Annotated in this window: 45 protein-coding genes (1 of these 45 only partly in view); 20 read left to right on the forward strand and 25 right to left on the reverse strand. The window is 75.0% G+C overall.

Annotated features, from left to right (window positions below; all coding sequences use genetic code 11):
• Positions 1–85: 85 nt before the first annotated feature.
• Positions 86–526: a molybdenum cofactor biosynthesis protein MoaE gene (locus SM793_RS11865; protein ID WP_320438072.1), complete on the reverse strand. Its 441-nt coding sequence runs from the start codon at positions 524–526 to the stop codon at positions 86–88.
• A gap of 166 nt (positions 527–692) precedes the next feature.
• Positions 693–1,841, reverse strand: a complete 1,149-nt coding sequence (locus tag SM793_RS11870) for an NAD-dependent epimerase/dehydratase family protein (protein ID WP_413815929.1) — start codon at positions 1,839–1,841, stop codon at positions 693–695.
• Between the two features lie 209 nt (positions 1,842–2,050).
• On the opposite strand from SM793_RS11870, the gene SM793_RS11875 reads away from it, so the two are divergent.
• Together SM793_RS11875 and SM793_RS11880 are read left to right on the forward strand one after the other, a co-directional pair.
• A complete protein-coding gene (locus SM793_RS11875) occupies positions 2,051–3,643 on the forward strand; it encodes a zinc-dependent metalloprotease (protein WP_320438073.1) in 1,593 nt (530 codons plus the stop codon).
• A complete protein-coding gene (locus SM793_RS11880; protein WP_320438074.1) occupies positions 3,640–4,260 on the forward strand; it encodes an NUDIX hydrolase in 621 nt (206 codons plus the stop codon). Before SM793_RS11875 ends, SM793_RS11880 begins: the two co-directional genes overlap by 4 nt.
• 103 nt (positions 4,261–4,363) lie before the next feature.
• Here the strand turns inward: SM793_RS11880 and SM793_RS11885 are convergent, their stop codons facing one another.
• Positions 4,364–5,071 carry a SprT-like domain-containing protein gene (locus tag SM793_RS11885; RefSeq protein ID WP_413815930.1) on the reverse strand — a complete coding sequence of 236 codons (708 nt, stop codon included), beginning with the start codon at positions 5,069–5,071 and terminating at the stop codon, positions 4,364–4,366.
• A gap of 255 nt (positions 5,072–5,326) precedes the next feature.
• Here SM793_RS11885 and SM793_RS11890 point away from each other — a divergent pair, with 255 nt between their 5' ends.
• The 3 genes from SM793_RS11890 to SM793_RS11900 all read left to right on the forward strand — a co-directional run bounded on the left by SM793_RS11890 (position 5,327) and on the right by SM793_RS11900 (position 9,883).
• A complete protein-coding gene (locus tag SM793_RS11890) occupies positions 5,327–6,415 on the forward strand; it encodes a ThiF family adenylyltransferase (RefSeq protein WP_320438076.1) in 1,089 nt (362 codons plus the stop codon).
• A gap of 256 nt (positions 6,416–6,671) precedes the next feature.
• Positions 6,672–8,195: an FAD-binding oxidoreductase gene (locus SM793_RS11895; RefSeq protein WP_320438077.1), complete on the forward strand. Its 1,524-nt coding sequence runs from the start codon at positions 6,672–6,674 to the stop codon at positions 8,193–8,195.
• A gap of 164 nt (positions 8,196–8,359) precedes the next feature.
• Entirely contained in the window at positions 8,360–9,883 is a 1,524-nt protein-coding gene (locus SM793_RS11900) for an ABC1 kinase family protein (protein ID WP_320438078.1), read from the forward strand.
• Positions 9,884–10,132: 249 nt separating this feature from the next.
• On the opposite strand, the gene SM793_RS11905 is transcribed toward SM793_RS11900, so the two are convergent.
• The 4 genes from SM793_RS11905 to SM793_RS11920 form a co-directional block, all read right to left on the reverse strand.
• Positions 10,133–10,531: a hypothetical protein gene (locus tag SM793_RS11905; protein ID WP_320438079.1), complete on the reverse strand. Its 399-nt coding sequence runs from the start codon at positions 10,529–10,531 to the stop codon at positions 10,133–10,135.
• Positions 10,528–10,893, reverse strand: a complete 366-nt coding sequence (locus SM793_RS11910; RefSeq protein WP_413815931.1) for a WhiB family transcriptional regulator — start codon at positions 10,891–10,893, stop codon at positions 10,528–10,530. Before SM793_RS11910 ends, SM793_RS11905 begins: the two co-directional genes overlap by 4 nt.
• Positions 10,894–11,061: 168 nt before the next feature.
• A complete protein-coding gene (locus SM793_RS11915) occupies positions 11,062–11,538 on the reverse strand; it encodes a hypothetical protein (protein ID WP_320438080.1) in 477 nt (158 codons plus the stop codon).
• 250 nt (positions 11,539–11,788) lie between these two features.
• Positions 11,789–14,056 (reverse strand): ATP-dependent DNA helicase UvrD2, encoded by a 2,268-nt coding sequence (locus tag SM793_RS11920; protein WP_413815932.1) that lies wholly within the window; start codon positions 14,054–14,056, stop codon positions 11,789–11,791.
• A 332-nt stretch (positions 14,057–14,388) separates the two neighbouring features.
• Here SM793_RS11920 and SM793_RS11925 point away from each other — a divergent pair, with 332 nt between their 5' ends.
• Complete coding sequence (locus SM793_RS11925) at positions 14,389–14,646, forward strand: mycoredoxin (protein WP_320438082.1); 258 nt, start codon at positions 14,389–14,391, stop codon at positions 14,644–14,646.
• A 90-nt stretch (positions 14,647–14,736) separates the two neighbouring features.
• Here the strand turns inward: SM793_RS11925 and SM793_RS11930 are convergent, their stop codons facing one another.
• From SM793_RS11930 to SM793_RS11955, 6 genes are all read right to left on the reverse strand, one after another.
• Positions 14,737–15,591 carry a GntR family transcriptional regulator gene (locus tag SM793_RS11930; RefSeq protein ID WP_320438083.1) on the reverse strand — a complete coding sequence of 285 codons (855 nt, stop codon included), beginning with the start codon at positions 15,589–15,591 and terminating at the stop codon, positions 14,737–14,739.
• A 318-nt stretch (positions 15,592–15,909) separates the two neighbouring features.
• Entirely contained in the window at positions 15,910–16,860 is a 951-nt protein-coding gene (gene nudC / locus SM793_RS11935) for an NAD(+) diphosphatase (protein WP_320438084.1), read from the reverse strand.
• Positions 16,861–16,950: 90 nt separating this feature from the next.
• Entirely contained in the window at positions 16,951–18,363 is a 1,413-nt protein-coding gene (locus SM793_RS11940) for a dipeptidase (RefSeq protein ID WP_320438085.1), read from the reverse strand.
• A 169-nt stretch (positions 18,364–18,532) separates the two neighbouring features.
• Positions 18,533–21,406 (reverse strand): FtsX-like permease family protein, encoded by a 2,874-nt coding sequence (locus SM793_RS11945; protein WP_320438086.1) that lies wholly within the window; start codon positions 21,404–21,406, stop codon positions 18,533–18,535.
• On the reverse strand, positions 21,403–22,173 hold the full coding sequence (locus tag SM793_RS11950) for an ABC transporter ATP-binding protein (protein WP_320438087.1): 771 nt from the start codon (positions 22,171–22,173) through the stop codon (positions 21,403–21,405). The genes SM793_RS11945 and SM793_RS11950 overlap by 4 nt, the downstream gene beginning before the upstream one ends.
• 161 nt (positions 22,174–22,334) lie before the next feature.
• Complete coding sequence (locus tag SM793_RS11955) at positions 22,335–22,982, reverse strand: PadR family transcriptional regulator (RefSeq protein ID WP_320438088.1); 648 nt, start codon at positions 22,980–22,982, stop codon at positions 22,335–22,337.
• A gap of 172 nt (positions 22,983–23,154) precedes the next feature.
• Here SM793_RS11955 and SM793_RS11960 point away from each other — a divergent pair, with 172 nt between their 5' ends.
• Positions 23,155–24,126 (forward strand): endonuclease/exonuclease/phosphatase family protein, encoded by a 972-nt coding sequence (locus SM793_RS11960; protein WP_320438089.1) that lies wholly within the window; start codon positions 23,155–23,157, stop codon positions 24,124–24,126.
• 42 nt (positions 24,127–24,168) lie between these two features.
• Here the strand turns inward: SM793_RS11960 and SM793_RS11965 are convergent, their stop codons facing one another.
• The 4 genes from SM793_RS11965 to SM793_RS11980 form a co-directional block, all read right to left on the reverse strand.
• On the reverse strand, positions 24,169–25,449 hold the full coding sequence (locus SM793_RS11965) for a PP2C family protein-serine/threonine phosphatase (protein ID WP_320438090.1): 1,281 nt from the start codon (positions 25,447–25,449) through the stop codon (positions 24,169–24,171).
• A gap of 190 nt (positions 25,450–25,639) precedes the next feature.
• Positions 25,640–28,888 carry an ATP-dependent DNA helicase gene (locus tag SM793_RS11970; RefSeq protein WP_320438091.1) on the reverse strand — a complete coding sequence of 1,083 codons (3,249 nt, stop codon included), beginning with the start codon at positions 28,886–28,888 and terminating at the stop codon, positions 25,640–25,642.
• Between the two features lie 232 nt (positions 28,889–29,120).
• The gene (locus SM793_RS11975; protein ID WP_320438092.1) at positions 29,121–32,636 is read right to left on the reverse strand and encodes an ATP-dependent DNA helicase; all 3,516 of its coding nucleotides are present in this window, start codon (positions 32,634–32,636) and stop codon (positions 29,121–29,123) included.
• Positions 32,637–32,705: 69 nt separating this feature from the next.
• Positions 32,706–33,131, reverse strand: coding sequence for an MGMT family protein (locus SM793_RS11980; RefSeq protein ID WP_413815933.1), 426 nt, complete (start codon positions 33,129–33,131; stop codon positions 32,706–32,708).
• Positions 33,132–33,265: 134 nt separating this feature from the next.
• On the opposite strand from SM793_RS11980, the gene SM793_RS11985 reads away from it, so the two are divergent.
• Positions 33,266–36,016, forward strand: coding sequence for a lysylphosphatidylglycerol synthase transmembrane domain-containing protein (locus tag SM793_RS11985; protein ID WP_320438094.1), 2,751 nt, complete (start codon positions 33,266–33,268; stop codon positions 36,014–36,016).
• A gap of 89 nt (positions 36,017–36,105) precedes the next feature.
• Here SM793_RS11985 and moeZ read toward each other — a convergent pair whose 3' ends face one another.
• The 5 genes from moeZ to SM793_RS12010 all read right to left on the reverse strand — a co-directional run bounded on the left by moeZ (position 36,106) and on the right by SM793_RS12010 (position 42,968).
• Complete coding sequence (moeZ, locus tag SM793_RS11990) at positions 36,106–37,284, reverse strand: adenylyltransferase/sulfurtransferase MoeZ (RefSeq protein WP_320438095.1); 1,179 nt, start codon at positions 37,282–37,284, stop codon at positions 36,106–36,108.
• 300 nt (positions 37,285–37,584) lie between these two features.
• The gene (locus tag SM793_RS11995) at positions 37,585–38,598 is read right to left on the reverse strand and encodes an NAD-dependent epimerase/dehydratase family protein (RefSeq protein WP_320438096.1); all 1,014 of its coding nucleotides are present in this window, start codon (positions 38,596–38,598) and stop codon (positions 37,585–37,587) included.
• Positions 38,599–38,722: 124 nt separating this feature from the next.
• Positions 38,723–39,856 carry a hypothetical protein gene (locus SM793_RS12000; RefSeq protein WP_320438097.1) on the reverse strand — a complete coding sequence of 378 codons (1,134 nt, stop codon included), beginning with the start codon at positions 39,854–39,856 and terminating at the stop codon, positions 38,723–38,725.
• Entirely contained in the window at positions 39,856–41,595 is a 1,740-nt protein-coding gene (locus SM793_RS12005) for a DUF3492 domain-containing protein (RefSeq protein ID WP_320438098.1), read from the reverse strand. The genes SM793_RS12000 and SM793_RS12005 overlap by 1 nt, the downstream gene beginning before the upstream one ends.
• Positions 41,596–42,017: 422 nt before the next feature.
• Positions 42,018–42,968 carry an alpha/beta fold hydrolase gene (locus tag SM793_RS12010; protein ID WP_320438099.1) on the reverse strand — a complete coding sequence of 317 codons (951 nt, stop codon included), beginning with the start codon at positions 42,966–42,968 and terminating at the stop codon, positions 42,018–42,020.
• A gap of 235 nt (positions 42,969–43,203) precedes the next feature.
• Here SM793_RS12010 and SM793_RS12015 point away from each other — a divergent pair, with 235 nt between their 5' ends.
• The 3 genes from SM793_RS12015 to SM793_RS12025 all read left to right on the forward strand — a co-directional run bounded on the left by SM793_RS12015 (position 43,204) and on the right by SM793_RS12025 (position 44,771).
• Positions 43,204–43,866, forward strand: a complete 663-nt coding sequence (locus tag SM793_RS12015) for a TetR/AcrR family transcriptional regulator (RefSeq protein WP_320438100.1) — start codon at positions 43,204–43,206, stop codon at positions 43,864–43,866.
• 131 nt (positions 43,867–43,997) lie between these two features.
• Positions 43,998–44,225, forward strand: a complete 228-nt coding sequence (locus SM793_RS12020; protein ID WP_320438101.1) for a DUF3107 domain-containing protein — start codon at positions 43,998–44,000, stop codon at positions 44,223–44,225.
• Between the two features lie 213 nt (positions 44,226–44,438).
• The gene (locus SM793_RS12025; protein ID WP_320438102.1) at positions 44,439–44,771 is read left to right on the forward strand and encodes a hypothetical protein; all 333 of its coding nucleotides are present in this window, start codon (positions 44,439–44,441) and stop codon (positions 44,769–44,771) included.
• A 49-nt stretch (positions 44,772–44,820) separates the two neighbouring features.
• Here SM793_RS12025 and SM793_RS12030 read toward each other — a convergent pair whose 3' ends face one another.
• Positions 44,821–45,552 carry a ferritin-like fold-containing protein gene (locus SM793_RS12030; RefSeq protein ID WP_320438103.1) on the reverse strand — a complete coding sequence of 244 codons (732 nt, stop codon included), beginning with the start codon at positions 45,550–45,552 and terminating at the stop codon, positions 44,821–44,823.
• Between the two features lie 434 nt (positions 45,553–45,986).
• Between SM793_RS12030 and SM793_RS12035 the strand changes: the two genes are divergently transcribed.
• The 5 genes from SM793_RS12035 to SM793_RS12055 all read left to right on the forward strand — a co-directional run bounded on the left by SM793_RS12035 (position 45,987) and on the right by SM793_RS12055 (position 51,636).
• Positions 45,987–47,972 carry a DEAD/DEAH box helicase gene (locus tag SM793_RS12035; RefSeq protein ID WP_413815934.1) on the forward strand — a complete coding sequence of 662 codons (1,986 nt, stop codon included), beginning with the start codon at positions 45,987–45,989 and terminating at the stop codon, positions 47,970–47,972.
• 166 nt (positions 47,973–48,138) lie between these two features.
• The gene (locus tag SM793_RS12040; RefSeq protein WP_320438104.1) at positions 48,139–49,047 is read left to right on the forward strand and encodes an alpha/beta fold hydrolase; all 909 of its coding nucleotides are present in this window, start codon (positions 48,139–48,141) and stop codon (positions 49,045–49,047) included.
• A gap of 447 nt (positions 49,048–49,494) precedes the next feature.
• Complete coding sequence (locus SM793_RS12045; RefSeq protein WP_320438105.1) at positions 49,495–49,641, forward strand: hypothetical protein; 147 nt, start codon at positions 49,495–49,497, stop codon at positions 49,639–49,641.
• A 375-nt stretch (positions 49,642–50,016) separates the two neighbouring features.
• A complete protein-coding gene (locus tag SM793_RS12050; RefSeq protein ID WP_320438106.1) occupies positions 50,017–50,655 on the forward strand; it encodes a DUF6758 family protein in 639 nt (212 codons plus the stop codon).
• A 120-nt stretch (positions 50,656–50,775) separates the two neighbouring features.
• Positions 50,776–51,636, forward strand: coding sequence for a PHP domain-containing protein (locus SM793_RS12055; protein WP_320438107.1), 861 nt, complete (start codon positions 50,776–50,778; stop codon positions 51,634–51,636).
• Positions 51,637–51,675: 39 nt separating this feature from the next.
• Here SM793_RS12055 and SM793_RS12060 read toward each other — a convergent pair whose 3' ends face one another.
• Entirely contained in the window at positions 51,676–52,317 is a 642-nt protein-coding gene (locus tag SM793_RS12060) for a suppressor of fused domain protein (protein WP_320438108.1), read from the reverse strand.
• Positions 52,318–52,814: 497 nt separating this feature from the next.
• Here SM793_RS12060 and corA point away from each other — a divergent pair, with 497 nt between their 5' ends.
• Positions 52,815–53,939 (forward strand): magnesium/cobalt transporter CorA, encoded by a 1,125-nt coding sequence (gene corA, locus SM793_RS12065; RefSeq protein ID WP_320438109.1) that lies wholly within the window; start codon positions 52,815–52,817, stop codon positions 53,937–53,939.
• A gap of 78 nt (positions 53,940–54,017) precedes the next feature.
• Here the strand turns inward: corA and SM793_RS12070 are convergent, their stop codons facing one another.
• Positions 54,018–54,971, reverse strand: coding sequence for a DMT family transporter (locus tag SM793_RS12070; RefSeq protein ID WP_413815935.1), 954 nt, complete (start codon positions 54,969–54,971; stop codon positions 54,018–54,020).
• 125 nt (positions 54,972–55,096) lie between these two features.
• Between SM793_RS12070 and SM793_RS12075 the strand changes: the two genes are divergently transcribed.
• The 3 genes from SM793_RS12075 to SM793_RS12085 all read left to right on the forward strand — a co-directional run.
• Positions 55,097–55,657 (forward strand): hypothetical protein, encoded by a 561-nt coding sequence (locus SM793_RS12075; protein ID WP_320438110.1) that lies wholly within the window; start codon positions 55,097–55,099, stop codon positions 55,655–55,657.
• A gap of 196 nt (positions 55,658–55,853) precedes the next feature.
• Entirely contained in the window at positions 55,854–57,161 is a 1,308-nt protein-coding gene (locus SM793_RS12080) for a magnesium transporter MgtE N-terminal domain-containing protein (protein ID WP_320438111.1), read from the forward strand.
• A gap of 49 nt (positions 57,162–57,210) precedes the next feature.
• A protein-coding gene (locus SM793_RS12085) for a DUF1003 domain-containing protein (protein ID WP_413815939.1) crosses the window boundary here: on the forward strand, positions 57,211–57,671 show its 5' portion. 136 nt of this gene lie beyond the right edge of the window; only the first 461 of its 597 coding nucleotides appear in the window; the start codon lies at positions 57,211–57,213; its stop codon lies beyond the right edge, outside the window.

Below are 57,671 nucleotides of genomic sequence, written 5' to 3' on the forward strand. Positions count from 1 at the left end.
GCACGAATGACTGGGCGGACGGCTTGGCGAACGGTCGGCGGACGGCTCGGCGTAGGGCTCGGTGAACGGCTGGGCGGACGGCTGCTCAGCAGTTCCCGGCGCCCACCCACTCCTCCTCGCCGTCGGCGAAGACCTGGTGCTTCCAGATCGGCACCTCGTGCTTGAGGTCGTCGATCAGCCGCCGGGCGGCGGCGAACGCCTCGCCCCGGTGGGCGCAGGAGACGGCGACGATCACGGCCTTGTCGGTGATCCCCAGCCGGCCCACCCGGTGCACCGCGGCCAGCGCGCGGACCGGGAAGTCGGCGACGACCTTCTCGGCCACCCGGCGCAGCTCGCGCTCCGCCGTCGGGTGGCAGCTGTACTCCAGCGCGGTGACGTGCTTGCCGCCGTCGTGGTCGCGGACCGTCCCGACGAAGACGGTCGTCCCGCCGGCCGCGTCGTCGCCCACCGCCTCGTACACCTCGTCGAGGGAGAGCGGGGTGTCGCGGACGGCGAGCAGGCGGATCGGGTCGTGGTTCTCGGACATGCCCCCATGATTGCCCATGCCGGGCGGGCGGGGGCAAGTGCCTTCCGCATCACGATTGCGGAATTTCGCATCGTGAGAACGCCCATGCTCAAGGGCGCGGGTCCGGGCGTGGGTCCGGGCGCGGCCGGCCCCGGTCCCGAGCCGCGGAGCCCGGGACCCGCACCGCTCAGAACCGGCGCCGCTTGCGCGCCCGCCGGACCAGCGCCGCCGTACCCACCAGCGCGACCGTCGCGCCCGCCGCCCCCAGACTCGTCGCCGCCTCCTTGCCGCCCAGCCGCCGGCCCGCCACCGCGTGCTTGCCCGCCACCTGCGCCAGCAGTTCCGCCAGCACCTCCTCGTTGGTGTGCGTCGGACGCCAGCCCGCCTCGTGCAGCCGGCTCCCCGACACCACCCACGGGTACATCGTGTAGGCGAGGTCCCCGGCCGGCGCCGGAGTCAGCCCCAGCCGGTGCAGCCGCGCCGCCGTCCCCAGCGCCAGCGAGGCCGGCAGCTCCATCCGCCGGATCCCCGACAGCCGCTCCACGTCCTCCTGCTCCAGCCAGCCGTCGCAGCCGACCGTCACCTCGCCCTCGACCAGGCCGAGCGCCGCGTACTCCAGCGCCGCCGCCAGGTCGTCCACGTGGCAGAACTGCCAGCACGGCCGGGACCCGGCCACCACCAGCAGCCTCGGCGCCTCGAAGTGCCGGGTCAGCACCGTGTCCACCCCCGGGCCCACCACCACGGCCGGGCGCAGCACCGTCACCTGCAGCCCCGGGTGCGCCCTCGGCGCGCGCCGGGCCAGCCGCTCGATCTCCAGCAGGTCCCCGACCAGCGAGGCCTCCTCGGTCGCCCGCAGCTCCGAGTCCTCCGCCAGCGGCACCTCGTTGTCCGCCAGCGCGCCGTAGACCATCGCCGACGTGCACAGCACCACCCGGTGCACCCCGGCCGCCGCGGCCGCCGTCAGCACCGTCTGCGCGCCCCGCACGTTGTAGGCGCTGCGCGCCCTCGGGTCGGACTCCATGCCCAGGTCCATCGCCAGGTGGACCACCACGTCGACCCCGGCCAGCCGCTCGGCCACGGCCGGGTCCCGGACGTCCAGGACCCGCCACTGCACCCCGGGCACCTCACCGCGCCGGTCGTCGACGGCCAGCACCTTCCGGACCCCCGGCGAGGCCACCAGCCGGGCCGCGACCCGTTCGCCGAGCACTCCGGCGGCACCTGTGACCGCCACGGTCAGCGGTCTTCCGGCATAGGCTGGAGGCGGCGACGCCGTGATGTCCGGCGCGTCCTCTCCTCCGGTCAGCCCAGAGCGAACGTCCGAAGGCGGGGAACTCACCGGCCATCCTCCACGGTTAGCTTATGTGCGTACGTACGTGTGTCAGTACGTCCATCCTGCCCGAGCCTGAGGCCCGGCGGTGCACCCGGCGCGGGCCAGCCGCCCGGAAGCCGCCCACCGGCGGGGAGTCCCCCAGCTCCGCCGACCGCCCCGGGCGCCCAGAAACACCGCCACCACCCCGTATGACGGCCGACCGGATCGAGGACCCCGTGAGCGACCTTCCCTTCGGATTCGGCGTTCCGCCCGAGGAGCCCGAGGACGGCAAGGCCAAGCCCGACGACGACCGGAAGAAGAAGGACCAGGGCGACGAGCCCGCCGGTCCGCAGTCCTTCGGCTTCGGTGGGAACAACCCGCTGGGCGCCCTGTTCGGCATGGGCATGCCCGGCATGCCCGGCGGACCGGGCGCGGGCGGCCCCGGCGCCCCCGGCGCGGGCGACAACCCCTTCGCCGCGATGTTCGGCGGCCTCAACCCCAACGACCTCGGCGCCGCCTTCCAGCAGCTCGGCCAGATGCTCTCCTTCGAGGGCGGCCCGGTGAACTGGGACCTCGCCAAGGACATCGCCCGGCAGACCGTCGTCGCCGAACCCGCCGAGGGCAAGAGCAAGGACCGCTCCGTCGGCGACGCCGAACGCTCCGCCGTCGTCGAGGCCGTCCGCCTCGCCGACCTGTGGCTCGACGGCGTCACCACCTTCCCCTCCGGCGCCGCCGCCGCCGTCGCCTGGAGCCGCGCCGAGTGGATCGAGGCCACCCTCCCGGTCTGGAAGGACCTCGTCGACCCGCTCGCCGAACGCGTCGGCAACGCCATGGGCGGCGTCCTCCCCGAGGAGATGCAGGCCATGGCCGGCCCGCTGATGGGCATGATGCGGTCCATGGGCGGTGCCATGTTCGGCACCCAGATCGGCCAGGCGCTCGGCGCCCTCGCCGGCGAGGTGGTCGGATCCACTGACATCGGCCTGCCGCTCGCCCCCGCCGGCAAGGCCGCGCTGCTGCCGCAGAACGTCGCCGGGTTCGGCGAGGGACTCAATGTGCCGGCCGAGGAGGTCCGCCTCTACCTAGCCCTGCGCGAAGCCGCCCACCAGCGGCTGTTCGCCCACGTGCCGTGGCTGCGCGCCCACCTCCTCGGCGCCGTCGAGGCCTACGCCCGGGGCATCAAGGTCGACACCTCCCGGATGGAGGAGCTCGTCGGCCAGCTCGACCCGGGCAACCCCGAGGCCCTCCAGGAGGCCCTCGCCGGCGGTCTGCTCCAGCCCGAGGACACCCCCGAGCAGAAGGCCGCCCTGGCCCGCCTGGAGACCGCCCTCGCGCTCGTCGAGGGCTGGGTCGACGCCGTCGTGCACGCCGCCGCCGAGCCCCACCTGCCGCAGGCCGGCGCCCTGCGCGAGACCGTCCGCCGCCGCCGCGCCGCCGGCGGGCCCGCCGAACAGACCTTCGCCACCCTCGTCGGCCTCGAACTGCGCCCCCGCCGGCTGCGCGACGCCGCCCGCCTCTGGGCGCTGCTCGCCGACGCCCGCGGCACCGAGGGCCGCGACGACCTCTGGCAGCACCCGGACATGCTCCCCACCGCCGCCGACCTCGACGACCCGGACGCCTTCGTGCACCGCGGCACCGCCGGCGACCTGGAGGGCGGCATCGACTTCGACGCCTTCGACAAGCTGCTCGGCGAGGCCGCCGCGGGCGGGGCCACCGGCGGCACCAAGCCCGACCTGACGAAGAACGACGCGGACGACGCGGACGGCAGCGACGGCAGCGACGGCAGCGACGGCAGCGACGGCGACCAGGGAAAGGGCGAGCCCACCGCATGACGGCCACCGAGACGGACCTCGCCGACGCCCAGCGGGACGACGCCCCCCGGGGTGGCGCCCTGCACGCCGACGCGGTCCGCACCCTGACCGACTGGCGGCCCGCCGAGCCCGAGCAGGACCGGCTCCGCCTCGGCTACCTGCGCCACCTCGCGGAGCAGCCCGGGGGCATGTACCGCTCCTGCCTGCCCGCCCACATCACCGCCAGCGCCGCCGTCGTCGACCCCGCCGCCGGGCGGGTGCTGCTCACCCTGCACCCCAAGGTCGGCCGCTGGCTGCAGATGGGCGGCCACTGCGAACCCGGGGACCCCGACCTCGCCGCGGCCGCCCTGCGCGAGGCCACCGAGGAGTCCGGCATCCCCGACCTCGCGCTGCTCGCCCGCGACGGCGCGCCGGTGCCGGTCAAGCTCGACCGCCACCAGGTCCGCTGCACCGGCAAGGACCGGCCGGAGAACACCCATCTCGACGTCCAGTACATCGCGGTGGCGCCGCCCGGCGCCCAGGCGCTGATCAGCGAGGAGTCGCTCGACCTGCGCTGGTTCGACTACGACCGCCTGCCGGAGCTCACCGACCACTCGGTGCGCGACCTGGTCGCCCGCGCGCGCCACCTCACGGGCTGAGGCGTTCAGGGGCGCGAGCACAACGGGAGGGGCGCGGGTCATGGTGACCCGCGCCCCTCCCGTTTGCGATCCGCCGCCTTCTGACGGCACCCGGCAACAGGACTCAGCCGCAGGACTCCGCCGGACCGGGCTCCGCCGGATCCGCGTGCCGGGCCCCCGGGATGTGCGGCAGCCGGGCCGCCGACACCACGCCCTCCAGATAGCCCCGCGCCCGCTCCGTCCGCGGATACGCCTCCAGCAGCGCCCAGAAGTCCGGGCCGTGGTCCGGCACCAGCAGATGCGCCAACTCGTGCAGCAGCACGTAGTCGACCACGTACTCCGGCATCCCCTGCAAGCGGTGCGAGAGCCGGATCGTCCGCTCACTCGGGGTGCACGAACCCCAGCGCGAGTTCTGATTGGTCACCCAGCGGACCTGGGCGGGCTGGGCACGACCGCCCAGATAGGCCAGCGACAGCTCCCGCGCCCGGGCCACCAGCGCATCGTCACCGAGCACCCGGCGACTCTCCTGCGCCGCCAGCTTCTCCAGCATCTGCGCGACCCAGCGCTGCTCCTCCGCGTGCGACATCCGGGCCGGGATCAGCACGATCGTGCGATCGCCCTCGCGGTACGCGGACACCGTCCGACTGCGGCGGGCACTGCGCCGCACCTCCACCCGGGAGCGGTCGAAGGGCTCCCGCGCGGGCGACGGCTGCTGCTCCGGACACTGCTGCTCCGGACGCCCACGCGTACTCGGCGCCGCCACTTGCGACCCGGACGCTGCACGGGCACGCCGAGGCGACGCCGGGGGATGGGAGTCCCGTTCGGCTGCCATGGCACACGACGTTACCTGTTACCCCTGGCAGAAGTCCGCTGCCGTGGCCGAAATCTTTCGTGGAGCGATCGGGAACGAAAGGCCGACGGAAGGTGTCCGAAATCCGACATCGGACCGCACGACAAGTTATCCACAGGGCATGCGAACGGATCATCCGCTCATCGCCCCGCGCCTGTGGACAACCCGACGCACCCCGAGGCCCGGATCGGGCATGCTGCCGTCGGCCGTCCGGAAACGATCGGGAGGAAGACCACCGTGCGCCTCGCTCTCAAGCCCGCCCTCTCCCGCAGCTGGCGGGACTCGGACACCCTGCAGTTCGGCACCGTCTCCCAGCACGCGGGGGTGCTCGCCCACGCCTCCGGCAAGGTGCTGCGCGAGTTCCTCGACCTCGTCGACGGGACTCGCGACCGGCCCGCCCTCCTGGCCGAGAGCGAGCGGATCGGCTTCGGCCGCGACCCGGCCGACTCCCTCCTCGACCTCCTGGAGGAGGCCGGGGTGCTCGACGACGCCGAGGCCGCGGCCGGCGCCCTCGCGCTGTTCCCGCAGCCGCACCGCGAGCTGCTCGGCCCGGACCTCGCCTCGCTGTCGCTGATCCACCCGGGCCCCGGTGCCGCGCCCGCCGTCCTGGCCCGGCGGCCGGGGCACGCCGTCGAGGTCCGCGGCGCCGGCCGGATCGGGGCGGCCGTGGGCGCCGTCCTCGCGGCGGGCGGCATCGGCACGGTCACCGTGGTCGACTCCGGCCGGGTCGCGCCGGGCGACTGCTCCCCCGCCGGGCTCCCACCGACCGACGTCGGCCGGATCCGTGCCACCGCCGCCCGCGAGGCCGTCGACCGGGCCACGGCCCGGAGCCCGGCCCGGCGCGACCGGCGTCCGAGACCGGGGCCGCCCGACCTGGTGGTGCTCGCGCCCCGGGACGGCAGCGCGGCCTTCGCCGGCGGCACACCCCTGGCCCGGGAGCTGCTGCGGGCCGGCGTCCCGCACCTGTACGTCGGCGTGGTCGAGGAGTACGGAGTGGTCGGTCCCCTGGTCGTGCCGGGGGTGTCGGCCTGCGGCCACTGCCTGGTCCTGGCCCGGGAGGACCAGGACGCGGCCTGGCCGAGGATCCTCGCCCAACTCGCCGAGGGCGGCCCGGGGCGGGCCCCGACACCGGCCTGCGACATCGCCCTCGCCACCTCGGTCGCCGGGCTGGCCGCGCTGCACGTCCAGGTGTTCCTGGACGGGGGCCGGCCACCCAGCCTGGACGGCTGGTGCGAACTCTCGGCGGTCGACGGGACGTCCCGTCGCCTACGCCTCAAGGGCCACCCGGAGTGCGGGTGCCTCTGGCAACCGACCGCACCGCGCTGATGCCGATCCGCCAAACCGATTGAGGAGCAGCCACTTTGATCACACGTCAGCCAAAGGGGATGGTCCGCGGACCGGCGGCCGGCACGGGCCCGTTCCATGCCGCTCGGGGCGGATGCGGGAGGGGGGCCCGAAGCGGGAAAAGGGGGTACCGCAGGGCTCTGGAGCTACTACTGTGGCGTCGGCCGCCCGGCCGATGCCGAGGGTGGCCGCGCACCGATCGCAACGCTCGTGCAGGACCTCACCGAGAGGTATCGACATGATCACTCGCAGATCGCTCATCGGCGCCGGGGCCCTGGCCGTCCCGCTGGCCGCCGTCCCGGCCCTGCCCGCCGTCGCCACCGCGACCGAGGCCCGACGACGACGATGGTCCCGGCTCTCCGACTGTCTGCACGGCACGCTCGTCCTCCCCGGCGACCCGGCCTACGGTGTCGCCAAGCAGATCGGCCAGGCCCGCTTCGACTCGGTCGAACCGGCCGCCGTCGCCTACTGCGTCGACGAGGCCGACGTCTCGCTCTGCCTCCGCTACGCCCAGGACCAGGACCTGCCGATAGCCGTCCGTGCCGGCGGCCACAGCGGTGGCGGCTGGTCCACCGGCACCGGTCTGGTGGTCGACGTCTCCCGGCTGAACAGCGCCGCGGTGACGCCCGGTGCCGCCACCTTCGGCGGCGGCACCCAGCTCGTCGACGTGACCAACGCCGTCGCTCCGCACGGCCTCGCCGTATCCGGCGGCTTCTGCCCGACCGTCTCCCTCGGCGGCTTCCTCCAGGGCGGCGGCATCGGCCTGCTGACCCGCCACGTCGGCATCTCCAGCGACAAGGTGACCTCGGCCCGGGTGGTGCTGGCGAGCGGCCGGACCGTCACCGCCTCGCCCCAGGAGCACGACGACCTGTACTGGGCGCTGCGCGGCGGCGGTGGCGGCAACTTCGGTGTCGTCACCTCCTACACGGTGATCCCGGTGCCGGTGACGACCCTGACCATGGCCAGCCTCACCTGGTCCTTCGACCGCGCGGTGGATGTGCTGGACGCCTGGACGCACTGGCTCCCCGACGCCCCGCGGACCCTGGGCGGCGGGGCGGTGGTCGGCCTGCGGGACGCCGCGCCCGGCGCCACCCCGTTCGTCTCGGTGCTGGTCGGTTCGGTCGGCACCGAGGCCGAACTCAACGCCGAGATCGGCCGGTTGATCGACCTGGTGGGCGCGGTACCGGCCTCCCGGAGCGGCTACACCGCCCCGTACCTGTCCGTCATGATGGGCTTCTACGGCTGCGGCTCCTACACCCAGGACCAGTGCCACCGGACGGGTACCGGGCCGGCCGCCGTGCTGCCCCGGCCGACCGCCGCCGTGGACCGGGGCCGGCTGTTCGACGCCCCGCCGCCGCGCGCGGTCTGGGAAGCCGCGGTCGGCCTGCTGGACCGGGACCGGCTGGCCGGGCAGCAGCGGATGGTGCAGTTGAGCGCGCTCGGCGGCGCCGCCAACGATCCGGCGCGCACGGCCACCGCGTACGTCCACCGCAACGCGCTGTTCAACGCGAGCCTCGGCGCGGTGATCGCCTCGGGGCCGGTGGACGAGACGGCGCTCGCGGCGGCCCGAAGCTGGGCGGACGCCGGTTTCGCGGTGCTCGACCCGCACTCCTCCGGCGAGACCTACCAGAACTTCGTCGATCCCGGACTGCCGGACTGGCAGCACGCCTACTACGGCGAGAACTACCCCCGGCTGGTCGCGGTGAAGCACCGGTACGACCCCTACCGGCTGTTCTCCTTCGCCCAGGCCGTCGGCGCCTGACCCGGCCAGGCCGTCGGGCCCGGCCGTCCGGGCCCGACGGCGATCGGCACCACCCCGGCGGAGCGACCGATTCCGGCCGGGGGCGCACCGTCGAGCGGGCACAATGGCGTATGACGGTCGGCCCCCGCCGCGGGGGCCTGGGGCGTGTCGACTTGGAGGCCCGGGTGAGCGATCTTCCGCGCAAGGCAATGACCCGCACGGCAAGACTCGCCGCCCTGCCGCTGGGGATAGCCGGCCGGGCCACCCTGGGGCTGGGGAAGCGGATCGGCGGCCGGTCGGCCGAGGTGGTGACCGCCGAACTGCAGCAGGCGACCGCCGACCAGTTGTTCAAGGTCCTGGGCGAGCTCAAGGGCGGGGCGATGAAGTTCGGACAGGTGCTGTCCGTCTTCGAGGCCGCGCTGCCCGAGGAGGTGGCCGGACCGTACCGGGCGGCCCTGACCAAGCTGCAGGATGCCGCACCGCCGATGCCGGCCGCGAAGGTGCACACGGCGCTGGCGGAGCGGCTGGGCGCCGACTGGCGAAGTCTGTTCCTGGAGTTCGAGGACCGGCCGTCGGCGGCCGCGTCGATCGGCCAGGTGCACCGGGCGGTGTGGCACGACGGCCGTACCGTCGCGGTCAAGGTCCAGTACCCGGGAGCGGGTGACGCGCTGCTGGCGGACCTGTCCCAACTGAGCCGGGTGGCGTGGCTGCTGGGTCCGCTGATCCCGGGCCTGGATATCAAGCCCTTGATCACGGAGCTGCGGGAGCGGGTCGCCGAGGAGCTCGACTACGAGCTGGAGGCCCAGGCCCAGCGCCGCCATGCCGAGGAGTTCGCGGACGATCCGGAGATCGCGGTGCCCGGGGTGGTGGCCCAGGCGGACCAGGTCCTGGTGTCCGAGTGGATGGACGGCACGCCCCTGTCGGAGGTGATCGCCTCGGGATCGCAGGAGGAGCGGGACCGGGCGGGCAAGCTGCTGGCGCGGTTCCTGTTCGCCGGCCCGTCGCGGACGGGGCTGCTGCACGCGGATCCGCATCCGGGCAACTTCCGGCTGCTGAAGGACGACGGCCCGGTGGAGGGCTGGCGGCTCGGGGTGCTGGACTTCGGGACGGTGGACCGGGTGCCGGGCGGGTTGCCGGCCCCGATCGGGGCGTCCCTGCGGATGGCGCTGGCCGGGGACGCGGCGGGTGTGCTGGCGATGCTGCGTGAGGAGGGCTTCGTGAAGCCCTCGATCGAGCTGGATCCGGACGCGGTGCTGGACTATCTGGTGCCGATCATCGAGCCGGCGGCGGTGGAGTCGTTCCACTTCACGCGGGCGTGGATGCGGGCCCAGGCGGCGCGGATCGCGGATCCCCGCTCCCCCGCGTACAACCTGGGCAAGCAGTTGAACCTGCCGCCGTCGTACCTGCTGATCCACCGGGTGACGCTGAGCACGATCGGGGTGCTGTGCCAGTTGGGCGCGAAGGCGCCGTTCCGGGTCGAGATGCTGGAGTGGCTGCCGGAGTTCGCGGGGCCGGGCTCGGCGGGCAGCCGTCCGACGGCGAGGACGGCGACTCCGGAGTCCACGTCGCGGAAGGCCGGATCGCAGAGGGCCGCGACCCGGAAGGCCGCAGCTCCGAAGACCGCGACCCAGAAGGCCACGGCCCAGAAGGGCGCGGCGGCGAAGCGGTCGGCACCCGTGCGACGCCGGGGCCCGTCGAGCGGGGACTGACCGCGCCGACGCCGCCCCACCCACCGTCCACTCCGTCCACCTCGTCCACTCCCGTCCGCCGTCCCGCCGCCCGTCGTGGTGGCAACGGCCGCAGGCCGCCCCCCGTGTCGGGGGGCGGCCTGCGGTGCGACGGGGGTCCGGCGGGGCCGTGCGGGTACCGGCGTCCCGGTCACCCGACGGCATTGCCCGGGCATGGCGATATCGCCTCGGGTCGTCGCCACCTCTCGGTGGTCCGACCTCGGGGCGATGTCACATCAGGGCGACGGCGATGGCCTTCCGGGCCCGCAGCGAGGCGCGCTCGGCCTTCTGCTTGAGCCGGTGGGCCCGGGCGACCCGGCCGACGAGCCGTTGGTGCTCGGCCTCCTGGAGGCGCTCTTGCATATGGGCCCGGGCCAGGGATTCGTGGAGAAGTTGCATTTCGAGGGTCCTGTTCTGGATCTGAAGTTCGGTGGTCTGCTCGGCGCGGACGGTCGGATCGATGGCGGCGGCGGTCATGTGGTGGTCCTGCTCGGAGGGTGTCGTCGGGAAGGGGCGGATGCGGGCGGCGTCGACCTTGGCGGCCGCGAGGCGCACGGAGCGGCGGAGGGAGTTGTCCGGCAGGGGCTGCTCGGCCCGGCGGACGGCCTCGGCCCCGGACGCGGGGTTCACGCCGCGACCTCGGTCTTGCGCGGGCGGCCGCGAGGCCGCTTGCGGGCCACGATGACCCCCTGGACGAAGAGCTCGCCGCCCCAGACGCCCCAGGGCTCGCGGCGCTCGACCGCACCGGTGAGACAGGCGTCCTTGACCGGGCAGGTGCCGCAGAGGGACTTCGCGTACTCGACGTCGGCGGGCGTCTCGGCGAAGAAGACCTCGGGGTCGAAGGCGCGGCACGGGATGGGGAGACCGAGCTGCTCGGCCTGGTCGATCGAGGTGAACTGCATGGGGAGAACCTCCGGGGGGTCGGCCTGGTCGGCCTTGATCTGGCTTGTCGGCGGTACGGACGGGGTGGGCGGTGTGATGACCGTGGACACTGTGGGCGTCTTCCTCGTCTTTTCAGTGGGTCCGGCTCAGCTGACTGGTGGGGCTGGGCCGGAGGCCCCGGAGGGCCTGGGTGGTCTTGCGTACCGGACAAAACAGAAGGGCCGCGGATCCCGGTGTGACGGGGTTCCGCGGCCCTGGAGGCGCCGACCTGAGCTGGCTCAGGTTCGTTCTCTCCAGGGTTCAGGCCCGCGGAAGGCCCGCATCCGGAGGGCCGTGGCGTCCGTGAGGACGACCATGGCCCGGTTGATCTGCTGCTGGTTCTGCTTCTGGGTGTTTCCGGCACCGATGACCTGCGCATAGCCGCCATGCATGGCGACGGCTACGGCTGCCTTCGGTGCCCAGGTCGGTCGCTCGTCACGCGGGGAGCGGGACTCGTCGACCGACGCCCAGTCGCCGGACAGACCGATCTCGACACGGGTGGCCCCGAAGCTGCCGCCCTCATTGCCATTGCTGCCGAAGCCAGTGTGTCCAGGACCACTGACAACGGAGGCGGCGAAGGCGGGAACAACGGAGACACCGGTGGTGTCGAGACCCAGACCGGTTCCGCACAGCTCGGCGGTGATCCGCAGGCTGGCGGCACGCAGGGAGGCAGCGTCGACGGTCTGGCCAGTCATTTTGGTGATCATGGTCTCCACTGTCTTCGCCTCCTCTCGGCGTCTCGCGGAGCCTGGTTTCCCGGGCTCCGAACTGTTCGGATGTCTGTCTCGGTGAAGCTGGTGGGGCAGGGGAGCACAGCGACAGGTTTCACCCCGTGCGATCGCGTCCCCTTGACCGCTCCGGCAGGCTATTGCGCTCCCGGTACGGCGCGCAAACTATTTTTCCGGCGAGTTTCCCGACGGTCTCCTCGGCGCTCCCCGGCGCCGGCTGTGATCGCCCCGGACCGGCTCAGGCCGGTTCGTCCGGCTGACCGTCCATGACGTCCGCCGGATCCCCCTCGGGCTCCTCCCCCGCACACAACGAGAGCACGGCCGCCCCGTATTTGTCCAGCTTCATGGCCCCGACCCCGGAGATCACGGCCAGCTCCTGGCGGTTGGCGGGGACGTCCTCGGCGATGGCCATCAGGGTGGCGTCGGTGAAGACGACGTAGGCGGGCGCGCCCTGTTCCCTGGCCTGGGCCGCGCGCCATTCGCGCAGCCGCTCGTAGAGCGCCTCGTCCATGGTCGAGGGGCAGGTCTCGCAGCGGCGGAGCTTGCGCTCGACGGCCTCGGTGAGGACGCGCTCGCAGACCCGGCAGGTGACCGGGCCGCGGACCCGGCGCCCGGCGGAGCGCTCGCCGCCCTCGGCCCCACCGCGTCCGCCGCGCCCGGCGGGGCGGCTGCCGGGGGCGCTGGAGCCGGGACGCAGCCCGTCCAGGAAGCGGGTGGGCTTGCGGGAGGCCCGGCCGCCCGGGGAGCGGGAGAGCGCCCAGGAGAGGGTGAGGTGCTTGCGGGCGCGGGTGACGCCGACATAGAGGAGGCGGCGCTCCTCCTCGACCTGCTCGTCCGTCTTGGCGTAGATGATCGGCATCGTGCCCTCGGTGAGGCCGACGAGGAAGACGGCGTCCCACTCGAGGCCCTTGGCGGCGTGCAGGGAGGCCAGGGTGACGCCCTCGACGGCGGGGGCGTGCTGGGCGGCGGCGCGGGCGTCGAGTTCGGCGACGTAGGCGGCGAGGTCGGTGGTCAGCCCCTCGGCGGCGCGGCCGCGCTCGAACTCCTCGGCGAGCCGGACCAGGGCGGCGAGGGATTCCCAGCGGTCCCGGACGGCGCCGGAGCCGGCGGGGGGCTCGGGGGTGAAGCCGCGGGCGGCGAGGACGGCACGGACCTGCCCCGCGAGGTCGGGGGCGCCGTCGGTGACGGGGTCGGAGCCGGCCCGGGCCGCGCCGCGGAGCAGGACGCCGGCGTCCCGCACCTCGGGGCGTTCGAAGAACCGCTCGGCGCCCTTGAGCTGGTAGGGGACCGCGAGGTCGGAGAGGGCCTGCTCGTAGACCTCGGACTGGCCGTTGGTGCGGAAGAGGACGGCGATCTCGCTGGCGCGCACACCGGCGGCGATGAGGTCCTTGATCCGCCGGGCGGTGGTCTCGGCCTCGGTGGGCTCGTCCTCGTACTCGGTGTAGAGGGGTTCGGGCCCGGCCTCGCGCTGGGAGACGAGTTCGAGGCGGTGCCGGGCGGCCTCGCCCCGGGCCTGGGCGAGCAGCCCGTTGGCGAGGTGGACGACCTGGGGGGTCGAGCGGTAGTCGCGGACCAGCTTGACGACGGTGGCCTCGGGGTGGCGGGTGCGGAAGCCGAGCAGGTAGTCGGGGGTGGCGCCGGTGAAGGAGTAGATGGTCTGGCTGGCGTCGCCGACGACGCAGAGGCTGGCGCCGCCGCCGGGGCCGGTCCACTGGTCGAGGAGGCGCTGCTGGAGCGGGGAGACGTCCTGGTACTCGTCGACGGTGAAGTGCCGGTACTGGGCGCGGACCTGGTCGGCGATGTCCGGACGGTCCTCCAGGATGGCGGCGGTGAGCAGCAGGACGTCCTCGAAGTCGATGTTCCCGCGGCGGCTCTTGGTCTCCTCGTAGACGCGGTAGACCTGGGCGGTCTCGGCGGGGTCGCGAGGGGCGTCGCGGCCGGACTTGGCGACGGCCGCGGGGTAGTCGTCGGGGCCGGTCTGGGTGACCTTGGCCCATTCGATCTCGGCGGTGAGGTCGCGCAGCTCGGTGCGCTGGACGCGCAGGCCGCAGCGGCCGGCGGCCTCGGCGACCAGCTGGACCTTGCGTTCGAGCAGCTGCGGGACGGGGCCGCCGATGGCGCGGGGCCAGAAGTAGTGGAGCTGGCGCAGCGCGGCGGCGTGGAAGGTGCGGGCCTGGACGCCGTCGGCGCCGAGCTGGCGCAGCCGGCCGCGCATCTCGCCGGCGGCACGGGCGGTGAAGGTGACGGCGAGGACCTGCTGGGGCTGGTAGACGCCGCTGCGCACGCCGTAGGCGATGCGGTGGGTGATGGCCCGGGTCTTGCCGGTGCCGGCGCCGGCGAGCACGCAGACGGGACCGTGCAGGGCGGTGGCGACGGCCCGCTGCTCGGGGTCGAGTCCGGCGAGGACGGCGTCGGGGCCGCCGGCGGCGGGGTGGCCGGTCCGGTACGCGTCCTGGTTTCCGTCGAACGGGCTGCCGCTCAAGAGGTCTTCCTGCATGCGTTCCATCCTCTCAGCCCGGGCGGACATCCCGGGCAGGGTTGTCCACAAGCCCGGTGCGATCGCCGGATGATCGCGGCGCGGACGGCGGGTGGCGGCATACCCGGGGCGCGTGCTTCCGGGCGCGCGCCGGTGTGCCGGGCAGATGTGGGCCGAAGCCGTGGGCCGAAGTCGTGGAAGGACGCCCTGGACGGACGCCGTGGAATGACCGCCGGGCAGTGGACGTTGTCCCCCCGGAGCCGTGAAACGCACGCCGTACCGGTACGCGCGCGCGTTCGCGACCGCACGCCCCTCTCCACCCGATTCGCTCTCCGAATCCGCTATCCGAAGGAGTCCCCTCGATGTCCGGCAGCGTGACGATGTACAGCACGACCTGGTGCGGCTACTGCAACCGGCTCAAGAGCCAGCTGGAGCGCGAGGGCATCGGCTACACCGAGATCAACATCGAGGAGGACCCGGCGTCGGCGTCCTTCGTCGAGTCGGTGAACAACGGCAACCAGACCGTGCCGACCGTGCTGGTGACGCCGACCGGCGGCGGCGAGCGGGTCGTGATGACCAACCCGAGCCTGATCCAGGTGAAGAAGGCCCTGGCGGCCTGACACCCGGCAGTCCATCACCCGGCGGCCTCACACCCGGGAGCCCGGCAGCCCGAGGCCCGGCGGTCCCGGCCGGCGCGCTTGCCCCGCGGGTCACTGCGCGTCGGCCCGGGCCGGGTCCACGGGGGCGGCGGGCGCGGGCAGCGTGGTCCGGGCGGCGAGGTCCCCGACCCCGTAGACCAGTCGGCTGCGGTCCGCCGAGTAGCGGGTCTCGATGACCCGGACCGGCCCGCGCCGGTCGTAGGTGACCCGGGTCTGGACCACCAGCGGCACCCCGGGGCCGCCCTGGAACCACTGGGCCTCCTCGGGGCCGGGCATCCGGGCGACCAGGTGGTCGACGGCCCCGACCTCGGTGCGGCCGAGCGCGGCGAGCACGGCCTCGTCGCCGCCGTCGATCTGGTCGGGTTCCATCAGCGGGGTGCCGGCGGCGAGGCCGGCCCGGTAGTGGCTCTCCTCGATGGAGTACGGCTCGCGGTCGAGCAGGCGCAGCTGGCGGCGGACGACGATGGCCTCGCCGGGGCGCAGGCCGAGGCGCTCGGCGATGTCGACGCGGGCCCGGACGATCATCATCTCGAAGTCGACGGTGAGTTCGCGTCCGCTGTCGTCGGCCTCGCCCCGGTAGACGGCGCTGGGGGTGGCCAGGCAGTCCAGCGGGGCGGGGCCGCGCGGTTCGAGGCGGGGGGCGGGCCCGTAGGCGCGGTGGTCGAGCACGGGGTGCTCGCGCAGGTAGGTGCCCTTGCCCTGGAGACGGACGAGCCGACCCTCGTTGACGAGGACGTCGACGGCGAGGCGGACGGTGTTGCGGGCGACGCCGTACTGGCGCTCCAGCTCGCTCTCGACCGGGAGGGCGGCCGCGGTGGTGAACTCGCCCTCGGCGATGCGGCGGCGCAGGTCCGCGGCGAGGCGCTGGTATTTGGGGGATTGGGCGGTGCCCCGGGGGATTGTCACCCGAGTGAATGTAGCGAGACGGGTGAGCGGCTTTCAGGCGTTTGCGGCAAAGTCGCCCGGGATCGGTGAAAGTGTCCGGCCGGTACCCCGGGGCCCTTCCGGGCAGGGCCGCTCCGGTTACGAACATCCTGGGGAGGCCGGTTCGGAATGGAAATTGGGGGCGCGCGAATCAACTCCGCGCGCCCCTAATCCGTGGAACGCTCCGAACCCCCCGACTCGGCAGTCCCGGCTTCGCACGCCCCGGCTCAGCGCTTCCGGCTCCGCACGCGCGGCTCCGGCCCCGCGGCACCACCCCCGCCGGCACCACCCCCGCCGGAACTACCAGCGGGCCGCCGTCGGCAGCGGCTCGCCGTACCAGAGCTCGACCAGGTGCCGGGCGATCGAGATCCCGGACGGCGGCAGGATCTCCCCCGCCGCCATGCCCGCCCGCAGCTCCTCCCGGGAGAACCAGCGCGCCTCGGCCAGCTCCTCGCCGTCCACGGTGATCGCGGTGCCGTCCGGATGCGCCTTGCCCAGGAAGCCCAGCATCAGACTGGACGGGAACGGCCACGGCTGGCTGGCCACGTAGGAGACCTCGGCGACCTTCACCCCGGCCTCCTCGTACACCTCGCGCACGACCGCCTGCTCGATCGACTCCCCCGGCTCGACGAAGCCGGCCAGCGTCGACCAGCGGCCCTCGGGCCACAGCGCCTGGCGGCCGAGCAGGCAGCGGTCCTCCTCGTCGGTGATCATCATGATCACGGCCGGGTCGGTGCGCGGGTAGTGCTCGGCCGCGCAGGAGGTGCAGCGCCGCACGTGCCCGGCGCCGGCCTTCTCGGTCGGGTGGCCGCAGCGCGAGCAGAAGCTGTGCAGCCGGTGCCAGTGCTCCAGGGCGACGGCGTGCACCAGCAGCCCGGCGTCCCGGTCGGAGAGCAGCGCGCCGACCTCGCGCAGCCCGGCCGGACGGGCGTCGCCGTCCAGCCGGCCCGGCAGGCTCTCGCCCGCCAGCGCGAAGTAGGAGACGCCGTCCTCGTCGGTGCCGAGGAAGTACCGGTCACCGGTCTGCGGCGCCTCGAAGGAGGGCATCAGGACCAGCTCGGTCCCCTGCCCGCTGTCCACCACGAACGCCTCGCCGCCGGCGATCGGCAGCACCTTGGTGGACGGGTGGCTCCACGCCGCCGCCAGCCAGGGCTCGTCGAACCGGTGCTGGGCCGCCCGGTCCACCCCGGCCCGGGCCAGCGTCAGGTGCAGCGGCTGTTCGGTCTCAGGCACGGTGCTCAACTGTTCCATCCCCACGTGATGAGTCTTCCGGACGGGTCGGGTGCGCCGCGCGGGCGGGACGGCGGGCGTCTCCCACCGCCCCGGCCGCGCGCTGCCGATTCACTCCTGCCCGCCGCCGGGCCGCCAGTTCTCGGCGAGGTCGGCCCACAGGTAGGCGGCGGTCTCGACGCCCTTGGCCAGCAGGTCGAGCTCGACCTTCTCGTCCACCGAGTGCCAGCCGTCGGAGGGCACCGAGATGCCGAGGAACAGCACGGGCGCGCCGAGCACGTCCTGGAGGTCGGCGGCGGGGCCGGAGCCGCCCTCGCGGGTGAACAGGATCCGCTGCTCGAAGGCCCGGCCCATGGCCCGGACGGTGGACTGCAGGGCCGGGTGGTCGAGCGGGGTCAGACAGGGCCTGGTGGCGCCCGGGAAGACCAGCTCGTACCTGATGCCCTCGGGCACCCGCTCGGCCACCCAGGCGCGGACGGCCTCGCGGACCTTCTCGACCTCCTGCCCGGCGACCAGCCGGAAGGACAGCTTCAGATGGGCCGAGGCGGGCACGATGGTCTTGCCGCCGGGGCCGGTGTAGCCGCCCCAGATGCCGTTGACCTCGGCGGTCGGGCGGGCCCAGATCCGCTCCAGGGTGGAGTAGCCGGCCTCGCCGCGGGTGCCGTACGACTTGGCGACCTTCAACCAGGCGGCCTCGTCGAAGGGCAGCTCGGCGAACAGCTCGCGCTCGCGGTCGGTCAGCTCGACCACGCCGTCGTAGAAGCCCGGGACGGCGACCCGGTGGTCGGCGTCGTGCAGGCCGGCGGCCAGCTCGGCGGCGACGGCGGCCGGGTTGGGCACGGCGCCGCCGAAGGAGCCGGAGTGGATGTCGGTGTCCGGCCCGAACAGGTCGATCTGGGCGTCCGCGAGGCCGCGCATGCCGGTGCAGACGGTCGGCGTGGTCTCGGACCACATGCCGGTGTCCGAGATGATGACGACATCGGCGGCCAGCCGGTCGGCCTCGCGGCGGACCAGCTCGGCGAAGTGCGGCGAGCCGGACTCCTCCTCGCCCTCGACGACCAGCTTGAGGTTGACGGCCGGCGCGGTGCGGCCGGTGGCGGCCAGGTGGGCCCGCACCCCGAGGGTGTGGAAGAAGACCTGGCCCTTGTCGTCGGCGGCGCCCCGGGCGTACAGCCGGTTGCCGACCACGGTCGGCTCGAACGGGTCGGTCGCCCAGCCGTCCTCGCGGGCGGCGGGCTGCACGTCGTGGTGCCCGTAGACGAGCACGGTCGGCGCGGACGGGTCCCCGGAGGGCCACTCGGCGAAGACCGCCGGCAGCCCGTCCGTCTCCCACACCTCGGCCACCGGGAAGCCGGTGTCGCGCAGCTTGGCGGCCAGCCACTCGGCGGAACGCCGCACGTCCCCGGCCCGGCCGGGGTCGGCGGACACCGAGGGGATGCGCAGCCAGTCGGCGAGGTCCGCGAGGAAGGCGGCCTGGTGCTGGTCGATGAAGGAGCGGACGACGCTGTCCGGGGTTCTCGTCATACCGACGACTTTAGTTCGCCCGAACACCCCGGAGCGGCCCCGGTCCCCCAGGGCGGGCACCCCGGGGCCTGTAACGTCCGTCACCCCCGGACGCGCGCGAGGTGCGGCGGCCGGGGGCGACGGGTCGACAGGTCGACAGAACAACGGAGATAGGGAAATACGGAGCGGATCAGCCGGAGCGGCGCAGCAGCGAGATCCGCGAGCGGGTGAGCAGCGCGGCCAGCGCCACCGCGAGCAGCGGCAGCACGACCACCGTGACCCCGATGTTGAGCCAGGGGAACACCACGATGCCCTTGGCCGCCTCCTCCTGGAGGCTCATCCCCGGGTAGCTCGCTCCGGCAGCCTCGACCTTGCGCAGGGCGACCGCGGGCACGACCCCCGCGGCGGCTCCGAGCAGGGCGCCCATGGCGGCGATGACCCCGCACTGGAACCCGGAGAGGGTGCGCCGGATCCGGGGCGCGGCGCCGACGGCGGCGAGGGTGGTGAGGTCGCGCTGGGAGTCGGCGGCGGCGAGGCCGGTGGCGATGCCGGCGGCGCCGAGGGCGACCAGGCCGGCGAACGCGGTGAGCCCGAGGCTGATCAGGTCGCCCGGGGACTGGTAGCCGCGCTCGACCTCGAACTCGATGCCGTCGGACAGCTTGGCGAGGGCGGCCCGGGCCCGCTGCTCGGCGGCGTCGGCGGGCGCGGTGTCGGGCAGCCAGACGGAGCCCGCGTCGGTGCTGGTGAGGCCGAGCCGGCGGACGGTCTCGGCGCCGACCACGGCGGTCCCGCCGACGTTGGGCTGGCCGGTGACGAGCACGGCGTCGACGGTGACGGTGCGCGCGGCGGGCTCGAAGTCGGCGTCCATCGGGCCGTCGGGGTAGGGCTCGGTCAGCTCGACGGCGACCTTGCCGTCCTTGAGGTAGCGCTCGTCGAAGACGACGGCCTTGCCCTCGGCGATCGCCTGCCCGGCGGCCGGGTCGGTGACGCCGTAGAGGTTGCGCAGCAGGGTGGCGTCGCCGGACTGGACGGCGCCGAAGCTGTTGCCCCGGGTGATGCCGCGCTCCTTGCAGCGCTGGTCCTCACGGCCCAGCCGTTCGATCTCCTCCGGACTGAGGCTGCGGCGGCCCTTGCCCCAGATCGGGCACTGCCGCTCCTCGGGCAGGGCCACCGAGACGCGGCCGCAGCTCCGGCCGGTGGCCCGGCAGTCGCCCAGGTAGTTGACCCGCTGGACGTCGGCGCGGGCGCCGAGGCCCGGCACGGAGTTCTGCACGGCGCCGCGCTGCTGGGCCAGCATCGAGCCGTCGGAGGCGGCGCCCCAGCCGCTGGACAGGATGACGGCGTTGGCGGGCCCGGCGGCCACGTACTCGCGGCGGTGCTCCTCGTCGCTGCTGGCCACGTAGACGCCGACGGCGACGCTGCCGGCCACGGCGGCCATGACGGCCGCGACGGCGGGGGCGGTGCGGCCGCGGTGGCGGACGGAGTCGCGCAGGGCGAGGCGGGGACCGAGCGGCAGCCAGCGGCCGATCCGGCCGAACAGGCCGACCAGGTAGGGGGTGAGGGCGACCATGCCGAGTTCGGCGATCGCGGAACCGCCGAGGACGGCGAGGGAGCGGCTGCCGAAGCCGCCGGTGGCGCCGAGCAGGGCGAGGGCGGAGCCGCCGCCGAGCATCAGCAGACCGAGCAGGGCGAGCTTGCGGCTGGGCGGCTTGAGGTTGTCGCGCCCGGTGAGGGCGGCGACGACGTCCTGCCGGGAGGCCTGGACGGCGGGCACGACGGCGGCGAGCAGACCGGTGACGAGGCCGATGAGCAGGATGCCGAGCAGGTCGAGCGGCTGCAGGTCGAAGTGGCCGAAGCGCTGGCCGGCGGCCTCCTCGGCGCGGGTGCGGAGCAGCGCGACGAGGCCGATGCCGCCGGCCAGGCCGACGACGGCGCCGGTGAGCCCGAGGACGACACCGCCGCCGAGGACGACGGCGCGCACCTGGGCGCGGTCACCGCCGCCGGCGGCGAGCAGGCCGAGCTGGCGGCGGGAGCGGCGGGCGCCGACGGCGAAGGCGGGGCCGGCCAGCAGGACGATCTCCAGCAGGGCCATGCCGACGACGGTGCCGAGGACGACGACGGCGGTCCGGTCGAAGAAGGCGGTCCTGGTTCCGCCGCCGCCCTGGCTGTCCTGGTAGGCGTAGAACGGCACCTCGGAGCGGGCCGGCGGGTCGAGGAGCACGGCGCGCGAGGAGGCGAGGAAGCCGTACTTGTTGAGCTCCATCACCTTGGGCCAGTCGACGCCGGCCCCGGTGGGGAGCTCGACCAGCCAGTGGCTGACGCCCTCGCTCTCCGAGCTCCCGTTGCGGACCCCGTTGCTCGGCAGCTTGTCCAGCACGGTGCCCGGGCGGGCGAACAGGACGGCGGTGCGCAGGTCGCCGGGGTACTCGGCGACACCGGTGATGGTGAAGGGGGTGGCTTCGAGGCCGCGGGGCGCGGTGCGGTCGCCGATCCTCAGCCCGGAGGTGTTCAGGAACTCCTGACTGGCGGCCACCTCGTGGTCGGCGCTGGGGGCGCGGCCCTTGACGATCTCGTAGCGGCCGCGCCAGACCGGGTCGGCGAGGTCGGCCTCGGTGATCCGGACGTTGGAGAGGCCCTCGGCGGTGCTGGTGGCGACGTAGGGGCCCTCGCGGAACGGCACCAGGGTGGCGCCGGGCAGCAGCCGGCGGGCCAGCTCGGCGGGTTCGGTGTCGAGGCTGAGCCGCTGCTCGGGGGTGTAGACGGGCTGCCCGTTCTCCTTCTTCGTCTCCGAGGCGTCGGTGAGGTGGAAGTCCTCGGCGGGGTCCGGGGCCTGGAGGACGACGGCGCCGCGGTCGAGGATCCGCAGTTCGGCCGCGGACTGGCCCATGGTGCGGACGACCTTCTCGACCGGGTCGAGGTCGGCGCTGCGGAAGACCACGTCCGCGCCGGCGACGCCGAGCACGGGCAGGGCGACCATGGCGACGACGAGGGCGCTGCGGCCCTTGGCGCGCAGGGCGTCGCGGCGGGCGATGCGCAGGGCGACCCGCCAGGAGCTGAGCTTCACTCCGCCACCGGGCCCTTCGCGTTGGTGGCGGCGGCGAGGAGGAGGCTGCCGGCGTCCTGGCTGGCGCTCTCGTCGACCATGCGGCCGTCGCGGAGGAAGACGACCCGGTCGGCCCAGGCGGCGTGCCGGGCTTCGTGGGTGACCATCATGGCGGCGGCGCCGGCGTCGCAGCGGGCCCGCAGGACGGCGAGCACGGACTCGCCGGTGGTGGAGTCGAGGGCGCCGGTGGGCTCGTCGGCGAGGACGAGGCGGCGGTCGCCGATCAGGGCGCGGGCGATGGCGACGCGCTGCTGCTGGCCGCCGGACATGTCGTCGGGGAAGCGGTCGGCGAGCTCGGGGATGCCGAGCTCCTCCAGCGCGGTGAGGGCCTCCCGGCGGGCGGCGCGGGCGGACATGCCGTCGAGTTCGCGCGGCAGGGAGATGTTCTCGGCGGCGGTGAGGGCCGGTATCAGGTTGTAGTCCTGGAAGACGTAGCCGACGGAGCGGCGGCGGACCTCGGCGAGCCGCTTGCGGCCGAGGCCGCCAAGGGCGACGCCCTCCACCAGTACCTGGCCGGTGCTGGGGGTGTCGAGGCCGCCGGCGAGGGTGAGCAGGGTGGACTTGCCGGAGCCGGACGGGCCCATGACGGCGACGAACTCGCCGGGGCGGACCTTGAGGTCGACGCCGCGCAGTGCCTGGACCTCGGCGGCGCCCTGGCCGTGGACCCGGGTGACGTGGTCCAGGTGCAGGACGGCGGCGCCGCTCCTGGTCGGATCGGTGTGGGACACGGTTCCCCCTGCTGTGGTGGGGCCCGTCGCGCGGTGGCGGCGGTCGGGCCGGTGGTTCGGGTTCGGGCCGGTCTGGTTCAGGCCGGTTCGCGTTCGGGCTGTTTCGGATTCAGGCCGGTTCGGGTTCGGGCCGGTTCGGGCCCGGTGGTGCGGGCGGGCTGTCAGGCCTTGCTGCGGCGACGGCCGAAGCGGGCGGGCGCGGGCGCCGCGCCGTCACCCGCCCCGGCGGCGCTCTGCTCGGCCGCGCGGGCCTGCTCCGCCTCCGCGTGCTGGGCCAGCCGGGTCTCGCAGTGGTCCAGCCAGCGGACCTCGGCCTCGGTCTGGAAGATCAGCTGTTCGAGGACGAGCAGCCAGGCGAGGTCCGCGCCGGGCTGCCCGGGCCCGCCGGGCCGGCTCTCGCCGGCCAGGGCGCGGGCCTTGAGCCGGGTGTAGTCCTGGAGCGCCTTGATGCTGTGCCGGCGCTGGCCCTGGACGACGGCGGGCACGTCGACGCCGGGCACGGTGACGGCCATGGCGAGCTTGATGGCGAGTTCGTCCCGGGGCGGGTTGGTGCGCGGCACCGGGGTGTCGAACCAGGTCCGCAGTTCGGCGCGGCCGGCTTCGGTGGCCTCGTAGAACTGGTGGCCCTCCTCGTCCTCCCCGGCGGGGACGACCAGGCCGTCGCGTTCGAGTCGGGCCAGGGTGGTGTAGACCTGGCCGACGTTCAGCGGCCAGGTGGCGCCGGTGCGCGCCTCGAACTCGGTTCTCAGCTGGTAGCCGTAGCGCGGCCCCTGGTCGAGCAGGGCGAGCAGGCCGTGGCGGATGGACATACCGAGTATGTATACCGGGTATGCTCGGCGGGTCAAGCCGGGACCCCCGAGGGACGCCCCGCGAAGAACGCTGCAACGGACCCCCGCGAAGACCCTGCGAAGGACCCTGCGAAGGACCCTGGGACGGGAGCCGACGCGGGCGGTCCGACGGCGACCGGTAACGTCGTACCGCGTGAGCCAGTTGCGCATCGCCACCTTCAACCTGCTGCACGGCCGACCGCTGGCCCCCGACGGCGCCCCGCGGCCCTTCCCGCCCGACCCCGCGGCACCGCTCGCGGAGGCGGTGGCCGCGCTGGACGCCGACGTGCTGGCCCTCCAGGAGGTGGACCGGCACCAGGCCCGCTCCGGCGGCACCGACCAGGCCGCCGTCGCCGCCGCCGCGATGGGCGCCGCCGACTGGCGCTTCGCCGCGGCCCTGCACGGCCGCCCCGCGCCGGTGGCCGGCTGGCTGCCGGAACCCTCGGCGCCCCTCGGGATCCAGGTGTACGGGCCGGCCGACCTCGGCACCCAGCCGTCGCCCGCCTACGGCACCGCGCTGCTGACCCGGCTTCCGGTGCTGCACTGGCGGGCCCGCCGGTTCGCGCCGGCGCCGTTCGGGCTCCCGCTGCGGGTGGCCGGACGACGCGGGCTGACGCCCGTTCCGGACGAGCCGCGCGCGGCGCTGGCGGCGGTACTGGAGGGCGGCCGGGGGCCGTTCACGGTGGTCGCGGCGCACCTGTCGTTCGTCCCCGGCTGGAACATGGCGCAGCTGGCGGCGATCCGCCGGTGGATCGCCGACCTGCCGCAGCCGTACCTGGTGCTGGGGGACTTCAACCTGGTGGGCGCGGTGCCGCGCACGGTGCTGGGCGGGGCGAGCGCGCTGGAGCGGTCGGCGCCCCGGGCGCGGGTGCGGGAGCTGCGGGCGGCCCGGCGGGCCCGGCCGGCGCTGGTGGAGCCGCGCCGGCGGCGGGTGCGGGAGCCGCGGGCGCGGCTCCAGGGCTGGTACGACCTGGCGCGCACGCCCACCTACCCCTCGCACCGGCCGGCGGTGCAGTTCGACCACGTGCTGGCGGTGGGGGTGCCGCGGACGGCGGTGGGCCCGGCGACGACGCCGCGCACGGCGGTGTCGGACCACCGCCCGCTGGTGGTCCGGGTCTCCCTGTAACGGGCCTCGTCACGGGCCCCGTCACGGGCTCCGTCACGGGCCTCACTGCCGGGAGAGGTGCGCGTTCTGCTGCGGGACGTGCGGGACGGACGGAGCGCGCGGGACCGGCGGGGCGGGCTGCCCGCCGGGATCGGCCGGGGCCCGTACGGCCGCGGCGATGGTGGTGGTGGCGGGCCGGTCGGCGACCGGCGGCGGGTCGTACTGGAGGAGCAGCATGGCGGCGTCGTCGCCGAGTTGGCGTCCGACGTGGCGCACCACGTCCTCGTGCAGGCGGCGCAGCACCTCGACGGGTCCACCGTCGGCGTGCCGGGGGAACCGTTCGGCGAGCGGGTAGAAGACGCCGGCCCGGTCGCGGGCCTCGATGACGCCGTCGGTGAAGAGCAGGACGCGATCGCCGGGGCGGAGCGGGACCCGGTGGACCGGGGGCCGGACGTCGGCGGGGTCGAGGACGCCGAGCGGGGGCACCGTCTCGGCGAGTTCGAGCGGACGGACGGCCTCGCCGCCGCGCAGCAGCAGCGGGGCGGGGTGGCCGCAGTTGACGATCTCGGCGGTGCCGTCGGGGCAGACGCCGATGAGGACGAGGGTGACGAACTCCTCCTCCACGCCGGGGTGGTCGTTCTCGTGCAGGGCGCGGTCGAGGCTGTCGGCGAGCCAGCCGGCGACCCTGTCGAGGGCGGCCTCCTGGTGGGCGGCCTCGCGGAAGGCGCCGAGCACGGCGGCGGCGGTCTCGACGGCGCCGAGGCCCTTGCCGCGCACGTCGCCGACGACGGCGCGCACGCCGTGCCGGGTGTTGACGACTTCGTAGAGGTCGCCGCCGATGCGGGCGTGGGCGGCGGCGGCGGCGTAGTGGACGGCGGCGCGGACGGTGCCGACCCGGTCGGGGACGGGGCGCAGCAGGACGCGCCGGGCGATGGAGGCGACGAGCTGGGCGTCGGCGAGGAGGCGCTCCTGGCGCAGCCTCAGGGTGGCGCTGACCCAGCTGATCACGGCGACGAGGACGATGGCGAAGACGGTGGCACTGTGCACGGACTCACCGAGCACGTCGTTGTGCACGGCCATGGCGAAGGCGGCGACCTCGGTGCAGGCGCCGATGGCGAGGGGGTACCAGGTGCGCCGGCTGACCACGGCGGCCAGCGCCGGGACGGCGGTGAGCGCCGGTTCGACGGTCACCGCGGCGTCGGTGAAGTAGTCGAGGACGACGACCAGCGCCATACCGATGAACGGCAGTGACAGTGCCGTCCTCGGCCAGGTGCCGGTCGCGCCGGGTGCGGTTCCCGGGGTCGGCCCGGCGAACCGTTCTCTGATCCATCCGGTCGCGCTCAACTTCGGTTCTCCAGCAGAAGACGCGGATGCCCGGGGGCACCTGCGGTGATGACTGAGGGTTAGGGAATACGGGCCTCGCTGGCGGCCGGAGCACGGGGGTTGACCGGTTACCGACCCCACAATAGGCGCGAAACGTGCACTACGCACAGGTTTCGCCCGATGCCGTGATGACTTGAATGCTCTCTGTGACTCATTCTTCACTGTTCCCGATCAGGAGCCGTTCCAACTCTTTTCGGTCGGGAAGTCCTGCGGGTTGTTCGACCCGGCCGCTCCGGACGTACAGGAACGAGGCCGTGACCTGCTCCGGCGGAACGCCGGCCTGTTCGGCCCACGCCAGCCGGTACACGGCGAGTTGGAGCGGGTCGGCGGTCTCCTCACGGTGCGTCTTCCAGTCCACCACTTCGTAGCGTGACGCGCCGCCGATTTCCGGCCTGCCGTCACCGTCACGGTAGACCGCGTCGATCCGGCCGCGCACCACCCGGCCCGCCAGCACCAGTTGGAACGGCGCCTCGACCCGCCACGGGGCCCGGTCGGCGTACGGGGAGCGCAGGAACGCCTCCTTGAGCCGCTCCAGGTCCCGCTCGTCCTCGATGCCGTCGTCGTCGGCGCCGGGCAGCGCGCCCGGGCCGATCAGCATCAGCGGTTCGATCCGCGACTGCACCCAGGCGTGGAAGCGGGTGCCGCGCCTGGCGGCGGGCTGCGGCGGGCGGGGCATCGGGCGGGCGAGGTCGTGCGCGAAACCGTCCGGGTCGGCGGCCAGCCGCAGCAGCTGGGTGGCGGAGAGCGAGGCCGGCAGCGGCACCTCCCGCACCCGGCCGCGGGAGCGCTCCAACTCGCCGATCAGCGCGGTGAGGTCGCGGTCCCAGGACTCGACCAGCCGGCGGTCCTCGGGCGCCATCGGTCCGGGCTCGGGGGCGGGCTGCCCGGCCAGGCGCCGGTGCACGACCTCGGCGACCCGGCGGCGGGCGTGCTGGGCGGCCGGGTCCAGCGGCAGCGGCCAGGGGCGTTCGACGGGCGCGGCGAGCGCCGGGTTCTCGGCGCCCTCCGCGGGCGGCTCGGCCCAGGCGTCGATCTCGCCGTTGCCGGGGAGTTCGGCGTGCTCGCGCAGCTGCTCCAGGAAGGCGGAGGGGCCGCGCGGGGTCTTCTGGCTGGGCCCCCACCAGTGGCCGGAGGCGAGCAGCAGGGCCCGGGGGCGGGTGAAGGCGACATAGCCGAGGCGCAGTTCCTCGGTGGCGGAGTGCTCGGCCAGGGCTGCCTTGAACTCCTTCATGGCCTTCGCGTTCCAGCCGCCCCGCACATCGGGCAGGGTGGCGGCATCCCCGCGCAGGGCGTGCGGCAGGACCCGCTTGGCGCTGGTCCAGCGCTCGCGCGGGGTCGAGGACGGGAAAGCGCCCTTGACCAGGCCGGGCACCGCGACGACGTCCCACTCCAGGCCCTTGGACTTGTGCACGGTGAGGACCTTGACGGTGTCCTCGCCGCCGGGCAGCCCGGCGTCCAGGCCCCGGTCGTGCTCCTGGGCCGCGCGCAGGAAGCCGAGGAAGGCGGCGAGGCCCGGGTCGCCGTCGAGGTCGGAGAAGGAGGCGGCGACGTCGAGGAAGGCGTGCAGGGTCTCCCGGCGGCGGGCGGCGAGCGCGTGCGGGGAGGCGGCGAGTTCGACCTCCAGACCGGTGACGGCGAGCACCCGGTGCAGCACGTCCATCAGCGGTTCGGCGAGCGAGCGGCGCAGCTCCCGCAGTTCGCGGGCGAGCCGGGCGAACCGGATCCGGGCCTCGGCGGAGAACGCCGGGGCGTCCGGGTCCTCGGGCTCGTCGCCGTCGAGGAAGCTCTCCAGGGCGTCGGCGAGCGAGACCACCTCGGTGGGGTCGGTCTCGGCGACGGCGGCGGCGAGCGGCTCCACGCCCTCGGGGCGCGCGGTGCGGACGAGTTCGGCGGCGCGCCGGCCGAGCAGCGCCAGGTCGCGCGGGCCGATCCGCCAGCGCGGGCCGATCAGCAGCCGGACCAGCGCGGCGTTGGCGGTCGGGTCCTGGAGCACCTCGCACACCGCGACCAGGTCGGCGACCTCGGGCAGGTGCAGCAGCCCGCCGAGGCCGACCACCTCGACCGGCACCTCCCGGGCGACCAGCGCGGCGTGCACGTCGGGGAAGGCCGCGCCGCCCCGGCACAGTACGGCGATCCGGCCGGGGGCGGTGCCGGTGCGCACCAGGTGGGCGATCCCGTCGGCGAGCCAGTCGATCTCCTCGGCGTGGGTGGGCAGCAGCGCGGCCCGCACCCGGCCGTCGAGTTCGGCGCCGGGGGCGGGGCGCAGCGCCTCGACGCCCTCGTGCATGGCGCGCAGCGGCGCGGCGAGCCCGTTGGCGAGGGCGAGCAGCCGGCCGCCGCTGCGGCGGTTCTCGCTGAGCGCGTACCGGTCGGCGGGGGTGCCGTCGGCGGCGGGGAAGTGCCGCGGGAAGTCGTCGAGGTTGGCGACGGAGGCGCCGCGCCAGCCGTAGATGGCCTGGCAGGGGTCGCCGACGGCGGTGACGGGGTGGCCGGGGGCGGGTCCGGCCGGGCCGGCGCCGAACAGGCCGGCCAGCATCAGGCGCTGGGCGACGGAGGTGTCCTGGTACTCGTCGAGCAGGACCACCCGGTACTGGTCCCGCAGCAGGGCGCCGACCTCCGGGCGCTGCTGGGCGAGCCGGGCGGCGGCGGCGATCTGGTCGCCGAAGTCCATCAGGCCGGCGGCGCTCTTGCGGCGCCGGTAGTCCTCGACCAGGCGCAGCAGTTCCAGCCGGGCCCGGGCGGTGGCGGGCACCGCCCGCAGGTCCTCGTTGCTGAGCCGGACGCCGGCCAGGGCGTCGAGCAGGTCCTCGTCGTGGGCGCGCAGCCGCTCGGGCGTGACGAGGTGCTCGGCGAGTTCGCCGTCGAGGGCGGCGAGGTCGGCGACCAGGGCGGTGAAGGTGCCGGTGAGGGCGGGGAACGGGCCCCGGGCGGTGCGCAGCACCTTGGCGGCCAGCTGGAAGCGGGTGGCGTCGGCGAGCAGCCGTACGTCGGGCTCGATGCCGATGCGCAGGCCGTGCTCCTTGAGGAGACGGCCGGCGAAGGCGTGGTAGGTGGAGATCTCGGGTTCGCCGAGGGCCTCGCCGTCGGAGCCGGCGGTCCAGCCCGCGTCCTCCGGGGGCTGCCCGACCCCGGCCAGGCGCAGGGCGGCGCGGACGCGCTCGGCGAGTTCGCCGGCGGCCTTGTTGGTGAAGGTGAGGCCGAGGACCTGTTCGGGGCGGACGGCACCGGAGCCGACCAGCCAGACGACCCGGGCGGCCATCACGGTGGTCTTGCCGGAGCCGGCGCCGGCGACGATGACTGCGGGCCGCAGCGGGGCGCCGATGGCCGCCGTCTGCTCCCGGTTGAAGGGGATGCCCAGCAGCTCCTTGAGCTGGTCGGGATGGCTGAGCACGGCGGTCACCACGCAACGGTAACGGGGGCCGCCGACAGCCCGGGCGCCGCTGTGGCGACGGCCACGTGTTGCGAGGGCCACGCGGCGCCGCCGCCGTCGGGGTCGCGGGGCCGGTCACGGGGCCGGTCACGGGGCCGGTCACGGGGCCGGTCACGGGGCCGGTCACGGGGCCGGTCACGGGCCCGGGTCGGGTGCTTTCCGGATCCCTTCTCCCGCCCGGTGCGGTCCCGGGGGACGGGCCCTACTCGACCAGCTGGACGCCGTCGCGCTGGGCGGAGCAGCTGCGCCGGAAGGTGCAGCGGTCGCAGCCGAGGCCGGTCTGCGGGACGAAGCGTTCGGCGAGGATCCGCCCGGCGGCGTCGGCGAGCAGGTTCTCGATCCACGGCTCGCCGTCGGGCGGCTCCTGCCGCTGCACCTTGGGCGCCTCGGGCACGGCCTTGTCGGGCTTGCGGAGCTGGACGAGTTCGGCGCCGCCGGACTCGGCGGCGGTGGCCGGGTCGAAGCCCGGCAGCCCGTTGAGCGCCCCGGAGCGGACGGCGAGCTGGTAGACGGCGAGCTGCTTGTGGTCGGGCAGGGACTTGTCGGTGGGCGTCTGCTTGCCGGTCTTGAAGTCGACCACGTAGGCGCGGCCGGCCTCGTCCTGCTCGACCCGGTCCATCGAGCCCCGGATCCGCACCTGGACCCCGCCGGCGTCGAGGGTGACGTCGAAGCCGTGCTCGGTGGCGACGACGTCGCGGCCGCGGGCCATGACGTGCCAGGTGAGGAAGCGCTCCAGGGCGTCGCGGGCCTCGGACTTCTCCTGGTGGGACTTCCACGGCGCGTCGAAGGCCAGCGCGTCCCACACGGTGTCCAGGCGTTCCATCAGGACGGCGAGGTCGGCCGGGGTGCGGCCGGAGCCGACCTCGTCGGCGAGGGCGTGCACGACGTTCCCGAAGCCCTGTGCGGCGGAGGAGGTGCCGCGGGCCTTGACCTCCTTGTCCAGGAACCACTGGAGCGAGCAGCTCTCCAGCTGTTCCAGGCCGCTGCCGGACAACCGCACCGGCAGCGCGGCGTCGCGCAGCGGGGCGGGGGCGGCGGTGGGGTCGTCCAGGCCCCACCAGCTCTCCGGGCGGGCGGCGGGGACGAGCGGGCGGTCCTCCTCGTCGGTGGCGAGGGCGAGGGTGGCGAGCCGTTCGGCGGCGGCGCGGCGCAGCTCGGGCGAACGGGCGGGGTCGACGGTGACCGCGCGCAGCTCGGCGACCAGCGCGGGCACCGCGAGCGGGCGGCGCGGACGGTGGGTGACGTCCTCGACGGTGACGGCCGGGGTCCGGCGCAGCACCCGGCCGGTCCTGGGGTCGACGTCCTCGCGGTAGAGCTCGCGCAGGAAGCGGGACGGCTGGTCGCCGTCGTCGGCGGGGGCCTTGACGGCGGTGACGACCAGCCGGTCCTTGGCCCGGGTGGCGGCGACGTAGAAGAGGCGGCGTTCCTCGGCGAGCAGGGCGGCGGGGGTGAGGGGTTCGGCGAGGCCGTCGCGGCCGATCCGGTCGGCCTCCAGGAGGGAGCCGCGGCGGCGCAGGTCGGGCCAGAGGCCGTCCTGGACGCCGGCGACGACGACGAGCCGCCACTCCAGGCCCTTGGCGCGGTGGGCGGTCATCAGCCGGACCGCCTCGGGGCGCACGGCCCGCACGGTGAGGGTGTCGGCGGCGATGTCCTGGGCCTCCAGCTCGGCGAGCAGGTCGAGGGCGCCGCGGTGGCCGGTGACCTGCTCCTCGGCGCGGGCGGCGGTCTCGAAGAGGGCGCAGACGGCGTCGAGGTCCCGGTCGGCGTTGCGGCCGGCGGCGCCGCCGCGCAGGGCCGCGCGTTCCAGCCGTTCGCGCCAGCGGCGGGAGCCCTCCCACAGCTGCCAGAGGGCGTCCTCGGCGGTGCAGCCGCCGGCGAGGGCCTCGCGGACCTTGCGCAGCAGGCTGCCGAGGGCGTACGCGCGGCGGGCGTAGGGGGTGTCGAGGACGGCGAGGCGCTCGGGTTCGGCGAGGGCCTCGCGGACCAGCTCGCCGGCCGGGCGGGGGACGGCGGCAACCGGGACGGCGGCGGCAGGGACGGCGGCAGCCGGGGCGGCCCCGCCCTCGTCCACGACGGCGCCCTCGGCAGCACTCTCGGCGGCGTCCACGGCCGCGTCCACAGCGGCGGCGCGGGCCCGCTCGGCGTCACGGGCCCGCTCGGCGGCCTCGGCACGCAGGGCGGCGCGCTCCTCCTCGCGCAGGGTCCGGCCGAGGCGGCGCAGGTCGGCGCCGTCCAGGCCGCCGAGCGGGCCGGTGAGCAGGGCGTGCGCGAGTTCGGTGGTGAGCGGGTCGGGCACGGTCGCCCCGGCGTCCCCGCCGCCGTCGTCGGGTTCGTCAGCGGCGCCGTCCCGGCGGTCGCGGACGGCCTGCTCGGCACAGACCCGCAGCGCCAGCAGCAGCTGGGCGACGGCCGGCTCCTCGCGCAGCGGCAGGTCGTCGCCGTCGATCTCCAGCGGCACCCCGGCCGCGCCGAGCGCCCGCCGCACCCCGGGGATGGACCGGGCGCCGGCCCGGACCAGCACCGCCATCTCGCCCCACGGCACGCCGTCCTCCAGATGGGCCCGGCGCAGCAGGTCGGCGACCGAGTCCAGCTCGGCGCCGGGGGTCGGATAGGTGCGGACCTCGACCCGGCCGCCCTCCCGGGCGGGCAGCGGGGCCCGGTGCTGGGCGAGCTTGTCGCTGGGCAGCCGGCCCATCGGCATCCGCCGGGCGAGTTCGCGGGCGGCGGCGAGCAGCACGGCGCCCGAGCGGCGGGACACCCGCAGCACCTTGACCTCTGCGGGGCGGCCGTCGGCGTGCCGGAAGGTCTGCGGGAACTCCAGGATGCCGTTGATGTCGGCGCCGCGGAACGCGTAGATGGACTGGTCCGGGTCACCGACGGCGATCAGCTCGCGCCCGCCGCCGGCCAGCCGCCGCAGCAACCGGACCTGGGCCGGGTCGGTGTCCTGGTACTCGTCGACGAAGACCGCGTCGTAGCGCTCGCGCAGGCTCCGCTCGACCTCGGGGCGCTCGGCGAGCAGCACGGCGCGGTGCACCAGCTCGGCGTAGTCGAGGACGCCGCGCAGGTCGAGGACGTCGAGGTAGTCGGCGAGGAAGTGCGCGGCGGCGGCCCAGTCGGGGCGCCGCACGCCCTCGGCGAAACGGGCCAGCTCGGCCTCGCCCAGCCCCAGCTCGCGGCTGCGCGCGAGGACGGCGCGGACCTCGTCGGCGAAGCCGCGGGTGGTCAGGCAGGCCCGCAGGTCGAGCGGCCAGGCGATCCGGGAGCGGCCGCGCCGGGCGTCCTCGGCGCCGCCCGCCAGGAGCTCGCGGACCATGACGTCCTGCTCCGGGCCGGAGAGCAGCCGCAGCGGCTCGGCGTAGTCGGCCGGGTCCTGGTGGGCGCGGAGCAGGGCGTAGCAGAAGGAGTGGAAGGTGGTGGCCTGCGGGGCGGCGGCCCCGGCACCGGCGGCGGTGGCGGAGAGCCGGCCGGCCATCCGGTCGCGCAGCTCCACGGCGGCCTTGCGGCTGAAGGTGAGGACGAGGATCCGCTCGGGGTCGGTGCCGTTCTCGATCCGCCGGGCGACGGCCTCGACCAGCGTCGTGGTCTTGCCCGTGCCCGGCCCCGCGAGCACCAGCAGCGGACCGCCCGTGTGCTCGACCACGGCGCGCTGGTAGGCGTCGAGTTCGGGCGGTACGGGCGGTACGAGGGGGCTGCGCACCAGACGGTAGGGGGAGCTCACGGACGTCCTGGGGATCGTGCTCGGGCAACTGCCGGCGGGCCCCGTCGAGGGGCCCGTCGTACATCGAGCCTACGATCCTGCCCCGTCATTCCCGTCCGCGCACATGATTCCGCCCGATCCGGGCCCACCCGTCGGTACCGGCGGCTCCGGTTGACGACCGTCCCAGCGGGCGCGCCGCAGGTCGACCCGGGGCGGGTCGGCGAGCTCCCGCAGCGGGGTGCCCTCGTCCCCGTAGTGGCCCAGGGCGCGGTGCTCGTGGCCGGGCAGCAGCCGGCCGTCGGCCCGCACCACCCGCCACCAGGGGACGGCGCCGCCGTACAGCGCCATCACCCGGCCGACCTGCCGGGGCCCGCCCTGGCCGAGGTACTCGGCGATGTCCCCGTAGGTCATCACCCGGCCGGGTGGAATCCGCTCGGTCAGGTCGAGCACGAGTTCGGCGAAGGGAGGCAGCTCGCCGTGGCCGGCCTCGTCGGGGGCGTCCGTCACCTGCGGCATTCTTCCGCATCCGGTCGGACGGCGGGGCCCGTGCGAACGATCCGCCGCGCCCGATCCGGCCCCTGTCCAGCGCGGGGCGCCGAGGCATGCCACCATCTTCGGGGCGGTGAGTGGTGATACGAGGACAAGACCAGATGACCGGGACGGCTGACGTGGGTGTGGACGAGGACTCCGACGAGTCCTCCGACAGCATGCCCGCAGGTCGCGGCGGACCGCCCGCCGCCGCGCCGTCCCCGAAAGTCTCCCTGATCAAGGAACGGACGATCAAGAGCCCCCAGCCGGCCGGCCCCGCGACCGGGGCACCCGCCGCCGTACCCGGCCGGCCGCCCGCCGCCGACCCCGGACCGGACGCCGTGACCGACGGCACGGAGGCCCCGACCCCGCACCCCGGACCCGACCCGCTGGACGACACCCCGCACCTGGACGTCGACGAACCGCTGCTCGCCGCCCGCGCGCACCGCCCCTCCGACCTCATCCGCTTCCTGGCCGGCGTCTTCGGCATCGTCGCGGTGTTCGTGCTCGCCGGTGTGGCGACCTCGACCACCACCGGCATCGAGATCGACATCGCCGAGAACGCGCCCCGCTTCTCCCCCGTGCTGTCCACCATCACCGGCCTGGTCTCCAACGTCGCGGTGCTGGCCGTGCCGCTCGCCTTCGCGGTCGAGCGGCTGATCAAGCGCGACGGGCTGCGGGTCGCCGACGGCGTGCTCGCCTCGGTCCTGGCCTACGGCGTCTCGCTGGGCATCGACTGGTGGGTGGCCGAGGGAGCCTCCGACCACATCCGGGACGCGCTGACCCGCTTCCCGCTGGACTCCGTCGGCACCCTGACCGATCCGGTGCACGGCTACCTCGCCCCGGTGATCGCCTATATGACGGCGGTCGGTATGTCGAGCAGACCGCGCTGGCGGGTCGCCCTGTGGGTGGTGGTCGTCTTCAGCGGCATCACCGAGCTGCTCGGCGGCTACACCACCCCGCTGTCCCTGCTGCTCACCGTGCTGATCGGCTGGTCCGTCGCCTACGGCACCCTCTACGCGATCGGCTCGCCCAACATCCGGCCCACCGGGCAGCACCTGATGATCGGCCTGCGCAAGGTCGGCTTCACCCCGGCCAGCGCCCACCGCGCCCCCGACGCCCCCGGCGGCACCCGCCGCTACCTGGTCGCCCAGCAGAGCGGTCCGCCGCTGGACGTCCACATCGTCGACCGCGAGCAGCAGGCCTCCGGCTTCTTCTACCGGGCCTGGCGCCGGCTGCGGCTGCGTTCGGTGGCCGTGCGGCGCAGCCCGCAGTCGCTGCGCCAGGCACTGGAGCAGGAGGCGCTGATCGCGTACGCGGCCGCCGCCTCCGGCGCCCGCGCCCCGCAGCTGGTCGCCACCTCCGAACTGGGCCCGGACGCCGCGATCCTGGTCTACGAGAACGTCGAGGGCCGCACCCTGGACGACCTCGCCGACGAGGAGGTGACCGACCGGGTGATGGCCTCGCTGTGGGAGTCGGTCGCCGCCCTGCACGAGCGCCGGATCGCGCACCGCCGGCTCACCGGCGAGTCGCTGCTGGTCGTCGACGGGAAGACGGCCTGCCTGGTCAACCTCTCCGGCGGCGACATCGCGGCCACCGACCTCACCCTGCGCATCGACGTCGCCCAGCTGCTCACCACCTTCGCGCTGCGGATCGGCCCGGAGCGCACCGTGGCCGTCGCCAACGCGGTGCTCGGCGCCGAGCGGGTCGCCCAGGCGCTGCCGCTGCTCCAGCCGGTCGGGATGAGCCGCTCGACCCGGGTCGACCTGAAGAGGCTCGGCAAGGAGCGCAAGGCCGCCGCCCAGGCCAAGGCGCTGGAGCAGGTCGCCGCCGGCGAGCGCACCCAGGAGCAGGCCGAGGAGGACATCGCGGTCGCCGGCGAGGACCTGCTCAGCCGGATCCGCGGCCAGATCCTGCAGATCGCGCCCGAGGCGCCGATGGAACCGGCCAGGCTGGAGCGGCTCAAGCCGAAGAGCCTGATCATGGTGATCGCGTTCGCCTTCGCCGCCTATCTGACGCTGACCACCGTCAAGCCGGCCCAGCTCAAGCTCTCCCAGATGGACTGGGCCTGGGCGGCGGTGGCGCTCGCCGCGGCGAGCTTCTCCTACGTGGCCGCGGCGATGAGCCTGACCGGCTTCGTCCCGGAGAAGCTGCCGTTCCGGCGGACCGTCGCCGCCCAGATCGCCGGTTCCTTCGTGAAGCTGGTCGCCCCGGCCGCGATCGGCGGCATCGCGCTGAACACCCGCTACCTGCAGAAGGCGGGCATCCGCCCCGGCCAGGCGGTCGCCTCCGTCGGCGCCTCCCAGCTGGCCGGCCTGACCGGGCACCTGCTGCTGCTCTTCAGCTTCGGCCTGATCACCGGCAGCCAGACCAACGGCGACCTCTCCGCCTCCCGCGCGGTGATCATCGGCGTGCTGAGCGCGGCCGTGCTGGCGCTGGTGGTGGCGGCGGTCGCCCCGCTGCGGCGGTTCGTGCTGAACCGGCTGCGCTCGCTGTTCTTCGGCGTGGTGCCGCGGATGCTCGACCTCATGCAGACGCCCAGCAAGCTGGTCACCGGCTTCGGCGGCATCCTGCTGCTGACCCTGTCGTTCACCGCCTGCCTGGACGCCTCGGTGCAGGCCTTCGGCGGCTCGATCTCCTTCTCGGCGGTCGCCGTGGTCTTCCTGACCGCCAACGCGGCCGGCTCCGCGATCCCCACCCCCGGCGGCATCGGCCCGGTCGAGGTCGCCCTGATCGGCGCGCTCACCGTCGCCGACGTGCCGGCCGCCGTCGCCACCCCGGCGGTCTTCCTCTACCGGGCGCTCACCTTCTGGCTGCCGGTGGTGCCCGGCTGGATCTCCTACAACGTGCTCCAGCGCAAGGGCGCGCTCTGACCCCTGCCGACCGGGGCTCCGGACGCGGAAAGGGCCCGCCGGAGCGGGCCCTTCACGGTGGTCGGTGCTGCGAGGTGCGGGCGGTGCGATCAGTAGACCGGCTTGTGCGGCTCGATCTGGTTCACCCAGCCGAGCACGCCGCCGCCCAGGTGGACGGCGTTGGAGAAGCCCGCCGACTTCACCACGGCCAGCACCTCGGCCGAGCGGACGCCCGACTTGCAGTGCAGCACGATCTTCTTGTCCTGCGGCAGCTGCTCCAGCGCGTTGCCCATCAGGAACTCGTTCTTGGGGATCAGCACCGCGCCGGGGATGCTGACGATCTCGTACTCGCCGGGCTCGCGGACGTCGATCAGGAAGATGTCCTCCTTGTCGTCCTGCCACTGCTTGAGCTGCTTCGAAGTGATCGTCGAACCGGCGGCCGCGGCCTGCGCCTCCTCCGACACGACGCCGCAGAAGGCCTCGTAGTCGATGAGCTCGGTGACGGTCGGGTTCTCGCCGCAGAGCGCGCAGTTCGGGTCCTTGCGGACCTTCACCTGGCGGTAGTTCATCTCCAGGGCGTCGTAGATCATCAGCCGGCCGACCAGCGGGTCGCCGACCCCGGCCAGCAGCTTGATCGCCTCGGTGACCTGGATCGAGCCGATCGACGCGCACAGCACGCCCAGCACGCCGCCCTCGGCGCAGGACGGGACCATACCCGGCGGCGGCGCCTCCGGGTAGAGGCAGCGGTAGCAGGGGCCGTGGTCGGCCCAGAACACGCTCGCCTGGCCGTCGAACCGGTAGATCGAGCCCCACACGTACGGCTTGCCGAGCAGCACCGCGGCGTCGTTCACCAGGTAGCGGGTGGCGAAGTTGTCGGTGCCGTCCACGATCAGGTCGTAGCCGGAGAAGATCTCCATGACGTTGGAGTTGTCGAGGCGCTCGTCGTGCAGGATCACGTCGACGTACGGGTTGATCTCCTTGACCGAGTCCCGCGCCGACTCGCCCTTCGAGCGGCCGATGTCCGACTGGCCGTGGATGATCTGCCGCTGCAGGTTCGACTCGTCGACGACGTCGAACTCGACGATCCCCAGCGTCCCGACGCCGGCCGCGGCCAGGTACATCAGCGCGGGCGAGCCCAGACCGCCGGCGCCGACACACAGCACCTTGGCGTTCTTCAGCCGCTTCTGCCCCGCCATGCCCACGTCGGGGATGATCAGGTGGCGGGAGTACCTGCGGACCTCGTCGACGGTGAGCTCGTCGGCCGGCTCGACCAGGGGTGGCAGCGACACGGGTTCTCCGTTGCTCGTCGGTTCGGGTGGCCGGGGCCAACCTCTTGGGGCTTGTTGCTCCGCCACCGCGGTGGCTCTGCTAGGCCAACAGTGTCACGCCGCCCCGGTATTCCGAGACAGCCCGTCCGAGGGACGAGACGCGCCACACCGGATGGTGGGACCACGCACCGGACCCCGGAACGGTCGCCGCGGACCGTTCCGGGGCCCGGCGGAAGCCGGTCCCCGGTGCCACCGCGACCGGGCCGGCCTGAACGGGCCGGCCCCATCCGGGCCGGGACGGACCGCGGCGGCACCGCCGGCTCACACCCGGCAGGCCGTCTCCAGCCAGACGTCCCCCAGCGACTCCTCCAGCGGCACCTGTGTCCGCCAGCCGAGACGGTCCCGGGCGGTCCGCACGTCGGCCTGCCGCCACGGCACCGGCTCCCCGGCCGGCGCCCGCCCCTCGCCCGGGCGGGGCTCCACCGGCCGGTGGCCGGGCAGGTGGTGCGCGGGCAGGTGCCCCGGCACGTGCCCCGGTACGTGCTCGACCGGCCCGCCGGCCTGCGCGGGCAGGACGACCTGCCGGTTCTCCTCGACCACCGCCCCCTCGAAGCCGGACGCCCGGACCAGCAGCTGGGCCGCCTCCCGGGCCCGGACGGCGTGCCCGCTGCCGATGTTGATCACCCCGGTCGCGGCCGAGACCGCGGCCGCCTGGATCGCCCGCGCGACATCCCTGACGTCCACGAAGTCCCGGTACCCGGACAGGTCCGGCATCCGCACCTGGGACTCCTCGCGCTCCAGCGCCCGCCGCAGCCCCTCCGCCAGCCGCCCGAACAGCGAAGCGGTCGGCGCCCCCGGCCCGACCACGTCGAACACCCGCAGCACCGCGGCGTCCAGCCCGGAGGCCAGCACCAGCTCCGTCCCGGCCAGCTTCGACACCCCGTACGGGCCGACCGGCCGGGGCTCGGCGCTCTCCGACACCGGCACCCCGCCCGGGACCGGCCCGTACTCGGCCGCCGAACCGACGTGCACCAGCCGGGCCGGCTCCCGGCTGCGCCGGATCCCCTCGCAGACGGTCGCCACGGCGAGCGTGTTGGCCCGGATCAGCGTGCGCGAACTGCCGTAGGTGGCACCCGCGCAGTTGATCACCACCTGCGGCGCGACCGCGTCCAGGAACCGGGCCAGCGCCCCGGGACTGCCGGTGGTCAGATCGAAACGGATGTCGGCGGAGTCACGCCGGCCGAGTACCGTCACCTGCAGTTCCGGATCCACGAGCAGGCGATCGGTGACCCGACGGCCGATGAAGCCGTCGGCGCCCAGCAGCAGCACCCTCATCGGGGGGCGTCCTTCCACGAAGCCAGACCGGGCACGGTCTGGCAGGTCCGAGTGAACAACGGGAATGCGGGAGTTCGAGGGGCGGTCCGACAGCCCCCGGGCACCGTCCGGCCCGGACGGGCGGTCAGCGGTGCGCATCGGGGCGGCCCAGCACCGGCCACGCGTACAGCAGCAGCGCCAGCGCCACCGCGCCACCGCCGAACAGCCCGGCGGACGGCGCCGGCGGCGCCGCCGTGCCGGCCGCCGCGGCCAGCCCGCCCAGCGCGGCCGCCGCGGGACGGCCGCAGCGCGCCAGCAGCACGGGCAGCACCAGCAGCAGGCCGAGCACGCCCTGCGCCGCCCACTGCGCGGGCCCGGCGCGCTCGGCCGCCAGGTGCAGCAGCCCGCCGCCGTGCGCCGGGCCCGGGCGCGGGGCGAGCGCGGTCAGCACGGCCAGCGCCGCGAAACTCAGCACGGCCAGCACCGCCAGGTGCAGCGCCAGCGCCACCGGGAGCACCGGCCGCATCCGGGACCTGAACTCGGCCAGCGTCGCCGCCGCCCCCAGGTGCCCGCGGCCGACCTGCCGGTACCACCGGGCCGCCCACTCCGCGGACCCGGTGGACAGCGCCGCCGCCAGCACCAGCGCGGCCGTCACCCGCCGCTCCTCCGGCCCGTCGGCCGCCACGGCCATCGGCACCAGCAGCAGGGCGGCCAGCCCGGCCCCCCGCACGGCCGGATCCCACCAGCGGCGGTCCCCGGCGGGCGGACCCGTCCGCTCCCGCTCCGGTTCGACCGGGCCCAGCTCCGCCTCCGGACCCTCCCCGGGCCCCGGCCCGGCCCACGGCCCGGCCGCCGCACCGCCCGCTCCGGCGGTCCCGGCGGCGGCCGGGACCAGGGCCAGCGGAACGACCGCCGCCAGCAGGACCGGTCGGCTCCCGCCGAGCGCGGCCGCCGCCGCGCACGGGAGCACCGCCAGCCCCGCCGTCCGCAGCGCCGCCCCGCGCCGCCGCCGGTCGCCCCCGGCGGGCTCGACCGGCTCCGCCGAGGGCGGGCGGCGCGGCACCCGGGCGTACAGCTCCTCGGCGAGCGAGAACAGGTCGGCGTGCCGGCACCGGGCGGCGGCGGCCGGTCCCAGCCCGGCCTCCGCCAGCCCGGCGGCGATCTCCAGCGGGTCCACGGCCCGTTCGCAGAGCACCCGGTACTCGGCCATCACCTCCCGGACCGGATCCCCGGACCGGTCCGTGAGCCCGACGGCCGCCGCTTCCCCGCCGCCCGCCATCAGACCGCCTCCGCGAACGACCCGGCCCGGCCCGGCCCCTCGCCGGCCGCCGGCATCCGCCCCCGTGCCAGGGCCACCACGGCGCCGGGCCCGGCCGCCCGGTCCCTGGTGCCTCCAGTGCCGCTGCCGTCGGTGCGGACGCGTTCGGTGCCGTCGACCGTCACCGGGGCGGCAGCCGCGGGAGCGGCCTCCCCCGGCGCGGTGTGGCGGCTGTCGGTGATCCAGTACTCGGCGGGCCGGGCGAACGGCCGGGGCCGCGGGCCCGCGCCGGCGTCGGGCGCGGCAGCGGGGAAGGCCGGCCACTGCGAGACCAGCTCCAGGTAGATCTCCCGGAAGGCGCCGGTCACCGGCTCGACGGCGAAGCGTTCCTGCGCCCGCAGGCGGCCCGCCAGCCCGAGCCGGGCCCGGCGCTCGCCGTCGCGCAGCAGGGCGAGGCAGGCCCCGGCCAGGGCCTGCGGGTCGCGCGGCGGCACCAGCAGCCCGGTCGGGCCGACCACCTCGCGGGCCACCCCGACATCGGTGCTGACCACCGCGCGGCCGCTCAGCATCGCGTCGGCCAGCAGACGGGGCCGGCGCTGGGAGAGGGCGGAGAAGACCACGACGGTGCCGTCCGCCCAGGCGTCGGCGGCCGAGCGGGGCCGCCCGGCGAACTCGACCGCGTCGGCCACCCCGAGCCGTTCGGCGACGGCCGCGCAGTGCGCCCGGTAGCCGGGGACGGCCTCCTCCCCGTGGAGGACCAGCCGTGCGGCGGGCAGCTCGGCGCGGACCCGGGCGAAGGCGTGCAGCGCGAGTTCGGGGTCGCGGGCCGGCTCCAGGGCGCCGGCCCAGACCAGGGTGGGGGCGGCCGGTTCGGGACCGGCCGCGGGCCGCTCGACGGCCGGGGTGCCCTCGTACACGACCCGGGTGCGCGCCGGATCGGCCCCGCAGCGGCGCTGCCACTGCTGGTCGTGGGCGCTGCCCGGGGTCAGTATCGCGGCCTGCCGGTAGGTCTCCTCGGTGAGTGCCCGGAAGAAGGCGAGCAGCAGGGCCCGGACCGGCCAGCGGTAGGGGGCCTCGCGGTAGCCGAGGTACTGCTCGCGCAGGTGCAGTCCGTGCTCGGTGACCACGAACGGCACCCCGTGCAGTTGCTTGGCGACCAGCGCGGGCAGCGCTGCCGGGCCGCCGCCGACGACGTGGCAGAGGTCGGCGGCGCCGAGGCCGCCGGGCGCGGTGCCGTACCAGGGGGCGGAGAGCGGCCGCAGGCACTGTTCGAGCAGGTCGGCGGCGACCAGGACGTCGCAGACCAGGGGCTGCCCGGCGGAGGTGTCGGCGCCCGGCGAGCGCCAGACCCGCTCCAGGACGCGCCGGGCCCGGTCGGAGACCAGGAAGGCGGACAGCGCGCCGTCGGCGCGGCCGAGTTCGGCGAGCCGGTAGAGGCCGGGGCCGAAGCCGGACCGTTCGCCGGGGCGCAGCAGGGCCCGCACCAGCCGGTCGTAGGCGGCGGCGTACTGGCGGCCACGCAGGGCGCCGGGCGCGCGGCCGGCCGGGCGGCGCCCCTGGAGCGCGAGTTCGTGGACCGCGGGCCGGGCCGCGTCCTCCGCTCCGTCTACGCCCGCTCCTCCGGCCGTCCCGGCCGTTCCAGCCAGGACGTACCACGCGAAGTCGTGCTCGCGCAGGCCGTCCACCAGCCGGTCGCACCAGCCGCCGGCGCCACGCGGGGAGCGCGGGCGCACACCCTCGGTGAGCAGTGCTACGCGCACGGGAGACCTCCAGGACAGAACGGGATCGACGGATGGCCGGGCCGGGCGGGCGGTGCCGGCCGCGCGGGCCGGCCGGCGCCCGGCCGCCCCACGGCGACGCGTGCGGCGCGTGCGACGTGGGGCGGCCCGGGGCGGAGGAGGCGGCGGTCCGCCGCAGACACGGCGGCCCGGACCGGTGGCCGCCATCGGCCGCCACCGGCCGTCGGCGTCCCTCGCACGGCCGCCCTCCGGATTCTCCGGCGGCCGCGGCTCCCCCACACCTGTTCGGTCCGACAGCAGAAAGGTAGGACCGGCCCGGGGCAATCCATCGGTCACATGCCTGGTTGCCACCTGAACGAGTGAACCGGAGTGACCTCTTCCCGATCATGGCGTTAACGGCGGCCTCTCGCGGGGTATCCCCCGCCACCACGGCGGAGCCGGAGTCAGGCCCGGCCCAGCAGCTCCTTCACCGCCCTGGCGACGGCGTCGGGGTGCTCCATCATCGCGACGTGCCCGGAGTCCGGCAGCACCAGCAGCCGGGAGTCCGCGAAGGCCGCACAGGCCCGGCGGGCGGAGCGGTAGGAGACGAGTCTGTCCCGCAGCCCGTACACCAGCAGGACGGGCGCGGTCACCCGGGCCGCCTGCCGCCACAGCGCCTGGTCGCCGCGCTCGGTGTAGGCGGAGACGATCCCGCGCGCCGAGCCCACCAGGGCCCCCGTCGCCCAGGGCAGCTCGGTGCGCCGCCGGTACTGGGCCACCGCCTCGGCCCGTTCGGCCGGGCTCAGGCTGCCCGGGTCGCCGTAGACGAGCCGGAGCAGCTCGTCGGCGGCCCGTTCCGGCTCGCGCGCACCGTTCGGCAGTCGGCGCAGCAGCGCGGGGAAGCCGGGGACGGCGAGCAGTCCGGTGGGCCAGGCGGAGCGCTGCGGGGGCAGTTCGGGCAGGGCGGGCGAGACCAGGGTCAGGCTGCGGACCAGGTCGGGGCGCAGGGCCGCGAGCCGGACCGAGACCGCTCCGCCGAGCGAGTTGCCGAAGAGGTGGACGGGCCCCCGGCCGGCGGCGTCCAGGTAGCCGATGACGGCCCGGACGTGGCCGGAGAGGCCGAGGTCGCCGTCGGCGGGCGGGGCGGATTCGCCGAAGCCGGGGAGGTCCACGGCCTCGCCGTCCAGGTCTCCGCCGAGCCGGGCCATCAGCGCGCTCCAGTTGGCGGCGGAGCCCCCGAGCCCGTGCACGAACAGCGCCGGCGCCCGTCCGCCGGCCGGGGCGGGAGCGGTCGCAGCGGTGCCGGGGCCGGTCGCGGGCCGGTGCACGGCCAGCACCGCTCCGGGCACCTCGACGGTGCGGAAGGGCCCCGGGGAGGCCGGCTGCGGGAGTATCTGCTGCTCAGCACCGCTCATGGTGGACGATGGTAGTGAGCCGCCGTCGCCGCGGCCCCCGGGGCGGCGCCGGGCCGGAAGGTCTTCCCATTCACCGGTCCCCAGCACTGCCGACGGCCGTGGTGCGCGCCGTATTGTGGGCTCCTGACAAGGGGGACGGCCGTATTTCTCGCGCCTGGCAAGCGCGAACGCGGTTACCCGAAAGTAGACTCGGCCATCTTGCCGACCTCGTACGACCCGTGAAGTGAGGAGCGCCGTGACGGCCATCCAGGAGGCGCAGGAGCGCCCGCGCGGTGCCCGCCTGCCGCGAAGCGCCCGCCGTGAACAACTGCTCGGTGCCGCCCAGGAGGTGTTCGTCGCGCAGGGTTACCACGCGGCCGCCATGGACGACATCGCCGATCGTGCCGGGGTGAGCAAGCCGGTCCTCTACCAGCACTTCCCCGGGAAGCTGGAGCTCTACCTGGCGCTGCTGGACAAGCACTGCGACGCCCTGGTCGAGTCGACCCGCGAGGCGCTGGAGACCACCACCGACAACAAGCTCCGGGTGGCGGCGACGATGGAGGCGTACTTCAACTACGTCTCCAGCGAGTCCGGCGCGTTCCGGCTGGTCTTCGAGTCGGACCTGACCAACGAGCCGGCCGTGCGGGAGCGCGTCGAGCGGGCCGCCGAGGCCAGCGCGACGCTGGTCAGCACGGTGATCCAGGAGGACACCGACCTGCCGGAGGCGGAGTCCAAGCTGCTCGCCGCCGGCGTCTGCGGCCTGGCCCAGATCACCGCCCGGTACTGGTTGTCGCAGGGTCTGGAGATCCCGCGCGACGAGGCGGTGCGGCTGGTCGCCAGCCTGGCCTGGCGCGGGCTCAAGGGCTTCCCGATGCACCCGCACGCGGAGTCCGCGGACGGGTCCTCCGCCGACCGGTGATCCACTGACCTTCGTCTGGGCACCGATCCGGTGCTCTATGGTGAAGCCGTACGGCGCGGTAGACGTGAACGCTTGTCCCAGGCGGTCCGGTGCCGCGCGTGGATGGCTGCAACCCCGGAGGGACGGAAGCCGTGGAGGTCAAGATCGGCGTGCAGAACGCGCCGCGCGAGATCGTGATCGAGAGCTCGCAGACTGCCGAGGAGATCCAGAACGCGATCGCCAAGGCGCTGGAGGGCACCGACAAGCTCTTCACCCTGGCCGACGAGCACGGGCGTCGCGTCATCGTCCCGGCGGACCGCCTGGCGTACGTGGAGATCGGCGAGCCGGCCGTGCGCAAGGTCGGCTTCGGCACGCTCTGAGCCCGACGGGCCTCGCCCGGTGCCCCGCTCCCTCGGTCGAGGGCGCGGGGCACCGTCGTTCCCGGGCCGTGTTCCCCGGCCGTCGTCCGGGGCCGCGTTCCCGGCCGTGTTCCCGGGTGGGCGGTGCGGACGGGGCGTACGGACGGGATGCCCGGGGTACGGCGACAGTGCGGCCGACCGCGCGCCGCGCACCGGCCCCCCGGGGAGGCATCCTTGCTGGTCGAGACCGTCGCCTTCGCCCTCGTCGGCCTGATCGTCGGCGCCGCCGCACTGCTGTCGCTGCCCGCGTACTTCCCGGCCGGCCGGATCCTGACCCTGGGCACCGCCCTCGGCTCCGCGCTGCTCACCGGGGTGATCGCGCACTTCACCATGGACGGCCGGTACCCGGCGGCGAGCATCGCGATCTCGGCGGTGGCCTCGGCCCTGCTCACCTCGGTGCTGGCCCGGCCGGACCTCGCCGCCGGGAGGGCCCCGGCCCACCGGCACCGCCGGCACCGGACCGGCGGACACCGCGCGAGCGCGCACCGGCGGCACCGGCCCGCCTGAGCGGCCGGGGCCGCCCGGTGCGTGCGGTGCGGCCGGTGCGGCCGGTCGGTCAGGAGGCCAGGCCCAGGGCGGCCATCCGCCGGGTGTGCGCCTCTGTGATCCGGTTGAACATCTTGCCGACCTCGACCAGGTCGAAGCCCTGCACCTGGACGCCGCCGACCAGCAGGTTGGACAGCGCGTCGCGCTCGGCGACCACCCGCTGGGCCTGGCTGAGCGCCTCGCCCATCAGCCGCCGGCCCCACAGGGCGAGCCGGCCGCCGGCCCGCGGATCGGCCTCGATGGCCTGGCGGACCTTGTCGACCGCGAACTGCGCGTGGCCGGTGTCGGACATCACACCGAGGACGAGGTCACGGGTGTCGTCGTCCAGCCGGACGGCCACCTCGCGGTAGAAGTCGGTCGCGATGGCATCGCCGACGTAGGCCTTGACCAGGCCCTCCAGCCAGTCCGAGGGCGCGGTCATCCGGTGGAACAGCTCCAGCGGCTCGACGAACGGGCGCATCGCCTCCTCCGGCTCGGCCCCGATCTCGGCGAGCCGGTCGTGCAGCCGCTGGTAGTGCTGGAACTCGGCGGAGGCCATCCGGGCCAGCGCCGCCTTGTCCGCGAGGCCGGGCGCGAGCTTGGCGTCCTCGGCGAGCCGCTCGAACGCGCTCAGCTCGCCGTACGCGAGGGCGCCGAGCAGGTCCAGTACGGCGGCCCGGTACGCCGGTTCGGCCGAGCAGGCCGCCCAGTCGCCGATCGAGCCGGCCGCCACGTCGTCCTGCGTCCCACCACGGTTCTCCATGACCCGTCACCTTAGTCCCGGTCCGTACCCGGCTACCTCACCCACCTCTCCGACCTGCGATGTCGCCCGCGTCACGTGTTCGAGTCGTCGGGTGACTGTATGGTGGTACGGAGGCCCGTCGTGCTCGCACGGTGTCACCGCCGTCTCGGTGTGCCGGGCAGGCCCGCTCCGAAACGCCGCCGTCCCCCTGGACGCGTCGTACGGAAGCCGGGAACTCAACGTACGCGGATGCCCGGTCGGAGAGCCGATCGGCTCCGACCAGGGCTTGGACTTCAGGCCTTGGCACCGCATCAGTGGCCGAGCGAGGGCCGCCGAGACCGCGCCAGCCGGCGCAGGTCCCGCGCAGGTCCCTCACGGGAATCCTCCCCGACGCCGCCGGCGACGCGCCCCTTCATCGGGCCGCGCGCACCGGCCGGCCGCAGGGACCGGCGCGGTTGTGCGTCCGCGCAGCTGTATTCGAGGCCGTCCAGGCCCGTACACAGTCGCGCGGACTGACCGCCCGCCGCTCGCTCTCGGCCCCTTCACACGGAAGAGGCAGCACCCTGTCCACCACCGCTGAACCCATCAAGACGACGTTCCGGGACCTGGGGATCCTCCCGGAGACCGCCGAGGCCCTCGAGGCCGTCGGCATCGTCCACCCCTTCCCCATCCAGGAGATGACCCTGCCGGTCGCGCTGACCGGCCACGACGTCATCGGCCAGGCCAAGACCGGCACCGGCAAGACGCTCGGCTTCGGCCTGCCGCTGATCGAGCGGGTCATCGTGCGCGCCGACGTCGACGCCGGCCGCGCCACCGAGGAGCAGCTCACCGCGTCTCCGCAGGCGCTGATCGTGGTCCCGACCCGCGAGCTCTGCACCCAGGTCACCAACGACCTGCAGACCGCCGGCAAGGTCCGTGACGTCCGCGTCCTCGCCGTCTACGGCGGCCGTGCCTACGAGCCGCAGGTCGAGGCGCTGCGCAAGGGCGTCGACATCGTCGTCGGCACCCCGGGGCGACTGCTCGACCTGGCCGGCCAGAAGAAGATGGACCTCTCCAAGGTCCGCTCGCTGGTCCTGGACGAGGCCGACGAGATGCTCGACCTCGGCTTCCTGCCGGACGTCGAGAAGATCATCACCATGCTGCCGGCGAAGCGGCAGACCCTGCTGTTCTCGGCGACCATGCCGGGCCAGGTCATCAGCCTCGCCCGCCGCTACATGAGCCAGCCGACGCACATCCGGGCCGCCGCGCCGGACGACACCGGCACCACCGTGGCCAACACCGAGCAGCACATCTTCCGTGCGCACTCGCTGGACAAGGTGGAGACGGTCTCGCGCATCCTCCAGGCCGACGGCCGCGGGCTGGCGATGATCTTCTGCCGGACCAAGCGGACCGCCGCCGACGTCGCCGACCAGCTCACCCAGCGCGGCTTCGCGGCCGGCGCCGTGCACGGCGACCTCGGTCAGGGCGCCCGCGAGCAGGCGCTGCGGGCGTTCCGCAACGGCAAGGTCGACGTGCTGGTCTGCACCGACGTCGCGGCCCGCGGCATCGACGTCGAGGGCGTCACGCACGTGATCAACTACCAGTGCCCGGAGGACGAGAAGACCTACCTGCACCGGATCGGCCGCACCGGCCGGGCCGGCGCCTCGGGTACCGCGGTCACCCTGGTCGACTGGGACGACATCCCGCGCTGGCAGCTGATCAACAAGGCGCTGGAGCTGTCGTTCAACGACCCGGAGGAGACCTACTCCACCTCGCCGCACCTGTTCGAGCTGCTGAAGATCGCGCCGGGCACCAAGGGCGTCCTGCCCCGCTCGGAGCGGACCCGGGCCGGGCTCGGCGCGGAGGAGGTCGAGGACCTCGGCGAGACCGGCGGACGCGGTTCGCGCTCCGCCCCGCGGGGCGCGCGTCCCGCCGGGCGGAGCGGCCCCGGCCGCCCCGAGGCCGCCGAACCGGCCGCGGCCGAGGAGAAGGCCTCCCGCAAGACCCGCGAGCGCAGGCGGACCCGCCGGGGCGACTCGGTCGAGGGCGCCCTCGTCGACGAGGCGGCGGACGCCACCACGGCGCCCGCCGCACCGCAGGCCCCGGCCGTCGAGGGCACCGAGGACGGCGCCGCCCCGCGCCGCCGTCGCCGCCGCTCGCGCGGTCCGGCGTCGGGCGAGGGTGCGGCCAACGAGGCCGCCGCCGTCGTCGCGGAGGCCGCCGTGGTCGAGCCGGCCACCGCCGCTCGGGTCGTCGCCGAGGCCGTCGAGGCCCCGGCCGCCGCGGAGAAGCCGAAGCGCACCCGCTCGCGGGCCAAGGCCGCGGCTCCGGCCGAGGCCGCCGCCGTGGCGGGCACCGTGGCGGCTCCCGCCGAGGGCGCCGCCGACGGCGAGGCCCCGGCCCCGCGCCGCCGCACCCGGGCCCGCCGTCCGGCCGCCGCCGAGGCGACCCCGGAGAGCTGACCCGCGTTTCCCCGAGGGGCGGTCCGGAGATCCGGACCGCCCCTCGGCGTTCCGCGCGCCGCCCAGGGGCCGTCCGGCGGCGGCCCGGCGGGCCCGGGAGCGGTCGGCCGGACGGCCCTATGCTCGAGTTACCCACGAGTTCGCACCGGTCGCCGGAGGTCCGTCCATGAGCACGCCGCCGTTCCTCGCCCTCCCGCCCTCGGCCCGTGCGCTGCGGGTGGTGACGGCGCGCGGGCGGTTCGCGGCGCTGCGGGCCGAGCCCGCCGGGGCGGTGCGGGGCTCGGCCCTGCTGGTGCCCGGCTTCACCGGCAGCAAGGAGGACTTCATCGCGCTGCTGGAGCCGCTCGCCTCGGCCGGCTACCGGGTGACCGCGGTCGACCAGCGCGGCCAGTACGAGACCGGCGGGCCGCACGACGACCCGGGCGCCTACGCGGTGGCCGCCCTGGGCGCGGACGTCCGGGCCCTGACCGGGGCGCTGGCGGCCGAGGGCGGCACCGGCCCGCTGCACCTGCTGGGCCATTCCTTCGGCGGCCAGGTGGTCCGCGAGGCCGTCCTGGCCGCGGCGGCCGAGGCGGCGGCTCCGGGCGGCGCGGCGCTTCCGTGGGCCTCGCTGACGCTGATGTCCACCGGCCCCGGCCCGATCGACCCGGCCGAGGCGGAGCGGACCAGGCTGCTGGTCGAGGTCCTGCCCACGATGGGCCTGGAGGAGATCTGGCAGGTGATCCAGCAGATGGAGAAGGCCCACGGGGAGCGGGCGCGCCGCCGGCCGTCCCCCGAGGTGGCCGCGTTCCTGCACCGCCGCTGGCTGGCGAACGTGCCGCAGGCGCTGATCACCACCGGCGGCCACCTGGTCGCCGCGCCGGACCGGGTGGCCGAGCTGGCCGCCGCGGTCACCGCCGGACTGCCCGCGCTGGTGCTCTCCGGCGTCCAGGACTACGCCTGGCCCGTGCCGGAGCAGACCGCGATGGCGGAGCGGCTCGGCGCCCGCCGGGTGGTCGTCGCGGACGCCGGGCACTCCCCCAACGCCGAGCAGCCGGCCGCCACCGTCGAGGCGCTGCTGGCCCACTGGGGCTGACGCGCCCGGGCCCGGCCGCCGCCCCACCGCCCCGCACCGTTTCCCACCACCGCACCGCACCGCCTCCCGCCGCCCCGCAGCACCTCTCATTGCCCCGGAGCGGTACCCCGACCCACCGGCCCCTGCGGCCTCTGGTACAAGGGGGGCGACAAAATTCGTTAGTTGCGGTAATATTTGATTCGGTCCTGGAAACATCGTCGACAGTGACGTCGGCATGCGGTCGACGCGATCCATCCGAAACCAGGACGTTACGGACGGGCAATGGCCCGGTAGCAGCGCCACCCCAGAGTGGTTCACGAGGGCCCATCGGCGCCCTTGGCAATCAGGGGGGAGCCCTCTTTGCCGCGACAGCAGCTGGTCGACGACCCGACCCGACAGACCCCGAAAGGGCTGATACCTACTCAGCCACGACCGCCCCGCGCCGCGGGGCCAGGAAAGGAGACGCCCATGCGCTTCGAGATCCTCCGACTGGACGACACCCACGGCACCGCCACCGACCGCCTGATCGCCGACGCCGAGACCGTCCGCGAGCTCGTCCAGGCCGCCGCCCGCACCGGCGAACGCCTGCTCATCCGGCCGTGCCCGGCCGTCTGACCGGGCCGGCGGCCGCGGAGTCCCCGGACTCCCCCGCCGCCGAGCCCGGCCCGTCCGATCCGGACGTTCCGATACCCGACTGACGCCCCGTCATCGCCACAGCGAGCACGGGGCGTCAGCGCGTACGGGCCCCTCGGGCCCGCCTCTCGGGCCCGCTGCGGATCGAACACGGCTCGAACTCCGCCGGGGCGCGCCCCGGCGCACGCCGCCGACGTTTGCCGCGGCCCCCCGCTGGACATTTCCCAACGGGAGCCGCCCGCACCGCGCCCACCCCGCGCCGGACGGGCACCCGCCACCGACAGGTGCCGCCGAGCCGCCCTCCGTACGGGTGATCGTCCTTGACGCGGCGGCCCGGAGGGAGGACCGTTGTCGGCTATGAGGGGCGAGCCAAGCTGCCCGAGGTGCGCCGGTCGGGTCCGCGCTCCCGGTCTGTTCTCAGACACCTGGCAGTGCGACCGGCACGGCGCCGTGCACCCGATGCAGCCGGTACTGCCCCCGAGCATCGAGGCACTCGGCGTCGCCGTCGCCCGCTCCCAGGTCCCCGTCTGGCTGCCCTGGCCGCTCCCGGTGGGCTGGCTCTACACCGGCATCGCGCACGTCGGCGACGACATCTCGGGCGCCCGGGCCACCGCGGTCGCCTGCTCGGGGCCGGCCCCGCTGGGCGGCTTCGGCGAACTCGTGCTGGTGGCCGAGGAGCTGGGCGTGGGCCTCGGTGCCCGGTACGCCGGGCTGCCCGGCCCCGATCCGGGCGATTCGGTCGGCCTCTACAAGCCCGCCGACGCCAAGCTGATGGCGGCCGGCCGACCGACCCCGATGTTCCACGTGCCGGACGCCCCGGCGGACCGCGCGGTGTTCGTCGGCGAGGCCCGCGGGCTCTGGCTCTGGGCCGTCGCCTGGCCCGAGCAGTCGGCGCTGGTGATGTACGACGAGCTGGTCCTGACCGACCTGCGGGAGGCCGGCGCGGAGCTGGACCTGCTGCCCTGCGGCGCCCTGTCCCCGCACCTGCTCGGCTGACGCCCCGTCCGCCGCCGGGCGGTCGGCCACCGCCGCACTATCCTGGGCGGCACCCCGCCGGCCGGCCGCGCCGGCACCCAGCGCCGGCCCGCGCCGCGCCGACTCCGAGGAGCACCGCCCGTGCGCATCGACCTCCACGCCCACAGCAATGCCTCCGACGGCACGGACAGCCCGGCCGAACTGGTCGCGGCGGCCGTCGGGGCCGGGCTGGACGTGGTGGCACTGACCGACCACGACACGGTGGCCGGCCACACCGAGGCGGCCGACGCGGTGCACGCCCTGCCCACCGGCACCCGGCTGACGCTCGTCCCGGGCGCGGAACTCTCCTGCGTCGTCGGCGACATCTCGATGCACCTGCTGGCCTACCTCTTCGACCCGGCCGAGCCCGCCTTCGCGGCGGAGCGCGAGCTGGTGCGCACCGACCGGTTCCGCCGGGGACGGGCGATCGTCGAGCGCTGCCGCGAGCTGGGCGCGGACATCAGCTGGGAGCAGGTGCGGCGGATCGCGGGGGAAGGTGCGGTAGGCCGTCCGCACATCGCCAGCGCGCTGGTCGAGGCGGGCGTGGTGGCCTCGGTGTCGGACGCGTTCACCGCGGACTGGCTGGCCAACGGGGGGCGGGCGGACGTCCGCAAGCACGAGACCGACCCGGTGACGGCGGTCCGGCTGGTCCGGGCGGCCGGCGGGGTGCCCGTCTTCGCCCACCCGGGGGCGGTGAAGCGCGGGCAGACCGTCTCCGACCAGGTCGTCGCCGACCTCGCGGCGGCCGGTCTGGCCGCACTGGAGGTCGACCACATCGACCACGACGAGCCGACCCGGGCCCACCTGCGCGGTCTCGCCGCCGAGTTGGGGCTGCTCACCACCGGCTCCAGCGACTACCACGGCGGCCGCAAGACGGTCCGGCTGGGCGAGCACACCACCGACCCCCAGGTGTACGAGGCGCTCGTGGACCAGGCGACCGGCGCCAAGCCGATCGGCGGCTGAGCCGGGAGGCACTCCCCTGCCCGGCCCCGCGCCCGGTCGTCAGTCCAGGGCGACGCCCCGCCGTTCCGGGTCGCGCAGGTCGGTCCCGTGCTGGAGCCAGCGCTCCTGGAGGGCCGCCGCGCCGTGCACCCGCTTCCAGCCCGCCTCGTTGGGGGTCATCGGCAGCAGCGGCAGGAAGTGGACCGGGTCGGCCGGCTCGTCCAGCTCCAGGTCCTCGACCAGCCCGCCGGGCTCGGCCGCCAGGACGGAGGTGAACGGCGCGCCGTCCCACAGCGGGGCGCCGAGGTCCAGCGAGCCGCCGGGAGCCAGCACCAGGCCCTCCACCTGCGGCGTCGCCGCGAAGGTGGCCAGCGGACGGAGCACGCCGTCGCGCCCGCCCCGGATCGTCAGGAGGAGTTCCGCGCGCGGGCCGCGGACCTGGTCGGCGACCGCGGCACTCGGGTCGGCCATCGGCGCGGCGGACATGCCGAGCGTGGCGTAACGGACCAGCCCCTCGGCATCGGGGCCGAAGCGCAGCACCTCGATCCGGTCGGCGCCGAGGAAGGTCACGGCGGCGCGGCCGCTCGGCTCGCCGAAGGTGGTGAGCAGCCGGGCCTCGACGGCGGCCAGGACCGCCGTCCGGGAGGGGCCGTGCGCGCTGTCGCCGGAAGCGTCGCCGAAGAGCGGGAAGTCGTGGGCCATGCCGGTGAGCGTAACCCGCGCCCCCCTGGCCGTTGGCACGGCCTTTACGTGAACGCGGGCGCGGCGGAGGCCGATCGGATGTTAGTGTGAGCGACTGGCCACCGGGGAGTCTCCCCTCACCGGGGCAGCGGCGCGAAGGAGGTGGTTGCGGTGGATACCAGCCGACCATGCAGTACCGGCAGCTCTACCCGGCCCGGACGCCTTCCCCGTACCCCTCGCCTCGCGGGCTGAAACAGCGGGCCTCGGGAGCCTCGGCGACAGCCGACCGGCTCCCCCACCGGCACCCTGGTTCCGTCCTCCCCGCGCGGACGGCACGGCGGTCCTCCGGTCCGGCCGGGAGAGCACCCCACCGACGTCCGGTCGTTCCGTTCCGTGTGCCCCAGCAAGGCCCGGGAGCGACCGCAGGCGCCGGACTCCATCGGTGTTCCTCCGCCGTCGCACCGCGGCCACTCGTCACCACGCCGTCGTGCGGTGGTTCCTGCCCCAGGGAGCCTGCCATGTCGATGATCAACAGCCTGCGCGCAGCCGTCCGCACCAACCGCCGCCGCACCGCGGCGGGCCTGTTCGACTCCATCCACCCGGGTGAGACCCCGTCAGCGGTGGTGGACTGCGCGGTCTACCAGCACGGCCGGCGGCACGGCGAGACCTGCAGCCCGCGCGAGGCTGCCCGGCTGGTCAAGGCCTCGAAGCAACTCCCCGAGGGCGAGGGCTCGTTCAGCTGGATCGGACTGCACGAGCCGACCGAGGCGGAGTTCGAGGGCATCGCCCAGCGGTTCGGGCTGCACCCGCTGGCGGTCGAGGACGCGGTGCACGCGCACCAGCGGCCGAAGGTCGAGCGGTACGACGACGTGCTGTTCGCCGTCTTCAAGACGATCCGGTACGTCGACCACGACCAGCTGACCCCGACCAGCGAGGTGGTCGAGACCGGCGAGCTGATGGTGTTCGCCGGGCGGGACTTCGTGATCACCGTGCGGCACGGCGGACACAGCTCGCTCAAGGAGCTGCGGCACCGGCTGGAGGCCGACGCGGACGGTACCGGGCTGCTGGCCAAGGGCCCGTCGGCGGTGCTGCACGCGATCGCCGACCACGTGGTGGACACCTACATGCTGGTCGCGGACCAGCTGCAGACCGACGTGGACGAGATCGAGTTCGAGGTCTTCTCCAACCGGGGCGGCCGGGGGGCGGACGTCGGGCGGGTCTACCAGCTCAAGCGCGAGGTACTGGAGTTCAAGCGGGCGGTGGCCCCGCTGCTGCGGCCGATGCAGCAGTTGTCGGAGCCGCTGCAGCGGCTGGTCGACCCGGAGATCCAGAAGTACTTCCGGGACGTCGCGGACCACCTGGCCCGGGTCACCGAGCAGGTGCACGGCTTCGACGAGCTGCTGAACTCGCTGCTCCAGGCCAATCTGGCGCAGGTCTCGGTGGCGCAGAACGAGGACATGCGCAAGATCACCGCCTGGGCGGCGATCTTCGCGGTGCCCACCATGATCACCGGCGTGTACGGGATGAACTTCGACTACATGCCCGAGCTGCACCACCGCTACGGCTACCCGATGGTGCTCGGCAGCGTGGTGCTGATCTGCGTCGGCATGTACCGGGGCTTCCGCCGCAACGGCTGGCTGTAGCCGGGATCCGGGGCCGCCGGGGCTCGGGGCCGCCGGCCGCTTCCTCCGCCGGCCGACGGGCTACCTCCGGCCGGCGGGCTACTTCCGGCCGGCGCGGGCGACCACGACCAGGCCGAGCAGGATCAGCACCACCGCCGGGTAGGCGGCGGCCGGCGGCCACTGGCCCAGCCAGAGCGCGGCGATCAACGCGGCCCCCGGGGTCTCCAGCAGGATCGCGGTGGAGGTCACCGAGGGGCCGAGGGTGCGCAGCACCCGGTTGCTGAGCGAGTGGCCGAGCAACTGGGCGGTGACCATCAGCAGGACGATCTGCCACCACGCGCCGGCGGGCCAACCGGACAGCGGCGTCCCGGCGACCAGGCAGACCGCGAGCAGCACCGACGCCGTGGTGGCGTAGCAGACCAGGGTGTACGCGGTGGTGCTGACGGTCCGTCGGACCTCGGCGCCGAGCAGCATGTAGCCGGCCGCGGCGAGACCCGCGCCGAGCGCGAGCGCGTCACCGGCCAGGGCCCGCGGCGAGAGCGAGAGGTCGACGCCGGTGAGCACCAGGACGCCGGCGAAGGCGGTCACCGTGCCGAGCCACACCATCCGGGGCGCCCGGACCCCGAGCAACCGCATCAGCACGATCGTCCACAGCGGGGTGGTGGTGACCAGCGCGGTCGCGGAGGCCACCGAGGTCATCCGCAGGCTGGGCATCCACAGTCCGAAGTGGACGGCGAGCAGCACCCCGGCCGCCACGGCCAGCAGCAGCGCGCGCCGGGGGACAGCGCGCAGCTCGGCCCGGTGGCGCAGCAGGGCGTAGGGGCCGAGCACGCCGACCGACATGGTGTTGCGCCAGAAGGCGATGGCCAGGGCGGGTGCGGCGGTGGCGCTGATCAGCGGGGCGGAGAGCGAGATCGCGCCGACGGAGACGGCCAGCAGCAGCAGGTCGGCCCTGGGAAGCGGGCCCGCGGTGGTGACGGGGGCTGGGGCGGTCGCGGTGACGGGGGCCGTGGGTACGGCGGCGGCGTCGCTCTCGGGCCGGGCGGCGGGCACGGCGCTCCTCTGGATCCGGTCGGCGGTACGGGCGGCTCCTACCGTAAGGCCCGTGCGGCGCCCATGGAACTGTCGCCCGAACCGCGAGACATCACCCCTCTGACGCAGGCCGTACGCTGTGCGCCATGGACCGTACGCCTGCCGCAGCCGCGACCGCCGACGACTTCCTCGACCGGGCCCTGCTGGAGGAGGCCGCGAAGAAGTCCGGCCTGCTCTGGGTCCGGGCGGACGGCCAGGAGCACGGGCGGGCGCTCTGGCACGCCTGGCACGACGGCGCGGTGGTGGTGGTCGGCGACGGCGCCGAGCAGCCGCTGCACGGGCTCACCGGCGGGGCGGCGGCGACCGTCACCGTCCGCAGCAAGGACAAGGGCGGCCGGCTGACCGGCTGGCCGGCCCGGGTGGTCGAACTGGCCCCGCGGAGCGAGGCCTGGCAGGGCGCCGTCGAGGAGTTGAAGGGCAAGCGGCTGAACGCGCCGGACACCGACGCCATCACCGACCGCTGGGCCCGCGAATGCCGGGTGCTGCGGCTGGAGCCGGCCGGGACGGCGGGCTCCGAGCTCACCGAACGGCCCGGGGCGATGCCGGCGGACCCGCACGTGGCGGCGCCGATGCCCACTCCGGCCACCACCCGTCGGCCGATCCCCGCCGGGCTGCCGAAGCTGCTGTTGAAGCGCCGCAAGGGCTGACCCGCCCTCACCACCGCCTCACCACCGCCTCACCACCGGGCACCCTCGCACCCTCGCACCTCCCCCGGTCGCCCGATTCGCCCGCTTTCACCGAGCCTGGGCGGAGATGCCCGAGTAGCCTTGGCCGCGGGGCGTGGCCGCGCCCGGCCGGGCGTCGAGCGAGGCGCGTCGAGCGAGGCGAGGGAGACCGGAGTCGATGGCAGGACCAGGCAGCCGCGTCTTCATCTCGCACCTGTCCGGCATCGCCGTCTTCGACCCGAACGGCGACCAGGTCGGCCGGGTCCGGGACGTCGTGGTCGCCCTGCGGACCGGCGGCCGGCTGCCCCGGGTGCTCGGCCTGCTGGTCGAGGTGGTCGGCCGGCGCCGGATCTTCCTGCCGATGACCCGGGTGACCAGCCTGGAGTCGGGCCAGGTCATCACCACCGGCGTGATCAACATGCGCCGCTTCGAGCAGCGCCCCGCCGAGACCCTCGTCCTCGCCGAGCTGCTCGACCGCACCGTCACCTGGACCAAGACCGGCCAGGAGGTCACCGTCCTGGATGTCGCGATGACCCAGACCCGGCTGCGCGAGTGGGAGATCGGCAAGGTCTTCGTCCAGGTCGGCCGGGTCGGCCGGCTGCGCAAGGCCCGCGGCGAGACCGCCACCCTGGACTGGCAGGACGTCACCGGCTTCACGCTGCCCGAGGAGGACCAGGGCGCCGCCAACCTGCTCGCCACCTTCGACCAGCTGCGCGCCGTCGACCTCGCCAGCGTGATGCACCACCTCTCCGCCAAGCGCCGCGCCGAGGTCGCCGCCGCGCTCGACGACGAACGGCTCGCCGACGTCCTGGAGGAGCTGCCCGAGGACGACCAGGTCGAGATCATCGGCAAGCTGAAGGACGAACGGGCCGCCGACGTCCTGGAGGCGATGGACCCGGACGACGCCGCCGACCTGCTCTCCGAACTGCCCGGCGACGAGGCCGAGCGCCTGCTCCAGCTGATGGAGCCGGACGAGGCCGAGCCGGTCCGCCGCCTGCTGAGCTACGAGGAGAACACCGCCGGCGGCCTGATGACCACCGAGCCGATCGTGCTGGAACCGGACGCCACCGTCGCCGAGGCACTGGCCCGGGTCCGGGTCTCCGACCACAAGCCGGCGCTGGCCGCGCAGGTCTTCGTCTGCCGCCCGCCGAACGAGACCCCGACCGGCAAGTACCTGGGCATCGTGCACTTCCAGCGGCTGCTGCGCGAGCCCCCGTACACCCTGGTCGGCTCGCTGGTCGACGACGACCTCGACCCGCTGCCTCCGGACACCCCGCTGTCGCTGATCACCAGCTACCTGGCGACGTACAACATGGTCGCCGCGCCGGTCGTCGACGAGGCGGACCACCTGGTCGGCGCCGTCACCGTGGACGACGTGCTCGACCACCTGCTGCCGGAGGACTGGCGGGAGGCCGCGCTGCACGGCGGCCCGGACGGGGAGCACGCCGACCGGCGGGACGAGAGGGAGGTGACCGGTGGACGCTGACCGCAAGGGCCGGCGCGAGGAGTCCCCGCGCCAGCGGCTCCAGGGCGAGCTGCGGGAACTGCGCCGGCTGCGCGAGCTGCGCGCCCGCGAGGGCTCCAGGGACCGCCGGACCGAGCCCACCGCCGTGGGGTCGTCCGCCCGCAGCCGGCTGGACCAGCCGCGCACCGGCCGCACCGGCCTGATCAACCTGCCCTCCTACGATCCGGAGGCCTTCGGCAAGCTCTCCGAACGGATCGCCCGCTTCCTCGGCACCGGACGGTTCATCGTCTGGATGACCGTGGTGATCATCCTCTGGGTCGTCTGGAACACCCTGCTGCCCGACGTGGTCCGGTTCGACGACTACCCCTTCATCTTCCTCACCCTGATGCTCTCCCTCCAGGCCTCCTACGCGGCGCCGCTGATCCTGCTCGCGCAGAACCGCCAGGACAACCGGGACCGCGTCAACATGGAGCAGGACCGCGCCCGCAGCGACCGCACCATCGCCGACACCGAGTACCTCACCCGCGAGGT

The organism is Kitasatospora purpeofusca (assembly GCF_034043715.1).
GTDB lineage: Bacteria > Actinomycetota > Actinomycetes > Streptomycetales > Streptomycetaceae > Kitasatospora > Kitasatospora purpeofusca_A.

Coding starts and splice junctions, on each gene's coding strand:
- SM793_RS11865 (WP_320438072.1), bottom strand. CDS start 526: ATGTCCGAGAACCACGACCCGATCCGCCTGCTCGCCGTCCGCGACACC.
- SM793_RS11880 (WP_320438074.1), top strand. CDS start 3,640: ATGACGGCCACCGAGACGGACCTCGCCGACGCCCAGCGGGACGACGCC.
- SM793_RS11885 (WP_413815930.1), bottom strand. CDS start 5,071: ATGGCAGCCGAACGGGACTCCCATCCCCCGGCGTCGCCTCGGCGTGCC.
- SM793_RS11895 (WP_320438077.1), top strand. CDS start 6,672: ATGATCACTCGCAGATCGCTCATCGGCGCCGGGGCCCTGGCCGTCCCG.
- SM793_RS11920 (WP_413815932.1), bottom strand. CDS start 14,056: ATGGAACGCATGCAGGAAGACCTCTTGAGCGGCAGCCCGTTCGACGGA.
- SM793_RS11925 (WP_320438082.1), top strand. CDS start 14,389: ATGTCCGGCAGCGTGACGATGTACAGCACGACCTGGTGCGGCTACTGC.
- nudC (WP_320438084.1), bottom strand. CDS start 16,860: ATGGAACAGTTGAGCACCGTGCCTGAGACCGAACAGCCGCTGCACCTG.
- SM793_RS11940 (WP_320438085.1), bottom strand. CDS start 18,363: ATGACGAGAACCCCGGACAGCGTCGTCCGCTCCTTCATCGACCAGCAC.
- SM793_RS11955 (WP_320438088.1), bottom strand. CDS start 22,982: ATGTCCATCCGCCACGGCCTGCTCGCCCTGCTCGACCAGGGGCCGCGC.
- SM793_RS11980 (WP_413815933.1), bottom strand. CDS start 33,131: ATGCCGCAGGTGACGGACGCCCCCGACGAGGCCGGCCACGGCGAGCTG.
- SM793_RS11985 (WP_320438094.1), top strand. CDS start 33,266: ATGACCGGGACGGCTGACGTGGGTGTGGACGAGGACTCCGACGAGTCC.
- SM793_RS11995 (WP_320438096.1), bottom strand. CDS start 38,598: ATGAGGGTGCTGCTGCTGGGCGCCGACGGCTTCATCGGCCGTCGGGTC.
- SM793_RS12000 (WP_320438097.1), bottom strand. CDS start 39,856: ATGGCGGGCGGCGGGGAAGCGGCGGCCGTCGGGCTCACGGACCGGTCC.
- SM793_RS12010 (WP_320438099.1), bottom strand. CDS start 42,968: ATGAGCGGTGCTGAGCAGCAGATACTCCCGCAGCCGGCCTCCCCGGGG.
- SM793_RS12030 (WP_320438103.1), bottom strand. CDS start 45,552: ATGGAGAACCGTGGTGGGACGCAGGACGACGTGGCGGCCGGCTCGATC.
- SM793_RS12040 (WP_320438104.1), top strand. CDS start 48,139: ATGAGCACGCCGCCGTTCCTCGCCCTCCCGCCCTCGGCCCGTGCGCTG.
- SM793_RS12045 (WP_320438105.1), top strand. CDS start 49,495: ATGCGCTTCGAGATCCTCCGACTGGACGACACCCACGGCACCGCCACC.
- SM793_RS12050 (WP_320438106.1), top strand. CDS start 50,017: ATGAGGGGCGAGCCAAGCTGCCCGAGGTGCGCCGGTCGGGTCCGCGCT.
- SM793_RS12060 (WP_320438108.1), bottom strand. CDS start 52,317: ATGGCCCACGACTTCCCGCTCTTCGGCGACGCTTCCGGCGACAGCGCG.
- corA (WP_320438109.1), top strand. CDS start 52,815: ATGTCGATGATCAACAGCCTGCGCGCAGCCGTCCGCACCAACCGCCGC.
- SM793_RS12075 (WP_320438110.1), top strand. CDS start 55,097: ATGGACCGTACGCCTGCCGCAGCCGCGACCGCCGACGACTTCCTCGAC.
- SM793_RS12080 (WP_320438111.1), top strand. CDS start 55,854: ATGGCAGGACCAGGCAGCCGCGTCTTCATCTCGCACCTGTCCGGCATC.